The following is a 55992-nucleotide window of genomic DNA, read 5'->3' as shown; positions in this document are numbered from 1 at the left end:
CGGAGAGCCAGAGGCGTTTGAGGGTGTAGGCCTCGGACTCGGGCGGCATCCGGACCTCACCGTTCTCGTCGGTGACGTCGGCGTCGGCCTCGCCGTCGCCCCACGCGACCCACGTCCCGTCGGTCTCCTGCATCACGGGATCGAGTCCGGCCGTGAGCCCGCCGGCGGGCCGGTTGACGCTGATGGTCCGCTCGCCCGCGTCGTCGTGCTCGTAGCTGTGTGTGTACGGCTGGCGGTTCGAGACGAGGATCAGGTCGTCGGCGACGGGCGGGGGCCCGTCCGTACCACCGGCGTCAACCGCCATACGATGTACCCACTCCCGTTCGCATTCGTGTCCCTCCCTTCGGTCGCATCTCTTATAGGTTCATGGGCCGCCCGGTTGTGTTCGGGGGTTGCATTTGCCGGGCCAACGACCGACAGCGTCGCCGTATCGGTCCGACGCCGGCAACCCGGTCACGGAGCGACGCCGCCTCAATCGCTGGCGGGGCGATCGGCACGCGAGGGTGGTGGGACCTCCTCGCGGCGGTCGACGGCTGGGATCGGGCGCACACACCGGTTGGTCTCGTCGTTGACGTGGCCGTACTGGTCTGGAGCGTTGGCGAGCGGATGGGCAGGGTTCTCGCCGCTCTGGATGCGCGCCACGCGACACGCCCCGAACTCTCGGAGGCGTGCCCGGATCCCGCGCCAGTGGTGGCGCGAATCCGCGGGGACCGACACCGGGTGAGTTCGCCAGTCCGAGCGGCGGGCGGCGAGCACAGTCCGGTTCGCGTTCGCCGCGAGCGCATCGTGATCGACGAGGACGCCCACGCGGGTCCCCGGCGGCGTGCGCGCGGCGAGCACGTCGAGGCCGAGATGGAGCGCGCGGTACTCGGCGACGTTGTTGTCCGGCGGGTCGTCGGGAATCGAGAGCCGTGCGACGCGCTCGCCGTCGCGGGTTTCGATCACGACGCCGAGGCCGCCACCCGCGGCGCGAAAGGACCCGTCGGTGGCGACGTAGAACTCCCGATGGTGGGTCCGCGGCGGGTGGGCGATGTGGGGGGTGGGCGAGTCGTCGAACAGATCCCGGAGGGTCGGCCGGCCGTAGGCGGCCATGCTAACGCTATCACACACGCAACCTTAACAGTACGGGCTGCTGGGGCCGGTCGACGACGCCCGGGGGTGCGGGATCAGTGTGTCACGGGTGCTCGCCGCCCGTTTTGATTCACCTGATCACCGGATTTTGTACATCGATTCGTCGAAGGTGTTCTGCTCGGGTGACCACCCGGACGCACAGGCGGTGACTGGCTTGCGTTCGTCCAGCGCATCTTCGATCGCGGACACGAGATCGGAGGGATGAGCCTCGGCGTTGCATATCGAAATCGTTCGATCGATGACCCGATGTGCAGGATTCGGACGACGTGATTCTCGATCCGGAACACCGTGGAGTAGTGCGAGGCGGATTTTTCTCAGATCGCCGACATAGTTGCTCCAGCAGAGCCGTAGCGAAGAGAAGTGGCGGAGCAACCGACGTGCTTCAGCGGATATCCACCGGACGCAGTATAGAATCGTTCCAGTATTGGACGATGAACGGATGGTCGAATCGGTTATCGTGATGGTCGTCCGGAGGCCCCTCGCTGCCGGTTGTCGATATCTGCCCAGACCATCCGGTGGTCCGACGCAGTGTCGACGGCCTCGCCGAGCCCGCGTTTGGATGCGTTCTTGCTCGGCCAGACGACTGAGGACGACCGCAACGAGAGATCCGGCGACGGAAGGACCCAATCGACTTTCGGTCTGGCATCGAAGGTGGCGGTCGCGTACGGGTTGCCTCGTTGTGCGCCACCCGGACTCGTCGGCAGACGTCGGGTGGTGAAATCGTCGTTTTCGATGAAGTACTTCGTCGCCGGATCGAGTGGTTCATCCCCCGGACCGGCGTTCATATCGCCCATCAGGACGTACGAGGCGTCGTCCGCGAGTCCACCCTTCCTCCCGCTGTCGTCGTAGATGTAGTCCGCCCCGGCGACGTAATCCGCGAAGAACCGCACCTCGTCGTGATTCCACCGCCCGTTGAAGTTGTTCGGGCCGTCGAAGACGGGCGGGGTCGGGTGGCTGAACAGTCCATGAACCGTCCCACCGTCTACCTCGAACGGGACATCGATGTGGGTTTTCGAGGAGAGTCGATAGACATCCGTCTCGGCCTCCGTCAGGTAGATGCCATCCGTATCGACCCCGGCCTCACCCGCGAGCGGAATCAGGTTCCCGGGCATATCGGTCCAGCGGAACTTCTGGAACGACCGGATGTTAGCCTCGTCGAACGGATGTTTGCTTGCGATCCCGAACGCGTACTGGCCGGGGAAGACACCGAACCCGAACGCATCACCCGGGCGTTCGCCGGCGGTGCCGTCCTTGTTGAAGTCGTACGACTCCTCGGGGAGGACGCCCGTGTTGCTGGTCGGTTGGAGCGTATATTCATACTCGATCCCGTCGAGGGTTCGATGCTGTGGTTCACTGAGATAGTTGTCGACGAACGCTTGGATGTTCGTCTTCTCCGTAGGAACGCCGTCTGCAACTCTCGCTTTTTGGATGTTGTTGGCAAGTTCGTTAACGACGATGACGTCCGGGTCGATCTCCTGAATCACACGAGCGGCAGCAGCGGCTTGTTCGTCGCCCTTCTGTTGTACCTGCTCCGTGTTCAGGTCCACAACGTTGAACGCCGCGTATCGAGTGCCGCTTCCTCGGCCCGCTGCGTTCGCTGTTCCGATGAGAGTCGATGATGCGGCGACCGAGCCTGCGACTTTCAGAAAGCCTCGCCGATCGGTATATGATGACACACTCCGGAGTCTGCAGGTCCCTATCCATAACGACTGGGATTGCGGTAAACGACAGGAGCGCTGTTCTTGAACCGTTGATTCGGAAAGTGAGTTCCCGTGTGTCGGGAAATCGCCCATCAGCGAACGCCGGACCCTCGGCTAGAGTATAATCGAGTGTGTAGTATTACGAGACAGTCACTACGGTCATCGAGCACGGGTACTTCGATATCGCCATGGAACGACCGCTACGGAGTTCGTCAGCGCATTCGGTGTTTTTCATCGAGAACGCTCCAAGCGACTCCGTCGGTCGACCAAGACCCTGGTCAAGAGTGCACCACTCGTTGTGGAAATGAAAATAACCCTTTTCGATCGATAATCGGCAGAATCAGCCGTACTAGGTCACGAACATATCTGCTCTATGAACGCCGGAACTGGCTTTCGTTCGGTGTATCGCTTGAGACGCCAGTGAGAAAACAGAAGTTGGACCAGTAGGGCTGTTAACCCCTACCGTAGCATATATACCACGATGCGCCAATGTGCGGAACATGGTTGACACGGACGATCGTTCGACGAGCCGGCGGCGCTTCCTCGCGCTCGCCGGGAGCGCGGCAGCGACGACCGCGCTCGCCGGCTGTTCCGGCGGTGGTGGCAACGGTGGCAACAACGGTTCTGGCGGCGGTGGCAACGCCAGCGGCGGAGCCGATACCGCAGAGAGCACGCCCAGCGGCGGAGCGGAGGACGGGAACGGTACCGCAGCCGGCAACGAAAGCGGCGGTGGCAACGAGAGCGGGGGCGGATCGGGCACCGGCGAGTTCGCGGTGACGATCACGCAGGGTCAACCACCATCGACGCTCGACCCGCAGAACCACCGCGAGACGCCGACCGACAACGTGGTGCTCCACGCCTACGAGGGTGTGCTCGCACGCGATGCAGAGGGCAAGGTTATCCAAAAGCTCGCCACCGACTACGAGCGCGTCGAGGAGGGGCGGGTGCGCTTCACGCTCCAGGAGGGGGTCACCTTCCACAACGGCGACGACCTCACCCCCGAAGACGTCGCCTTCAGCGTCAATCGGATCGTCAAAGAGGACGTCGGATTCGCCAGTCCCCAGGCCGACCAGCTCGCTGGCGTGACCGGCGCGGAAGTCGTCGACGGCGAGCGCGCGGTCGACGTGATGTCGGACGGGTTCAACCCGATCGTCTTCGCGTCGTTTGCGACCTATGGCGACATCATGCAGCAGTCGTGGGTCGAGGAACGCTCCCAGGAGGAGATCGCCCAGAACATGAACGGCACCGGGCCGTTTCAGCTCGATGCCTACGAACAGGGCGTCCGCGTGGTGCTCTCGCGCTACGAGGACTACTGGCGCGAGCCGGCCGACATCTCACAGCTCACGTTCAACGCCGCTGAGGAGTCGAGTACCCGTGTCAACCAGCTGCTGGAGGGCGAGACCGATGTGGCAGTCAACGTCCCGCCCCAAGACGCCCAGCGGGTTCGTTCCAGCAACAGCGCGGGACTGAGCGCGGTCCCGAGCACGCGTGTCATCTACAACGCGATGCGCTACGACGTCGAGCCGTTTTCGAGCCCCCAGTTCCGCCAGGCGATGAACTACGCGGTGAACCTCCAGGGGATCATCGAGAACGTGCTTTCGGGGTTCGCCGATCCGACGGGGCAGCCGACCCTGGAGGGGTTCGTCGGGTACAACGGCAACGTCGAGCCCTATCCACAAGATCAGGATCGAGCCGAGTCGCTGGTCGAGGAGAGTGGTTTTGCGGGCGCGGAGATCACGCTCCACACGCCAGTCGGACGCTACCTCAAGGACGTCGAGATCGCCCAGGCGGTCGTGAGCCAGATCGACTCGCTCTCGAACGTCTCGTGTGGGATCAGCCAGCGCGAGTTCAGCACGCTCGCGGGCGAACTCACCGACGGCGACATCACGACCGGCCCGGACTTCTACCTGATCGGGTGGGGCAACGCCACGTTCGACGCGAGCCAGACGATCATTCCGCTGTTGACGAGCGACGGTGCACTCACCTCCTACAGCAACGACGAGCTCGACTCGCTCATTTCGGAGGCCCAGTCCACGAGCGACGAGGAGCGGCGTGCGTCGCTCCTCAAAGAGGCGAACGCGCTCTGTCGCGAGCAAGCCCCGTGGATCTTCCTGAATCGCCAGTACAGCGTCTACGGCGTGAACAATCGGGTAGAGTGGAGCGCGCGCCGCGACGAGCGCATCAACGCCTACGCGATGAGCGAGACGAACTGACAACCCGAATGGAGTCACCTCGCCAACGACCCCGGTACGCGGTCGGCGAACGGACGGTGTCGACGGCGGGAGGGCGACACTGATGCCGACCGGTCGATTCCTCCTCAAGCGAACGCTCCAGGGCGTGTTCGTGATCTGGGGGGTCGTGACCGTTGTCTTCCTCCTGCGTTTCGTCACGCCGGGCAACCCGATCACGTTCGTCGCGCCGCTCGACGCGAGCCAGGCGCTCCGCGAGCAGATCGCCGTCGAACTCGGTCTGAACCGTCCGATATACGTCCAGTACATCGATTACCTCCTCAACCTCCTCCAGGGCGACATGGGCTACTCGTACATCTCGGGCACCGCAGCGAGCACCCGCATCTTCAACCGGCTGCCCGCGACGCTCGAGCTCGCGATCGCGTCGAGCATCGTCGCCGTCGTGCTGTCGATCCCACTCGGCGTGATCAGCGCGACCCATCGCCACCAGCCTGCCGACTACGGCGCGACCACGTTCTCGTTGGTGGGGATCAGCACGCCCAACTTCTGGCTCGGCATCATGCTGGTGCTCGTGCTCGCCGTCCAGTTCGGCCTGTTCCCGACGAGTCGGCGGGTCGTCGGCTTTCTTCCCGCAATAGAGATGCTGTTCTCCGAAGGAAGTTTCGACGGCCTCGTGACATGGCTCGCCCACATCACGCTGCCGGCAATCACGCTCGGCACCTATTTTACCGCGCTCATCACCCGCCTCACCAGAAGCGGGATGCTCGACGAGCTCGGCAAGACCTACATCCGGGCCTCGCGTGCGAAAGGGTTGCCCGAGACGCTCGTGCGGTACAAACACGCCCTCCGGAACACGCTGATCCCCGTCATCACGGTGGTGGGCCTGCAGCTGGGAACGCTGATCGGCGGCGCGGTCATCACCGAGGCGGTGTTCGCGTGGCCCGGGCTCGGTACCTTAGTAATCAACGCGATCAACGCGCGTGACTGGCCGATGATCCAGGGCTCGCTGATCGTGATCGGGGCTGGATTCGTGATCGTCAATCTCCTCGTTGACGCGCTGTACGCCTCGCTCAACCCGCAGGTGGCGAACGAATGATCCAACCACGCACCCTCCGGAACCTCCAGCGCGAACTCCGCGGCAACGCCCTGGCGAAAGTCGGGATCGTGCTCGTGGTCGCGGTCGTGCTGGTGGCGGTGCTCGCGCCCGTACTCGCCCCGCAGAACCCCTTCGATCAGGACCTCAACAACTCGTCGCTCCCACCCCTTGGATTCAGCACACAGACCAATGAGACCTCCTCACAGATGGTCGACGGCGAGATCCAGATCGTGAACGAAACCACGAACATCAGCGCGAGCGCTGCCCACCCTCTTGGTACTGACTCGCTCGGCCGCGACATGCTCTCGCGGGTGCTCTACGGCGCACGGACCTCACTGCTCGTCGGCGTTCTTGGTACTGCGATCGCCACCGTCCTCGGCGTCACAGTCGGGTTATCGGCGGGCTATTATGGGGGAAAAGTCGACGACGCGCTGATGCGGGGCGCAGACGTGATGCTCGCGTTCCCGTCGCTCGTGCTCGCGGTCGCGCTCGTGGGGCTGTTCGGCGGCGCGACAGTCAGAGTGCCCGATCCGATCGTCGCGCTCGGATTCGCTCCCGGGATGCCCGACTCGTTCGCGCTGCCTGGCACCGTGATCCTCGTGGTCGCACTGGTCAACTGGGTGTGGTTCGCCCGCGTCGCGCGGGGCGAGGCACTCTCGATCACCGACGCCGAGTACGTCAAGGCCGCGCGGTCGGTCGGCGCGAGCGATCGGTTCATCCTCCGGAAACACGTGCTGCCGAACAGTATCACCCCGATTCTGGTGCTCGCGACCATCCAGATCGCGGCGATCATCCTCCTCGAAAGCTCGCTGTCGTATCTCGGGTTCTCGGGCGCGAACCTCTCGTGGGGGTTCGATATCGCGCAGGGCCGTGACTACCTCGCCACCGCGTGGTGGATCTCGACGATGCCAGGCATCGCGATCGTGCTGACCGTGATCGGCGTCAACCTGATCGGCGACTGGCTCCGCGACGCGCTCGATCCCGGGATCGAGGGCGAGGGAGGTGGTGCGTGATGGCCGGCGGTGAAAGCTCCGAGCCCCTGCTCGACGTTCGCGACCTCACGACCCGATTCTTCACCGAGGAGGGCCAGGTCAACGCGGTCGAATCGGTCGATTTCACCGTCCACGACGGCGAGGTGTTCGGCGTGGTCGGCGAGTCGGGTTCCGGGAAATCGGTCACAGCGCTCTCGATCATCGATCTCGTGGAGTCACCCGGCGAGATCGTCTCAGGCGAGGTCTGGTATCGCGACGCCGACCTCGCGGGCGAGATGGGCGACGATCATCCCGACGCCGTCGACGGGGACAGAGTGGATCTCCGGCGCGTGCCCCCCGAGGTCCGGCGTTCGCTCCGGGGCTCGTCGGTGAGTATGATCTTCCAGGACCCGATGAGCAGCTTCAACCCCTCGATCTCCGTGGGCGAGCAGATCGCTGAGGCGGTCGAGGTCCAGCGCCGCGCGAGCGCGAACCCGCGCTCGACCCGCTCGCGCACCCAGGGGTTCGGATTGGGATCGATGGTGGCGAGCACGGTCATTCCGACTCGCGATTACGTCGGCGAGGAGAGTCACGAACGTGCGATCGAACTCCTCGGCCAGGTCGGGATCCCCGATCCCGAAGCACGCGCCGAGGAGTACCCCCACCAGTACTCGGGAGGAATGCTCCAGCGCGCGATGGTCGCCCAGGCGCTCGCGGGCGAGCCAGATCTCCTGATCGCCGACGAGCCCACCACCGCCCTCGATGTCACCATCGAGGCCCAGATTCTGAATCTCCTCGCCGACCTCCAGGACGAACTCGACATGGCGATCGTGCTGATCACCCACGACCTCGGTGTGATCGCCAGAACGTGCGATCGACTCGGGGTGATGTACGCCGGCGAGATCGTCGAGCACGGTAATCTGGAGGCCGTGTTCGACAGTCCAGCACATCCCTACACTCAGGGACTGCTGGGATCGATCCCGGATCTCGACGATCCTGCCCCGCGGCTCGATCCCATCGAGGGCAACGTCCCGAGCCTGCTCGCGGCGGAGATGGACGACCGGTGTTACTTCGCCGATCGGTGTCCGAAAGCGATGGAAGAATGCCTCGACAAGCCGCCATCGTTCGCGGTCGACGGTGCGGGCGTTGCTGAGGGGGCGGACAGGGCGGAAGCGGATGCGGCAGGAGCGAACGGGGCAGGAGGCGGCGCGACCGCTCACACCGCGAAGTGCTACCTCGCCGATCACGAGTTCGACGAGGCACGCGCACTATCGGAGGAATACTTCGACGAATCCAACGAAGGAACTGACACATGAGCGAACGACTCGATCACGACGAGACCGACGTGGACGAAACGCGGACCGTGGGATCGAACGAACCGCTGGTAAGCGTCGACGGTCTCGAAAAGCACTACTACGAGAACGACTCGCTGTTCGATCGCCTGCTCGGGCGCGACCCGACCGCCGTCAGGGCGGTCGACGGCGTGGAGTTCGCGGTCGAGCGCGGCGAAACCCTCGGACTGGTCGGTGAATCGGGCTGTGGGAAGTCGACCACCGGCGAAACCCTGCTGGGGCTCCGCGAAGCGACCGCAGGGACCGTGCGTTTCGACGGCGAACCGGTCGCGGAGCTGTCCGGCGACGAGGAAAAGGCGTTTCGTCGGCGTGCGGGGATCGTCTTTCAGGACCCGTTTTCGAGCCTCGATCCCCGCCAGACCGTCGGCGAAATCGTCGCCGAGCCCCTCCAGGTTCACGGCTTGCCGAAACCCGCAGCTGACGTCGGGGTCGCCGTCGTGGACGCCGGCCGGGACGTGGCCGCCAGCGAGAGCCCGGATGTCGAAGAGAAAACCGATACCGACGCGGTGACGATCGAGGGCGGCGATCTCGTCGCCAGCGAGGCGGCGGCTTTCGTCGTTCGCGTCGACCGCACCGGCGAAGAACCGACGGTACGCATCGAGGAGCGTGCGGACGTGAACGCCTCCGTCCGCGAGGACGACGTGACAGTGAGCGATACTGGTGTGACTGTCGCCGTCGGAACGGATCGCTCCCGGCTGCGTCGCGAGCGCGTCGCCGACCTCCTCGAACGGGTCGGCCTCTCGGCGGCCCAGCGCGAGCGCTACCCCCACGAGTTTTCGGGCGGTCAGCGCCAGCGCGTCGGGATCGCCCGTGCGCTCGCGCTCGATCCCGAGTTCGTCGTGCTTGACGAACCCGTGAGCGCGCTCGACGTCTCCGTCCAGGCCCAGATCCTGAATCTCCTGGGGGATCTCCAGGACGAGTTCGACCTCACCTACCTGTTCATCGCCCACGACCTCTCCGTTGTGCGGCATATCTCGGATCGCGTCGCGGTGATGTATCTCGGCGAGATCGTGGAGATCGGCCCCGTGGAACCGATCTTCGAGCACCCGAGCCATCCCTACACCGAGGCGCTACTCGAAAGCGTTCCGCGCGCGAACACCGCCGAGCGCGACCGCGATGTCGAGGCACTCGCGGGCGACGTGCCATCGCCACGTGATCCGCCATCGGGCTGCCGGTTCCACACGAGGTGTCCCCACGCCCGCGAGGCGTGCCGCGAGGACGATCCGGACCGGTTCGACGCGGGATCGAACCACGAGGCGGCGTGTTTCCGGGCGATCGACGACCATCCCTACTGGCAGAGCACGCCACTCGAACCCCCCGAAGAGCGGGCACAGGCCACGGACGCCGACCTGGAAGAGGAGGGCGAGTGGGCGGCGGATGAGTCGAGTGCGTAACGTTCAGGTCGTCGCCTCGCGGAGATCCTGTGGTGCGCTATCGCAACCTCCTCGCATTTCTCGTCCTCGCCGGGCTGTGGGGGACCGCGTTCATGGCGATCAAGGCGGGCCTCACGTACTTCCCGCCCGTCCTGTTCGCGGCGTTTCGATACGACGTCGCCGGTCTCATGATGCTCGGCTACGCAGTCTACGCGACCGACCGGTGGCTGCCCCGGAGCCGAAACGAGTGGGCGCTCGTCGGGGTCGGCGCGGTCTTTCTGATCGCCGCGTACCACGCCTTCCTGTTCGTCGGCGAGCAGGGGACCACCAGCGCGGCCGCGTCGGTCGTCGTCAGCCTCTCGCCCGTGCTGACGACCGCGTTCGCGCGGGTGTTTCTCCCCAGCGAGCGCCTCACGACCGCCGGCATCGCTGGCATCCTGCTCGGACTCGTCGGCGTGGTCGTGCTGACCAGCCCGAACCCGGCGAACCTCCTCGGCGGAAACCTGCTCGCGGAGGGGCTCGTGTTCGCGGCGGCGTTCGCGTTCGCGCTCGGCAGCGTGCTGACTCGTCGGATCCCTGCCGATCTTCCGATCGAAACGATGGAAGCGTGGTCGATGGTCGGCGGCGCAGTCCTGTTACACGGTGTGAGCGTCGCTCTCGGCGAGTCGTTCGGGGCAGTCACCGTCACGCCGGGTGCGCTCGCCGCGCTCGCGTATCTCTCGATCGGGGCGAGCGCGGTCGGCTTCCTCATCTACTTCGATCTGCTCGATCGGCTCGGCCCCATCGAGATCAACCTCGTCTCGTACGTCGCGCCGGTGTTCGCCGCGATCTCGGGCGCGCTCGTCCTCGACGAATCGATCGATGCGGCGACGATCGCCGGGTTCGTGTTGATCTTCACGGGATTCGTGTTGCTCAAGCATCGGACGATCGCCGCAGAGTGGCCTCGGCTTCGGGCGGCGCTCTCGGGCGAGTGAAACGCAACCGGCCACGTCAGGCGCGGTGGGCGTGGCCGGCGACGACCGCGACGGCGTTCAATCCCAACAACCCGACGAACAGCGCCACTTCCGCCCCGTTCGAGAGTCCAGTTGCGAGCAGTACGAGAGTGACGACGGGCAGCCCGACTGCCAGCCAGAACGCGATCGCCTGGATCGGTTGTGTCCGGGGATCGTCCCGGTAGTTCGCGTACAGCGACGCGAGCGTTGCGTCGACCCCGTCCGTCTCGCCGGTCCCACGGGCGAGCACTCGTTCAGTCCTCCGTGACATACTGACGGCCCCGAACGATCTATCTCACTGGAGTGACTTATACTATGGTGAGCGTTGACGCACTTTCGTGGCAGAGTAGCAACAGTAATGCGGCGTTTCGATAGCGATAGATGGGGTCGAGACGACCGCTTCGGAGTTCTCGGCCGTTTTTCGACGGTTCGAGACCAGCGAGTCCGAAGCAGTATGGGGACTGCTCACTCATCGAGTGCGGCACGGAGTGCGGCGCGGCGCTCGGGGTCGAAGTCGCGTGCGAGGTCGGCGGCGAACGGGCTGGCTTCGAGGGTGGCGAACGCGCGCTCGGTCTTCTCACGGATGCGGTCGATCGACGCCTCGACCGCCGCGACCGAGCTGTCGCGCTCGTCGGCGATGGTCACGGGGTCGGTTCCCTCGGCGAGCGCGGCAGCGATCGCTTCCTCTTCGTGACTCAGGATCGATGGCGTGTCGTCGCTCATGGCGCACGATAGCCCCGGCCATCGGATAAACCGGACGAGACGACTCAGCCGAGCACGACCACGTCGACGCTGTGGGGATCGGCCGATCCGCTGTGGGGGCCGTCCGGTCCATCGAGCGCGATCGAGTCGACGATCGATCCAGCGAGCGCCTCGCGCCACGCCGTCATCGCCGCCGCGTGGCGCTCGTGATGAGTCTCGACGGAGTACGCCGCGTCGGGATCGTCGCGGAGTCGATCGGCGGTCCCGTCCGGCGTCGGGCGGACCGGCGGGTCCGCGACGAGCCGCGAAGGCGCGACGTGGATCGGGTCCGGATCGTCGCTTGCGGCGTACTCGCCGTCGTGTTCGACGTGGAGTCGCGCCCGCATTCGGCCGTCGAACGGCGGCGTCACCCGGAGCACCGTCCGGGGACCGTCGTTCCGGTTGGCCTCGATCGCGGCCACCACGTCCTCGGCGTGGACCGCGATCGAGCGGACGTCGCGGTAGGTGCTCGCGGTCATCGGAGCAGGGTTGTCGATCGACGCCCCTAAACGATACGCCGGCTGGTGGCGGCGGCGTCCCGAGACGTATATCCGAACGTTTTCGTTGCACGGTCCGATCGATATGATAATGGATCGACGGCAGTATCTCGCCGGTTGGGGAAGTATGACTGGGTTCGCGTTGCTCGCCGGCTGTTCACAGCTCGCCAGCAGAAGTGGCAACGAGAGCGGCGACGGCGAAAGTAACAGTACCAATGGTGACAACGGCGAAAGCAGCGACAGTAACAGTAGTGGGAGCGAAAGCAGCGATGGTAGTGACGACACCGGCAGCGACGGCGAAGCGCTCGAAACGGGGCAGACACCACCCAAGGAAACCGGGACGCCGTTCGAGAACACCGCGACGGTTCCCGAAGGCGAGGGACTCGAAACCGGCCAAGCACCGAACGAGACGAGCGAATAGAGCGATCGTTCGACGACGATGTCGCCGTGCGTCCCTGTTATTCGTCGGTTTTCGTGTTCGTCTGTTCGTCGTCCGTGTCCGCATCCTCGGCGTCGAGCGCGCGTCGTCGGTGGGCCGCGTCCCACTCCTCGAAGATGCCGTACTCGGTCATCGTATCCATCCCCGCGAGTGCGGCGCGGAGTTTCAACCCCACCAGCGGGATGTCGGCGACCGAGATGATGACGTCGGCCTGGAGCACGACTCCGTCGCGAAGGATCGCGTCAACGAGATCGACCACCGCGCCGTTCTCGGGTTTCGAGGGTTTCATTCGTCGAACGTCGGGGCGAACGTGTACGGTGGCCACGGGCCAGTGAAGCGCACCTCGACACCCGACTCGGCCGCCACCTCGTCGAGCGTGTCGCCGATCGCCTCGGCGTCCGATTCGTGTGCCAGCAGCGAGACGCGGGCCTGTGTGGTACGTTCGCTGTCGTCTTGGGACGTGTCGTTCGCACGATCCTCGTCGTCGAGCGTCGTCGTGCGCTCTGGCGAGAGCTCTCGAATCTCGCTGGCGAGCGGATCGAGTCGTTCGGCCAGTTCCCGCGTTCGCTCGGCCTGGCGTTCGTGGCGTAGTTCGTCGAGGCGCTGCTCGTACTGGGTTTCGAGGAGATGAGCGGTTCCCTCGCCCGCCGACTCGATCCGATCGACGAGCTCCGCGAGTCGATCGTCGTCGGCCGCGAGGTCCTCGTCGAGAACCGCGTCGTCCCGGCTGACTTCGACTCGGTACTCCCAGTGATCCGCCAGCGTATCGAGATGGGGGGTTAGCGTTGCCGACTCCTCGGTGAGCCACTCGCGCACGCGGTCGTCGTCGCCGGTCAGGATGGTGTCGAACTGGAAGGGCAACGGCGTCCCGAAGCGCTCGCCCGCCGCATCGATCGTCGCCTGGTGATCGAGGAGCCACTTTCGGACCACGTCGGGATCGGCAGCGTCGTAGAGTGCGTCGCAGGTGTGGACCACCGCACCGAGATCGTCCTCGACGACGAGATACACCGGTTCGTCGTCGACACCCGTCCGTGCGAGTTGCTCACCGGTGGCCGTCTCGTCGTCGACGGTCACGACACAGTAGAGATATCGGCCAGTTGTGAACTCGCTCGCCGACTCACTCATCCCGAATCACGCCCTGCTCGGCCCGGTCGGATTCGTTCGCCCGATGGACGAGATCGGTGACGAGCTCGTCGAGTTCACCCCGAAGATCGTCGACCGGTTCGGACACCTCCGCCTCGGCTTCGAGCCGATCGATCTCTTCCTCGACTGCCGCGAGCTGCGTGCCGAGGCGCTCGACCTCCTCGTCGGTCAGCTCGCCCGACTCCATCCGGCGGATCGCCTCGCGTTCCAAGGCGTCGACGAGGATCTCGATGACCGCGAGCACCAGCGTCATCAGCCCGTCGGCGGCGTCGTCGCCGTCGAGGTCAATCTTCGTCATCGCTTTCCCCGGCGGTTTCGTCCGATTCGTCCGGTTCGTCCTCGTCACCGTTGCCGCCCTCGGTCTCGTCGGTCTCGCCGCCGGAACGTCCGCCGATCCGCGGTCTCGCACCGACGCCGGGCTCCGAGGGTTGCTTCGCGTCGTCGTCGGATTCGCTCTCGTCGCTCGTGATCGGCGGCTCGGAGAGCCACGACCCGCTCTCGTTGATCACCGGCTCGTCGCGCTCGTCGTCGAGTTCCTCGACCGGTGTCCGGTCCGAGGCCGCCTCGACCCGACGCATGTCCGTTCCGTCGGGGAACTCCAGTCCGTACTCCGCGGCGGTCTCGAAGGAGGCGAGCGCCGCCCGGAGCTGGACACCGAGGAGCTCGGTATCACCGACCGAAACCGCGATGTCGGCGTTGATCACGACACCCTTGTCGAGCAGCATCTCGACCACGTCCGCGAGGCTGTCGCTTCGCCGCGTTGGGCCACCGCTGTCACTCATCGTGCTCCTCCGCCGCCCGGTCGAGGCGCGACCCGTAGAGCCGTGGACGATTCGGGGCCGAGGAGTACCGCGTCTCCTCGGGCACCGTCGAAAACGCCGTGGTGCCGCTCATGTCGGTTCGTGTACTCGGGATCGAGGAATAAGCCGTCGGATTCCGCGAGTCGGGCTGTTCGACGTCCTCGGTTCGGGCCTCGTTTTCCTCTTTGAGCTCCTTGACCCGTTCTCTGGTGTCGAGCAAGCTCTCCCTGAACTCCCCGACGGCGTCGCTGAGCTTCGATTGAACCCGCTGCTGGATCGTCTCGGACGGCACCTCGATATCGTCGCGTTCGGTACCGTCTTCGGTGGCGACCGCGCTCTCGGCACCCTCGCCACCGGCGTCGGTATCGCTGTCGTCCCCGCCGTCACCGACGAGGGATCGGAGCTTCTCGATCGGACCGTCCTCGTCGTCCCCGTTGTCGGTCACGTCGCCGGCGGCATCGTCGAGTTCGCGTTTGTTCCGCCAGAACTCGCGGACGTCGACTGCGTTCCAGAGTTCGCCGAGTTCGACGATCTGGAGGAGTTTGCGATACTTCACGGCCTCGCCGGGATCGCCCTCCGCGATCGCGTCGGGAACCTCGCCCGCCTCGATCGCGGCCGGTAGCTCCGAGAGGTCGACGGCTTCGGGGAGATCGGTGAGATCGATCGTTTCGAGGAGCTCCTCGATCTCCTCGATGACCGCGACGAGATCGTCGACGTCCTCACGGACCTCCTCGAAGGGGTCGTCGCTTTCGTGGGCGGTGAGCAGCGCCTCGACGTCGCCCATCGCCCGGTCGATCAGAGCGTCGATGTCAGGGGCATCGGTTCCCGTCTCGTCACCCGTACTGTCGCCTTCGTCCGTCTTTTCGACCGTCTCGGACAGCTCGTCGAGCGTCTCCTCGACGCCCTCACCGTCGGCAGTCGACTGGTCGCTCACGGCTCATCCGTCCTCCGAGCGGTCTTCGAGTTCGCCCATCAGCTGATCGGCCAGCGACTGGAGCTCCCCGGTCGACAGCTCGTCGAGGTCTTCGGGTAGCTCCGAGGAATCGGTGTCCGCTTCGGTTTCGTCGTCGGTCTCGTCGGTCTCATCGGTCGAGCTCCCGACGAGACGCCCGGCTCCCTCTCCGTCCTCCATCGTGTCGAGATAGCTCGTCGCGAGCGTGACCATCCGCTCGTCGAGTTCGAACTCCCGACCGATCGCCTCGCCCAGTCGGCGACCGATCAGCCCGCCGAGCGTTCGGCCGACCGATTCGCCCATCTCGGGGAGATCGGCACTGCCCGAAGTCGTGGTATCTGGGGCGTCCGATTCGTCCTCACTGGACTCACTCTCGGCGGTGTCGTCGGTACCGCTGTCGAGGAGTCCGCTCATGCCCCCGTCGGAGCCGAGCTGTGCTTTCAGTTCCGAGATCTTTTCGGCGGTTTCGTCTCGTTGGCTCATGGGTGATCGTGGCTGTCAGTCGTCCTCGGTGTCGTCTTCGTCGTCTTCGTTCCCCTCGACATCTTCATCGCTTTCGTTCTCCCCATCGTTTTCGTCCCCGCCAGTTCCACTATCGCCGTCCGCGGCTGCTTCGTCGTCGCCGAGTGCGTCGAGGACTGCATCGAGGACGACGTTGATCGCCCCGAACAGTACGTCGGACGTCGATGGGATCTCGATCTCCGGCAGCAGGTCGCCGGAACTGATCTCACCGTCGGGAACGAGCCCACCGAGCGCCCCCGCCACGTCGTCGAGCAGGCCCACGACCCCCGACAGCAGATTGCCGAGGAGGTTCCCCGATCCCGGGACGGCCGAGAGATCCAGCTCGACCCTGTTCAGTTCGATCTCGACACCGAGCAGGTCGACGAACAGGCCGCTCAGATCGAGATAGAGGAGGCTCGTTCCATCCCCGTTTTCGCCGTCCTCAGCCCCATCGTTTCCGGATTCGTTCTCACCGCCGTCGGTTAACACGATCTGCGCTTCCGTCGGCAGCGTGTCACCCGAGACATCGGTGTGTTCGTTCGTCGATCGGTCGGGCGTGAGATCGGGATTGTTGTTTGTCATTGCCTGGTATCCTCGGTAGGGTGGAGGAACACTTCGAGAACTGCGTTGTTGAACGACGCACCATCGACGACGAACTCGCCGTCGGGCAGTTCCACCCGCGTGAGCAGTCGGTCGTCGGCGGCGATCGAGAGCGTCCCGGATTTTTCGTCGACACCGGCAGCGAGCGTCGTGGGATCGACGTCAGGGAGGTCGGCCGTGACGACGAGGTCGTCCTCGACGCGCCGAACGCTCGTGGCGTACTCGGTGTCGGTCGTTTCGAGGGCGGCCGCCCGACTCGAACCGTCGGCGTCGCTCGGTACCTCGCCGGGCCGGAGAGTCCCGACCGTAATGCCGTACTCCGCGCGACGGCGACCGTCAGTGACGCTGCCGGTTCGGCTCGCGCGCCCGTCATCGTCCGCGTCAGCGGCCGCTTCGAGCGCATCACGGAGTGCGTTGCCGATCAGTCCGCGGATCGTGGGTTTGTCACTCATCGTTTGATCTCGACTTTCCCCTGGAGGTTCTCTCGCGCCTGTTCGGCCACATCGAGCTGTCGTTCGAGCCGAGTTCGGCGCTCCTCGTACTCCTCGCGGGAGCGCTCGCCGATCTCGAACAGCAGCCGGTTCTCCTTGATGTCGTCGCGGATCGCCTCGGTGTCGTACAGCTCCTCGATCGCCATCGCGTGGACGACGTTGAGCAGCGAGACGAACGGCCGCACGAGGAGGTCGTCGACGACGAACATCTCACCGTTTGGCCCCGATCTCGATGTCAACGAAGCTGTACGGTGCCCACGGGCCGGTGTACTGGACAGTAAAGGTCTCGCCGTACTCGTCGATGATCGCGTCGACGGCCTCGTCGAACGCCGCCCGGTCGTCGCGATCGACGAGATACGACCGATTGAGTACGAGTCGGTCGCTGAACAGTCCGTTTTCGGCCTCGCCGTCGCTCACCGGATCGAGCCGTTCTTGGACCGCTGCGATGATCGCCTCACGGTCGACCGTCGCGCCCTCGTCGGCGAGGATCTTGAGTCCCAGCTCGACGTGGCCCTCGACGTCGTTCAGCGCCTTCCGGAACGCCCGTCGACCGCCGCGCAGGACGCCTTTCAGCGCACGGGCGTTCTTGAACACCATTCCGAACTGCATCGGCACGACCGTCCGGCCGCCGTCACGGTACAGGAGCTCCTGGAGCACGTCGTCGTGCGCCCGGAGGTTCTCGTCGCTTCGATCCGGCTCCATCGTCTCGCTGTCGCTCACGATCGCCGCGAGGCTGCCGTGCTCGACCGTGTACACGCGGGTCGCGTCGCCGACGCCTTCGGTCTCGAACTCGACGCCATCGTCGGTGATCCCGTACGTGTAGAGGTGTGTGCTCGCCATGAGGTAGCTGGACGGGTTCGTCCGTACAAAGCGATTGGTTCGCCAGTCGTTAAAAGATGGCTGCCTGCACTGGAAGGCAGTTCGTCGCTAGAACAGAAGACAGCGGCAGTTGCAGCCCCAACACCCATATGGGAAGTCGGCGAAGAGTCGAAGCATGGCAAGTGAACGACCGAGTACGGCGAGCCTCGCAGAAGTGGTCGACCGCATCCTCGATAAGGGGATCGTCATCGACATCTGGGCACGGGTGTCGGTCGTCGGAATCGAGATCCTGACCGTCGAGGCACGGGTGGTCGTCGCGTCGGTGGACACCTTCCTCCACTACAGCAAGGAGATATCAAAGCTCGAAATGGCGAGCCAGTCCGGCGAGCTCGATGACTTGAAGAACCTCGAGCTCGGCACGTCCCCGATGGTCCAGCCCGAACCCGACGAACCCGAAGTCCGAATCGAGGAGACGGGCGAAGAGCAAGAACAAGAGGCCGAGCAGTAACGCTCGCCGACCACCAGCTTCCAAACTGACCGCTCATCCCTCTCCCGCACCACCTCGGATCGAGATCCGTGCTGCCGGCCGGTGCTGGGCCGGGATTGATTACCAACCCCCGAGACACAGATAGCAATGGCCGACCTCGACCCCAGCGATCACACCATCGACGAACTCGAAGCCCAGCTCGACGAGATCGACGACCCGGAGACACTTCGGGAGATCCGTGAGGAAGAAACCGACGGTGAGGACCGCACCGGAGCCACCGAGGCGATCGACGAGCGCCTCGACAGCGTCGCGGACGATGGAAACGACCGTGACGGCGGCGGAGATGGTGACGGCGACGAGTCGGTCGACGACGGATCGAACGGGAACGGACTCGGCATCATCGACATCCGTAACCAAGTCCGAAGTGTGGCCGCTGACCTGATCGGCCGCCCGCTCGACGGGATCACCGAAGTCCGGGCCGACGACGACGGCTGGTACTCCACGGTGGAAGTGATCGAACGGAACTCGATCCCGGACACCCAGGACATCCTCGGGCGGTACGAAATCGACCTCGACGCCGACGGCAACGTGAGAGGATACCGCCGGCTCCGGCGGTACCGACGTGGAGACACCAACGACGAAACGCTCGAATAGCGCTTACTCGTCGAGGTCCAGGGTTTCGACGAGTCGGTCTTCCATCTCCTCGCGCGCGAGATTCGCGGTCACGTCGACGTCCTTCGCGAGCTGCTGGAGTTCCCGATAGGACATCGCTTCGAGGTCTGCACGCGAGGCGGGGCGTCCCGACCCCGTGTCGCTTTCGTCGTTCTCATCGCTCTCGGTACGCTCTTCGGTCGTCTCGCTCTCCTCGTCCACGTCCTGTTGGGTGGTGTCGTCCCGATCGCCGGTCGTCGTGTCGGCCGCAGCGCCGCCGGTGGAGCCGGTCGGTACGCCGACGCCGGCGAGTCCGGTCGTGAGCAGTTCGCCAACGGCTCGTCCCGCGAGGCCACCGAGATGCTGCCCGATTTCCTCGCCAGCCCGTCGTCCGAGCGTCTCGCTGCTCGGCTCCTGATCGCTCATACAACGGTATCAACGGCGGTGGCGCATAAACCCGACGCCGACACACAGGACACCACCGCGACGGACTCCGCGACGAAAACTGCTCGGTCGCGGCTACCGAAGTAGTTGGACGAGTTCCACGAGAGAGGCGACGAGCAGTCGAGCGACCCAAGAATACGACGAACGATCGTGCGACTCGTCGGCGCGACTAGCCGGGCTTCGATCGACGGTCTCACCCCTCCTCGCGGATCTCACGGAGCAGTCGACGCGAGTGGCCGAGCGAGTACGCGACTCCGAATCGTTGTGCGACGTACCGGCGCAAGAGATCGGGCGTCCACGACGGCTCCGCGAACCCGAACGCGCCGGGTGCACGCCGAAGCGTTCGTTCGAGATCCGCACGCTGGCCAGCGGCGAGCTTCGGGGGCCGTCCGGGTCGGTGTTCGTCCCGAATCGCCTCGTCGATCGGGCGGGTCTCGAAGCGATCGAGCCACGAGTACAGCGTCGAGCGTGGGATGGCATACCACTCGGCCAGCGTGTCGACGCGGGTCCCCTGCTTGTACGCCAGCGCCACCATCAGCCGCTTCGCCGCCTTCGCGTCCGTGACCTCGTCGAGCGTGCGACGCAGCGCCCCGGCGTCGACTTCGTCGAGCTTGTTCATGCGATAGGATAGATCGATGCGGTCATAACTCTATATACTTTTGTCGTTGGCTGCGGGCAGCGTCCCGACAGCCGTGTGGGGCCGGGACGCTCGTGCAACGGACTCCCCTTGCCGGCAGCACCTTCTTGCCGTTCCTCTTCGTATGTCACCACATGGCAAAGCAGGTGTTGGTGCCGTTCGACGGATCGGAGCGGTCACAGCGCGCACTGGAGTACGCGCTCACCGATTATCCCGACGCGGCGACCACGGCGATTCACGTGCTGAATCCGGCGGAGTGGGGGTACAACTCCACGGGCAGCGGTCTCGGCAAGCGGTGGTACGAGGAAGCGCGTGAGGAGAGCGAGGACGTGCGGAAGGCAGCGACCGAACTGGCCGAAGAGCACGGGGCGACGGTGTCGACGACCACCGCGGACGGCACACCGGGCGAGACGATCGCCGAGTACGTCGCCGAACACGACGTCGATCACGTCGTCATCGGGAGTCACGGCCGCTCGGGGCCGAAACGACTCCTCCTCGGGAGCGTCGCTGAAACCGTTGCGCGTAGCGTCTCGATCCCGGTCACGATCATCGGCTGAGTAGCTCGAACCGCGACCCGGCCGAACCGCGGCCGGGTGGCGACCGGTCGAGTGTGGCCGGGGTGGCGAGCGGCCGTGCGTCAGCGGTCCAGCGCCTCGGTCGCGTTGTCGCGTGGCCGGTAGCCGAGCACCCGCTGGGTGTGCGTCAGCGAGAGATATCGGTCGTCGTTCCGCGAGACGGCGTGGACAGTGAGGGGCGTCTCGGGCAGGTCGGTTGTGGCCGCTCGGCGAAGAACGTCCCGGCAGTCGCGCGGGCTGAGCCACATCGCCCGGGCGAACCGGGCGGCGTCTTCGGGCGGCGTGGCGTCGGGATCGGTCTGGGTGTCGGCGAGTTCCGCCGCGGTCATGAGCCAGCCGATGCGGACGTTGACCACCTCGAGTCCGTGGCGGTCGGCGTAGTAGTTGCCGAGTGCCTCCGCGGCGACTTTCGTGACGCCGTAGTACGAGTCGGGTCGTGGCGGGGTATCGGGATGGATCGTCGGCGCGTCGGCGGTCATCGTTTCGGGTTCGTCAGGCTCGTCGACGTCGTCCATGTTGACCGCATGATTCGAGCTAGCGTAGACCACGCGATCGAGATCGTTCGCGAGCGCCGCCTCGTAGGCGTTGTAGGTCCCCTCGATGTTCGGTTCGTGGAGTTCGTCCCAGTCGGCGTACGGCGAGGGATTTCCCGCGAGGTGGATCAGCACGTCCTGGCCCGCGAGGGCGTCGGCGAACGCCTCGCGGTCGGTCACGTCACAGACGATGCCGTCGATGTCGTCCTCCGCTTCGTAGGTCAGCGGCGTCACCTCGTGATTCGGAAACGCATCGAGGATCGTCCGGCCGACGTTGCCGGCCGCGCCGGTCACCGCGATGTTCACCATGCGCGCCGTGTGAACGGGCCCGGGCATAACCGTTCGGCCGGCTGTCGCCGCGATCGGATAGCGGTCAGCGCCACCCGAGTCCGGACGGTTCGGCCGGTGGGGCGAGCGGGCTCGTCGGCAGTTCGTCCGCGAGATCGGGATCGTTGTACGCCCGCGGCGCGACGTCGTTGGAGCTGTCGGGGTAAAACACCGACGCGAGCGCGTGGAGATGCTCGCGGCCGACATCGAGTTCGAACTGGCCACCGCCGTAGCACGTGATCTCGTGTTCGCGACAGTGTTCGATGGTGTCGAGCAGCGATGCGACCGAGCCGAACCGCGAGGGCTTGATGTTGAGCACGCTCGGCTCCCACGGGAGGGATTCGACGCTCTCGACGCCGTGGATCGGGGCGTCCCACGAAACACGGTCTTCGTGTCCGTCGAACAGCGGACGGGTGTCCTCGGTGAGCGCAGGGTCCTCGATCGTCGCTTCCGGGAACCCCTCGATCACCCGCTCGTAGAGGTCGGGGTCAGCCGACTGATCCACGCTCGTCCCGCGGTACTGGCCCTTCAGATCGAGCACGCGGACCCGGCCGGTGTCGGCGAGGCGGTCGATCAGGTCCGCGGACCACTCCGAGGTCGGGTCGAGTTTGAACCCGAGATCGGGATTGCGGTCGAGAAAATCGTCGATTCGATCGAACGTCGGCGGGTCGCCGAGGCGGGTGCTCGCGACGAACCCGACCGGCTCGTACTCCCGATCGAGCGCGGTGGCGAGATCCGTATCGGCCTGCCTGAGCGCGAGATCGAGCGCCGCGCTCTCGAACCCCCAGCGGCGGTAGTCACGGAACGCGTCGCGGTCGAGATCGCGGCCGAAGAAGAGGTCGGTCTCGTCGATCCGGGCGGCGAACTCGCGGTGGGTCATCGTCCCGGTCGGCACGAGATCGGGAGCCGTCTCGATCAGCGCGTCGTGCTCGTCGGTTTCGTAGATGACGTCCTCGCCACGGCCGACCTCGCCGTCGCCGTGGAGCGAAAGCACCGTCGTCACCCGCTCGAACCCGCTCGACGTGTCGCGCACCCGTCGATCGAGGTCCCAGTCGTCGATCGTCACGTCGAGGTCGCCGAGCCGGTCGTACAGCGCCATGCACTCCATCGATCGCGCGTCGACAAAAGCGTACACCCCCTCCTCGAACGGCAGCGGTGTGGTCGAGGGCCTTCCGACACCGAAGTCGTTATCACTCCACCCTGTTAGTAGCAAAGTAGTACAAGCCTGCCGCAGGGATCAGCCGATACGCGATTTCGACCTCACCAGACCACAGATGCCAGTAAATACCGCGTCTCCCACCGTCCAGCAATGGAGACTCCGATGAATCGCTCGACAGTGTTCACCCTCCTCGTCGGATTGCTCGTGATCCAGGGGAGCGTCGCTGGCGTCGTCAGCAACGACGCGCCCACTTCGAACAACGAGACCAACGCGACGCCAGAGGCGTCGTCGACCACCGAGCACCCGGCCGAGGACAACGGGTCGGTCGACATGGACGCTATCATGAACTCGTCGACGGACAACTCGTCGGAGTCGGAAAACGAGAGTGGCAACAGTTCCAACGGAACGAGCGAAACCACGACGGCCTCCGAAACCACAACGACGGAGGAAGAATCGGCGGCCACGGAGACGGCAACCACGACGACGACAGCGACCGAGACGACGACTACAGAATCCACGACACAGTCCGAAACAACGACGGAAACAACCACGACGACAGCGGCTGGCGATCAGTCGGGAGGCGATGGCGAAGCTACTCAATCCTCCGGACAATCGGGATCACAGTCGACCGAGGCGGCGGGAGCCCAGAGCCAGCGCACCGGAGGGGCGGCCGGCGGAACGGACAGCGCATCCGCTCGAACGGCATCGACGGCCGGCAGCCAAGGAGCCAGCGGGGCCCAAGCGGGCGCGGGACGTTCCGGTGGCGCACAAGCCGGTAGCGCACAGGCGGGCGGATCACAAGCGGGCGGCGCGCAGTCAGGTAGCGCGCCAAGTGGTGCAGCGCCGGCCGGTGGCGCACAGGCTGGCGGTGCACAAGCCGGCGGAGCGCCGAGTGGTGCAGCACCGGCCGGAGCCGGCGGCCAAGCGGGCGGATCGCAAGCCGGTGGACAGGCTGGAGCAGGTGCGCAGGCGGGCAGTGGCGCACAGACGGCCGGCGCACAGGGCGGTAGCGGCGGCGCGCAGACCGCCTCGCCCGACGCCGAATTCGACGTCACCGGCGTCGACGACAGCGTGGCGGTCGGCGGCAGCGGCACCGTTGCGGTCACCATCGAAAACACCGGCGAGGACGCGACCGATGCAGTCGTCGACTTCCAGTCGCCGAGTGGCGACCTCCTGTTCGGCCAGTCGCCGACCACCAGTCGATTCGTCGGCGAGTGGGACGAGGGCGAGACCAGAACCATCGAGGTGACGATGCAGGCCACGCCGTCGGCCGATACGGCGGAGTACCCGGTGCGGACGACGGTCTCCTACGAGGACGACGACGGCAACGCGGCCCAGTCCGCACCACTGACGTTCGGCGTCACGCCCGCGGGCGAGCAGTCGTTCTCGCTCGGCAGCGTCGACGGTGATCTCTCGGTCGGCGACAGCGGTACGATCGCGGGCACGATCACGAACGATGGTCCCGAGACCGCAACCGACGCGGTGCTCACGGTCGGCCCGAACGCCAGCCGCGACGTGATTCCCCGACAGACCCAGGTCGTGCTCGGGAACCTCGATCCCGACGAGTCCGAAGGGTTCGAACTCCCCGTCATCGTCGACAGCGAAGCCGAACCGGGACTGCGCCAGCTCCCGCTCACGGTGCAGTACTACGACGAGGACGGCAACCCGATGCAGAGTGCGACCCTCAACGCACGAGTCGAGATCGACGAGGAGAGCGACGACTTCGAGATCGAATCGGTCGAGCCCGCAGTAGAAGCGGGTGAGGAGGGAACACTCTCGGTCACACTCACCAACACCGGCGGGAACGTCACCGACGCCACGGTTTCGACGCAGTCACTCTCCGGTGGCATCCTGTTCGGCCAGTCGGCGAACGCCACTCGGTACGTCGAGGACTGGGACACGGGCGACACCCGGACCTTCGAGTACGACGTGCGCGCCGCCGAGGGTGCGACCGGCGCGACCTATCCGCTCCAGACCTCGATAACGTACGACGATAGCGACGGGGATCAGGGACGGGCCGGCCCGCTGGCGTTCGGCGTCACGCCCGGCGAATCCACCGACGACTTCAGCGTGGTCGAGACGAGTTCGAGTGTGCAGGTCGGCGACGAGGGGCCGATCTCGGTGACGCTCGAAAACACGGGTGCGAACGCCTCCGAGGCGACCGTCTCGCTCCAGTCGCTCACCGGCGACATCACCTTCGGCCGGACCGCGAACGCGACCCAGTTCGTCGGCGACTGGCCGGCGGGCGCACAGCGGACGATCACGTTCAACGCCACCGCGAGCAACACGACCGACGTGCAGAGCTACCCGTTCCAGTCGTCGGTGTCGTACACCGACGGTGACGGCGACGCGGCCCGCGGCGGGCCGTTCACGATCGGCGTCACGCCACAGCCCGAACAGGCGTTCGATCTCGACAACGCCAGTAGCACGCTCCGGGTGGGTGACGAGGGCAACGTCACCGCACAGATCACGAACGAGGGGCCACAGGACGTGCAGAACGCGGTCGTACAACTCGCGACCCAGGGACAGAACCTGAACGCTCAGGAGACCGAGTTCGCGATCGGCAATCTGCCGGCCGGCGAGACGGCGAACGTCTCGTTCCCGGTCGAGGTAACGGACAGCGCCGAGGCGGGCCAGCGCCAGTTCTCGTTCGTCGTGGAGTACGACAATCGGAACGGCGATCCACGCCGAAGCGGCACGCTCGACACGCAGGTTCCGATCGAGCCACAGCGCGACGAGTTCACGATCGAGCCCGCGAACGCGAGCGTCGGTGCGGGCTCCTCGGAGACGGTGACGCTCAACGTGACCAACAACCGCGATAGCGTGGTCCGGAACGCCAACGCCAAGGCGTTCGTCGACGCCCCGCTCTCGCTCGGGAGTGACGAGGCGTACATCTCGCGGCTCGGTCCGGGCGAGACGAAACAGATCGCCTTCGACGTGAGCGCGGGCGGCGACGCGAGCGAGGGTCAGTACCCGCTGTCGGTCGACTTCCAGTACGATACGGCGGACGGCGAGTCCACGCTCTCAGACACCTACGAGGTGCCGGTCGAGACCACCGCGTCGGAAGGCGGTGGGATCCTCTCCTCGCTCGGGCTGACGGTCGGCCTCGTTGCGCTGCTCGTCGTGCTCGGGGTCGGCTGGGTCTGGTCACGGCGGTGAGCCGGGACTGATGGTGGACTACCAGCGCTACATCGACCGGATCGACGAGTGGATCACCGAGCGACCGCGCACGGTGATCATCGCGTTCGTGCTCCTCACGGTCGTCTTCGGGGCCGGACTCGCCAATATCTCGACCGACGCCGGCACCAGCCAGTTCACCCAGGACAGCCCCGCACAGGCCGCGCTCGACGATATCGACCAGGAGTTCTCGGCGACGTTCGAGGAGAGCAACGGCAGCACACAGCTCATCCAATCGGGATCGAACGTACTCGCCAAAGACGAGCTGTTGGCGATGCTCGAATCCCAACAGCGCCTCACCGAGCACGAGGAACTGCGGGTAGTAGGGTCGTCGAGCGCCGCGAGCGTCGTCGCCCAGACCATCGACCCGCGGGCCACGACGCCGAGCGCACAGATCGACGCGATCGAGGGCGCGACCACCGGAGAGATCGAGGCCGCGATCCGGACTGCGGCCGAAGGGCCCGGCTTCACCGGCCTCGTGAGCAACGACTTCAACCGAAAGTCGGCGTCGGCCTCTGCAACCATCGGGACCGTCCAGCACGACGTTCTCGGCGGCGTCTCGTCGTCGGCAGCGGGCACTGGCGGCGAGAGCCCACTGACGCCGATCCAGACGCGCTCGCAGGACGTCGTCGGGAGCGTCGACAGCGACATCCGGGTGTTCGGCAGCGGACTCGTCGCCGACGAGTTCACCAGCATCATCTTCGACTCGCTGATCATCGTGGTCCCCGCGGCCGCCCTGCTGATTCTGGTCTTCCTGGTGTTCGCCTACCGCGACCCGATCGATCTCTTACTGGGGGTGCTCTCGCTCGTGATGGCGATCATCTGGACGTTCGGGTTCACCGGCCTCGCCGGGCTGCCGTTCTCCCAGATGCTCATCGCGGTGCCGCCACTCCTCCTCGCAGTCGGGATCGACTTCGGCATCCACGCGATCAACCGGTATCGCGAGGAACGGGTCCAGGGGATCGACGTCAAGCAGTCGATGCGGACCGCGACCGATCAGCTGCTGGTGGCCTTCTTCATCGTCACCGGCACCACCGTGGTGGGGTTCGCCGCGAACGGCATCAGCGATCTCCAGCCGATCCGTCAGTTCGGACTGATCGCCGCGGTCGGGATCGTGTTCACGTTCCTGATATTCGGGATCTTCCTGCCGGCGGCGAAGGTGTGGGCCGATCAGCTCCGGGCGAAGTACGGCATCCCGGAGTTCGGTCTCTCGCCGCTCGGGTCGGAGGGGTCGCTGCTGGGACGTGCGCTGCTGGTCGGTGTCGGGGCCGCAAAGCGCGCGCCCTACGCCCTACTGGTCGTGACGCTGCTCGTCTCGGTGGCCTCGGGCTTCTACGCCACCGGCGTCGACACCTCCTTCTCCCAGGACGACTTCCTCCCGCCGGAGGAGATTCCCGACTACGTCGAGGGGCTGCCCGAGCCGTTCGCGCCCGGCGAGTACACCGTGACCGACACGACGAACTTCCTCGAAGACCGGTTCAGCACTACCCAAGGGAGTTCGGTGACGGTGTATGCCGAGGGGCCGTTACGCGAGGACCACAGTTTGGAAGCGATCCAACGCGCGAATCAGGACCCGCCCGACGCGATCGTGGCAAGCGGTCGTGAGGCCGACGCCGAGAGCATCATCGGCGTGATCGACACGTACGCAGAGCAGTCACCCGAGTTCGCACAGCTGGTCGAACGGAACGACGTCGACGACGACGGCGTACCCGACGACAACCTCGGCACGATCTACGACGCGCTGCTCGACTCCCCCTATCGAGCGCAGGCGCTCCAGTACATCACCGAGGACTACCGGAGCACACAGGTGGTCTACTCGACCGAGTCGGACGCCGCTAATGACGAGATCGCGAACGACGCACGCGACCTCGCGGATCGGTACCGCTTTACCGCAACCGCGACCGGTCAAACCATCGTGACTGAGGCAGTCTCCGGGACGATCCTCACGTCGGCGATCCAGAGCCTCATCGCGGCGTTCGTCGTCACGGCGATCTTCCTGGTGCTCATCTACTACGTCATCGAGGGCCGACCGTCGCTCGGCCTCGTCAATCTCGCACCGATCCTCGTCTCGGTCGCGCTGCTCGCGGGATCGATGCGGCTGTTCGGGATCCCGCTCAACGCGCTGACCGCGACGATCCTCTCGATCGCGATCGGGCTCGGGATCGACTACTCCGCACACTTCGTCCACCGCTTCGCCGACGAGTACCACGAGTACGACGAGGAAGTCCTTCCCGCGCTCGAAGAGACCGTTCGCGGGACCGGCGGCGCGCTCACGGGAAGCATGCTCACCACCACGACCGGGATCGGGGTGCTCGCGCTGGCGATCACACCGATCCTCGGCCAGTTCGGGCTGGTGCTCGCGCTGACCATCTTCTTCGCGTACGTCGCTTCGATCCTGGTCACGCCATCGGTGATCGTGGTCTGGGGGCGGTTCGCGTGACCGACCACGACGACGCGGTTGCGGCGCTCCAACGCCTCGGCCTCTCGAACTACGAGGCCCAGGTGTTCATCGCGCTCCAGCGAGTCGACTCTGGAACCGTTCGGGACGTGGCCCAGCTCACCGAGGTGCCGCGCTCGCAGGTCTACGGAGCGGCCGAGGACCTCGCCGGACGCGGTCTCATCGACATCCAGCAATCGAACCCGATCCAGTACCGCGCGGTCGGGATCGAGGAGGCACGCACTCGACTCAGAGAGCGCCTCGAACGCGAGGAGGAGCGGGCGTTCGAGTACATCGAGACCGCACGGAGCGAGCGCACCGCCGAGGCCGAAACCCAAGAAGACATCTGGACGGTGCGCGGTCGAGACACCATCGCCGATCGAGTGAAACAGCTCGTCGCGGGAGCCGATGATCGCGTGGTGCACGGCATCCGTGCTCCCTCGATGCTCGACGACGGCGTTCTCGACGCGCTGGGCGCGGCGGCCGATCGCGGCGTCGACGTGACGGCGGTGAGCGCGAACGAGGTAGTTCGCGAACGGTTCGTCGACACCGCGGACGTGACGGTGCGGGCAGCGCCCGACGCGCCCGAAGACCAGCGCAGCGGGCGCGTCCTCGTCGTGGACGCGGACACGCTCTTGCTCAGCGTCCACGGCGGTCCGGACCTAGAGGGTCACGAGGCCGCGATCTGGAGCGCCGAGACCGGCTTCGCCGCAGTGCTGGTCAGTATGCTCGACGTCTGGTTCGACAGACATCTACAAGAAGAGGCAGAGCGGTGAACCACGACGGCCGAGCCGATTTCGGTCGGTTTATCTCCCGATTGTCGACGATCGTCGATTCTAGAGTCGACAAATCCATATAGACACCCCTCCCAGTCGGGGGACATGACCGTCGGTATCGACGCAATGGAGATCCACGCGGGCAAGCTCCGGCTCGACCTCGCGGAGACGTTCGCGCCAGCGATGGACGAAGACCCCGGAAAGTACACCAAAGGCCTCGGGCTCCACGCGAGCTCGTTCCCCGACGTCCACGAGGACATCGTCACGATGGGCGCGAACGCCGCCCACCGGCTGATGGAGCGAAAGGGGCTCGAACCCGACGACATCGGCCGGATCGACGTCGCCACCGAAAGCGCGTTCGACAACTCCAAACCCGTTTCGACCTATATCGCGGGCTGTCTCGAAGCGGTGTACGAGGGCGATTTCCACCACGCCAACAAGGGCGAGCGGAAGTTCGCGTGCATCTCGGGTACCCAGAGCCTCGACGACGCCTACAACTGGATCCGCGCCGGTCGGAACCGGGGTCGGGCGGCGCTAGTGATCGCCACCGACACCGCGCTCTACGCTCGCGGCGACGCCGGCGAGGCGACCCAGGGTGCGGGTGCGGTCGCCATGCTCATCAGCGAAGACCCGGATCTCGTTGCGCTCAGCCAGGAGCAGGGGTTCGGCAGCGCCGACGAGACCGATTTCCTCAAGCCGAACCAGCAGTTCCCCAGCGTCGACGGCAAGCGCTCGGTACAGGTCTACCTCGCACGGATGCGCGAGGCCCTGGAGGACTACGAGTCGGTCGCGGGCCGGGTCTACTCCGAGGAGTTCCGGTACGTCCCCTTCCACACCCCGTTCCCGGGGATGGTCCGGAAGGCCGCGCTGCTCGGCTACCGCCACATGACCCGCGGCACCGCGATCGAGGACGACCTCGAACCCGCGATCGGCCGCCAGCCCCTTCCCGACGAGTTCGACGACGAATCGGGCTACCGCGACGCCGTCCGCGAGTACATGGACGCGCTCAAGGAAACCGAGCAGTACGGCGAGTGGTACGACAACGCCATCGAGCCGACGCTCGACATCGCGCGCCACGTCGGCAACTGGTACACTGGCTCGGTCCACGTCGCCCGCCTGAGCGCGCTCCGTCGCGCCCGCGAGGACGGGATCGACGCCACAGGCGAGCGCCTTCTCGTGGGATCGTACGGCAGCGGCGCGCAGGCCGAGATCCACACCGAGACCGTCCAGGAGGAGTGGGAGACAGAGCTCGCCGCACTCTCGATCGATGACCAGCTCGAAGCGCGCCGCGACATCTCCTTCGAGGAGTACGAGGAGATCCACGACGCCCACAACCACGCGAAGGACGACGAGTTCGACGCGCTCACGACACCCAGCGGCGAGTTCGTCCGCGACGGCCAGGGGCCGATGAACGAGCGAACCTACCGCTACGTCGAGTAGCGATCCTGTCTCGCGCCGACGAACGGCCAGACGTCGAACTGCCGCCGGGTCAGTCGATTTCTGTCACGATTTCCGCTGGGTTCCCTTTGACCACAACACCGGCGGGAACGTCCTCGGTGACGACTGCACCGGAACCGACCACCGCACCGTCGCCGACCGTGACGCCGGGATCGATCACCGCGCGTCCGCCGATCCAGACGTCGTCGCCGATCGTGACCGGCTCGCCGGATTCTAGTCCCTCGGCTCGCTCGGCGGCGTCGATCGGGTGGGTCGCGGTGTAGACGTGAACGCCCGGTCCGAGCAGGCAGTTGCGGCCGATATCGACGCGACAGACGTCGAGCACCACGCAGTCGACGTTCGCGTAGAAGTTCTCGCCGACGTGGATGTTGTCGCCGTAATCACACCGAAAGGGTGGTTCCACGTGGCAGTCCTCGCCCACAGAGCCGAGGAGTTCGTCGAGGAGCTCGTTTCGCCGTTCGTGGTCGGTCTCGTCGGTTGCGTTGTACTGTCGGGTGAGTGTTCGTGCGTGCTCGCGTTCGGCCACGAGTTCGGGATCGCTCGCGTCGTAGGGCTCGCCGTCCAGCATCTTCGTTTTCTCGGTGGGCATCGATCGTCCTTCGTTCTCACTGTCGGCAGAAATAGCTGGGTGAACTGTCCGTGACGGTGTCGAAACTACTGCTATCGTCACCTTGGTATCGCCTGTCTATTGTTTGATTTCGCCTTCTGGTAGGTTTTTCAACTGCCGGTCGGTATGTCCGATAATGGAACGATTACCAGTTGCCGGTGGACACCTCGTGATTACGGATGAATCCATACATATCGACAAATCGTTCCGGAAAGCGGTGAAACGGTGCTATCAGCAGAGCAAAATCATCACGGGGGCCTGGATAGTCGCCGTCGTCATTGGCGGGCTAGGTGTTATCTTCAATGACCCGATCATACGACCAGGGATAGTTCTGGGTGCGGTGGGACTAGCACTTTGGTTTGGGATCGGGTTTGTGATCAATAACGTCTTCAGGCCACACATCACCACGGAGAAAACTATCCCACGAGAATCAGTGGAGATGGTTGTTTACCAAAAGAGCGGGAGAATTCGTCGGCCGACTCTTGCTATCGCGTATGAGAAAGGTGGGGAGCGAAAGGCTCGCAACGTTTCCTTGTCAGCACCGTGGTTAGCTGATGAAGAACCATTGAAACGCATCCTTCCAGTGTTCAGAGATGCGGGTATCGAGATCAATTCAGCTACGGAGATGGATGGTTCCTGAGATCGGGTTCACCCTACCAATCCTCAAACAGATACCGTTCCGGATCGATTCACCACAGTGTGCGGCGAGAATTACTTTCCAGATTTTGCATATCGGAGCCCCAATGAACACGAGCGGTATGCAGGAGGGTTATATTTATCTCACATATCAACTCCGACAACCCATCAATATATTATATAAGGGATCAACACAGTTCCGCTACTCCCGATAGTTACGGAAACTCCGCGAGGGTGTCAAGCATCCCGTCGAGGTCGCCGTCACACACCGCAAGCGAGAAGCCGTCGGCGCGGGCGAGCGCGGGCGCGTGTTCCCAGAGATCGTCCTCGCCGAGCCCGTGGAGCACGACCGCGTTCGGGGTCGGGGTCACGACCCGAAGCGCGACCAGCGGCGACTCGCCCCGCGTGACGCCGGTGAACACCAGCGCACGGTTCGTGCTCTGGCCGTAGAGCCGGTAGAACTCCTCGGAGGAGAGTCGCGTGATCGCCTCGATCGAGTCGATCACGGTGTGGCCCGCGACGGTGTCGTGGGTGCCCGCGACGACTTCGGTCGCGCCGATCGTGCGGTAGAACCGTTCCAGTCCGACTGCAGTGGGATACTCCCGGAGATCGCGGACGATGTCGCCCTCGAACCCCGCCGAGAGCACGCGGGCGTACTGGCGGAGATGCTCGCCGCCGCGGGCCTCGTCGATGTCGAGCAGCGCCTCGATGAGCCGACGAACGATGTTGATCCCCGGACTCTGTCGCCGGCCGCTCTCGTAGTCCGAGACCACCGACGCCGAGACGTCGAGCTGGTCGGCGAGCGCGGTCTGGGAGACGTCGAAATCCGTTCGCCATTTGCGGATCGTCGCCCCGGGATCGTCGCTCAGCACCACGTCGCCAGCGATCTTCCCGGCGAGCTCGCGACGCGGTCCGGGCTCGGCCATACAGCCTACGCTCCGTTCAGTTAAAAAAAGCTATCGCCATCGTGGTGGATGGACGTTGTTTTGAGACACGGTAATCGCCCGCAAGCGAAGCGATTGCGCAATCTTTTCCCGATCCCGGAAGGTAGTCGGTCGTAGTTTTATATGGCACGGGAGAGTGGCACATCCGCGGAGACGACGGGTGTCGATCCGTACGTTCCAGCCGACAGCAGCACGACCGAACTCACGGTGAAGGCGGTCGTGCTCGGGCTCATGCTCAACGTCGTTCTGATGGCGGCGAACGCGTATCTCGGGCTGCGCGCCGGGCTGACGATCAGCGCCTCCATTCCGGCGGCGGTCATCAGTATGGGGATGTTTTACGGCCTCTCACGCATCGGGATCGAGGGGACGATCCTCGAGAACAACATCGTCCAGACGATGACCTCGGCCGGCTCGTCGCTGACTGCGGGCGTGATCTTCTCGCTGGCGGGCGTGGCCTTCCTCGGCGAGTCGATCGACATCGTGACGACGGCGACGGTTTCGCTGCTCGGCGGGGTTCTCGGTGTGCTGTTCATGATCCCGATGCGGCGCTATCTCATCGTCGATCAGCACCAGGAGCTTCCCTACCCCGAGGGGACCGCCTGCGCGGACGTCCTTCAGGCGGGCGAGCAGGGCGGGCGCGGCGTCCGGTTCGTCTCACTGGGGTTCATCGTGGGCGCGGTCTACATGGCGCTCGCGGACATCTGGGGCGTGATCCGGACGACGATCGAGGGTGCGTTCGCGGTCACGAACACCCGAGGATTCGCGCTCGGCGGAGATTTCACACCGGCACTCGTCGGCGTCGGCTACATCATCGGGCCACGGATCGCGGCGTACATCCTCGGCGGCGGGCTGGTCTCGTGGATGATGCTGATCCCGCTGCTCGTCACCGGCGGGATGGTCCCCCCCGATGCGGCCGGCGGGACGCTGTTCGAGCAGGCGAACGCGGTCTGGAGCAGCTACGTCCGCTACGTCGGGGCGGGCGCGATGATCGTCGGCGGGCTGTACGCGATCGCGTCGATGCGCTCGACGATCGTCGATGCCGTCCGGCTCGCGGGCGCGGAGTTCAGCGAGGGCCTCAACGGCGACACCGACCGCAAACGCACCGCCCGCGATCTCCCGATGGCGATCGTCGTCGTCGGCGCAGCCATCGTCGCGATCTTGCTCGTCGTCGTTCCACAGGTTCAGGTCGGGCTGTTGGGCGCGGTCATCGCGGTGATCGCGGCGTTCCTGTTCGTCGCGGTGTCGTCGTATCTCGTCGGCGTCGTCGGGAGCTCGTCGAACCCCGTCTCGGGGATGACCGTCGCGACGATCCTGATCGCCGCGGTCGTGCTCCGCTCGACCGGCGTCTCGGACCCCGTCATCGTGTTGACCACCGGCTCGGTCGTGGCGATCGCCGCCGCGGTCGCCGGCGATACCTCACAGGACCTCAAAACCGGCTATCTCCTCGGTGCGACGCCGCGCAAACAGCAGATCGCCCAGCTCATCGGGATCGGGCTGTCGGCGCTGTTCGCCGGCGGGATCCTCGTGTTCTTCAACCAGGCCTACGGTCTCGGGAGCCAGACCCTGCCCGCACCGCAGGCCGGGCTGATGGCGCTGATCGCCGAGAGCGTCCTCGGCGGGACCGCGAACTGGGGGATGGTGCTGATTGGTGCGACGTTCGCGGTCGTCCTCATCATGATGGATGTTCCAGTACTGCCGTTCGCGGTCGGGATGTACCTCCCGATCAGCCTGGCGACGCCGATCTTCCTCGGCGGCGTGCTGAAAGCGCTCGTCACCCGCTACGTCGAGCGAACGGGCGACGAGGAAGCGACCGAGCGCGCCACTCTCAACGGTCGTATCGTGGCCGCAGGCCTGATCGCCGGCGAGGCGATCATGGGGATCGTCGTCGGCGCGATCCGTATCCTCGGTATCGGCAGTGGCGGAACGATCCCGTTCCCCGTGGGCGTCGGTGATCAGCTCTCGCTGTGGCTCGGGGTCGTCGCCATCGGGGGACTCCTCGCGTTCATCGCCGCGAGCACGCTCCGCGGGGCGAAGGACACGGGCGACGTCGAGGAGCTCTACTGAGCACCGTGTCCGAGCGTTCCCCGACCGCGACGCCGATCCGCACGACCGAGGACTGGGACTGCGAGTGCGTCGACGGCAGTCGAAAAGTGACGATTCAGCGGCCGCGTCAGCCGCGGAATCGCGTCGACGAGCTCCTCTTCGATCTGTTCGATACGCCGACCGAGCGCGAACTCGAGCTCGATGCGGCCGGTAGCGTCGTCTGGTGTCACTGCGACGGGGACACCACGGTTGCGGAGGTCGCCGAGGAGCTCGCTGCGACCGTCTCCGACGAGCGCATCGAACCCATCGGCGACACCCTGTCGTACTTCCTGGCACAGCTGGCCGAACTCGATCTGATCCGGTACGCGGACGCCTGAGCACGGCCGCTCGGCGAACCGAACACGGAACGAACGGAAGTGGACTGCTCCGGGACGGTTGCTGTGCCATCCCCCAGTGTGACGAGCGAAGCGAATCCGGCGGAAGGACTATTCGCCGGTGCGCCGAACCCCGACCGTGCCATCGACGGTCGTCCACTGCGCGCTCGCGGGACTGCTCGCCGCCGGGTTGCTCGCCGACGCCTTCGACGCCCGTGCGGTCGCGATCGTGCTCGCGGTGACGATCGTTCCCGATCTCGATGCCTTCGCGGGATTTCTGATCCCGGGCGGCCACCGCTCCGTGCTCCACACCCTCCTGCTCCCTCTCGGGATAGCGGCGCTGCTCTACTACGACACCCGCGTTCGTGAGACGTCGTTCGTCCGGAGGCGGTGGCACGCTCGCGGTGCGCGAATCGCGTGGGTGAGCGTCGCTGCGGTCGCGTTCGCGGCCATCGGTCTCGATCTCGTCGGTGGTGGCGTGAACCTCTTCTATCCGATCCACGACCAGTTCTACGCCCTCTCGGGCGAACTGCTGTTCTCGAACAACCGTGGACTCGTCCAGACGTTCGTCGAACTCGGCGGTGGGGAGGCCGAGGCCGCACGTGGCTCCACCGAGCAGGTCCACATCAACTCCGGCGTCGATCCCACGCGTGGAGCCGAACCGGAAAACGTCGAGCGGGTCTTCCCGGTGGCTCAGTCGGGCTGGCAGCTCCTGTTGATCGTCACGAGCGTGTTCGTCCTCGCGGCCCGGCTGTGGGAGCGGCGGTGAGCACGGTTTCGGTCGACAGTCTCGCCGTGCCGGCCGCGCTGTCGGAACCCGTATCTCCCCGACCGACGAACGCCGCGTATGAACCACAGACCGTACGACCCCGACCGCGACGCAGCGGAACTCTGGGAGTGCAAGGCGGCGTTCGAGCGCGAACTCGGCGGGCTGGGTGCGGGCGAAAAGGCCGACACGTACGACGGGAAACTCACCGAGGACTACCGCGAGCGGTACCTCGCGTGGGTCGATCGCTGTGTCGAACGCGACGCCGACTGTGTGACCGTCGCCGAATCGAGCGACGAGGACGGGCTCGCGGGCTACGTTTTCGTCCTCCCCGAAGACCTCGCGATGATCTGGGACGCCGCGGTGTTGAACGAACTCTACGTTCGCGAGTCCGCCCGCGGGACGGGGCTCGCCGACGATCTCCTCGCGGCGGCGTACGAATGCGCTCGCGCTCAGGATCTCCCCGTCGACCGGATCGCGCTCGACGTCGGAACGAAAAACGACCGTGCGGCGAGCGTCTACCGACGCGAGGGGTTCGAGCCGTGGGGCAACCTCGTCGCGCGCGATCTCGATTAGCCCGCGATCTCAGTCTCCGGTCGCCTCGCGGTACTCCGACTGCGTGATGGTGTAGCGATATTCGTCGGCCACCTCGTCGCCATAGGGCACCCAGTTCCGCAGACGACCATCGCAGCGACCGCCGTGGGCTTCGATGTACTTCTCGATCGCTCGTTTGGATTTCTCGTTGTCGGCGTGGTGGGTGACCGCGACCACTTCGAGATCGAGGCGTTCGAAGGCGAGTTCCATCAGCGCCGCCGCGCGCTCGCCCGAGTAGCCACGGCCCCAGAAGCGCTTGCGGAGCCACGTCCCGAGGCCGCCGGTACGCCGATCCCAGTCGGGATGCAGCGAGCCGACGCCGGCGAACTCGCCCGCGCCGTCCTCGCCGTCGGCAGGACGAATGGCGTAGTCCGCGCTCTCGTCTTCGTTCCACCGCTTTTCCGCCCCATCGATGAACTCTTTCGATTCGTTGATCGTCGTGTGGGGCTCCCACGGCATGTACTGGGTGACCTCGTCCATCTCCGCACTACCATCAGCGTCCGAACAGATGCGATAGAACGCCTGGAGGTCGACGTTCTCGTGACAGAGACGTTCGAGTACCAGTCGATCGGTTTCGATGCGCTCGGGGAACATGATTCGAAATGAGATCCCCGGAACAAAAGCGTTCACCGAGATCACCCGCAAGTCTTTGTACGATGCCGTTCCGCGGGCGAGTATGGATGCCGCGCTCGGACCGCCGGAAGGGATGACGGCGAGTCGCGAGGACCTCACCCCGATGATGACGCAGTACGTCGAGCTGTGTGAGGCGTACGACGACGCACTCCTCCTCTTTCAGATGGGCGATTTCTACGAAGCGTTCTGCGGGGCGGCGGAGACGATTTCGCGCGAACTCGAGATCACCCTTACCCAGCGCGAGGACAGCACGGGAACCTACCCGATGGCGGGCATCCCGATCGACAACGCGGCGACGTACGTCGAAACGCTCCTCGATGCGGGCTACCGGATCGCAGTCGCCGAGCAGATCGAGGACGCCGACGAGGCCACTGGCGTCGTCGATCGGGCCGTCACCCGCGTCGTGACGCCCGGGACAGTCGTCGAGGACGAACTGCTCGCGCCCGGCAACAACTACGTCGCTTGCCTCGCGCGAGCGGACGCAGCGGACACAGCGGGCGGGGCACACGACACGACAGCCGAGCCAACAGCGGACGAAGCGGCTGCCACCGAAACCGATGGCGGAACCAGCGCGAAAGCGAGCGGAAATGGTGATGTGGAACCGTCGGGAACGACCCACGCCGTCGCGTTCGTCGACGTCTCGACCGGTGAGTTCCGCGCCACGAGCGCGGATTCGCAGGGAACGATTCAGGACGAGCTCGACAGGCTTGCTCCCGCGGAGGTCGTGCTCGCGCCGGAGATTTCGGACGGGAATTTCGATATCGACGGCATGGTGACGCCACACGACGCGGCGGCGTTCGAGCCCGAGACCGCTCGCGAGCGCGTCACGTCGTACGCACCGAACCCGGAGGCGGTGTTCGAGTGCGATGCCGAGATCCGGGCCGCGGGCGCGCTGCTCGACTACGCGGAGCACACCCAAGTCGCCGAGGGCGAACTCGGCCACGTCACCAGACTCACCAGGTACGATCCGCGCGAGCGCATGGGGCTCGACGCGACCGCACTCCGGAGCCTCGACGTCTTCGAGAACCACGCGGGCGGCGACGACCACACACTCGTGGCGGTGCTCGACGAGACCACGTGTGCGCTCGGGCGGCGGGAACTCGATCACTGGCTCCGTCGTCCGCTGCTCGATCAGGCGGTGATCGAGGCACGCCTCGACGCCGTCGAGGAGTTGACGCACGAATCGCTCGTCCGCGAGGAGGCCCGCGAACTCCTGCGGGAAGTGTACGACATCGAGCGACTCGTGGCGCGCGTTTCGCGCGGCCGGGCGAACGCCCGCGACCTCCGCGCGCTGAAGACGACGCTCGACGTCGTGCCACGGCTTCGAGAGGTGCTGTCGGATGCCGAGTCCGATCTGCTCGTGGAGTGTCGAGAAGGACTCGACGGGCTCGACGACGTCCGGGGACTGATCGGTCGCGCGATTCAAGCCGAACCCCCCGCCGAGATCACCGAGGGCGGCGTCATCGCGCAGGGGTTCGACGACGATCTCGACGACCTCCGGTCGACCGCACGCGAGGGCCGCGAGTGGGTGGCGAGCCTCGAAGACCGCGAACGCGAGCGGACCGGGATCGACTCGCTGTCGGTGGGTCACACCGAGGTCCACGGCTACTACATCGAGGTCACGAACGCGAACCTCGATGCGGTGCCCGAGGAGTACACCCGCCGGCAGACGCTCAAGAACTCGGAGCGGTTCTACACGCCCGAACTCGAGCGCCGCGAGGACGAAATCCTCGGTGCGGCCGAGCGCGCCGATTCGCGCGAACACCAGCTCTTTACCGACATCCGGGACGAGATCGCCGCCGAAACCGACCGCGTCCAGCACCTCGCCGACCATCTCGCGACCCTCGACGTGCTCTGTACGCTCGCGGACATCGCCGTCGAGAACGACTACGCCCGGCCCGAATTCGGCAACGACGGTATCGCGATCCGCGACGGCCGGCATCCGGTGGTCGAACGCCACGCCGAGTTCGTGCCGAACGACGCCGACCTGTGCGAGGAACCGTTCGCCATCGTGACCGGGCCGAACATGGCGGGCAAATCGACGTACATGCGCCAGATCGCGCTGATCGCGATCCTCGCCCAGATGGGGAGTTTCGTGCCGGCCCAGGAGGTACGCCTCCCGATCGTCGACCGAGTGTTCACACGAGTCGGCGCGAGCGACGACATCGCGGGCGGCCAGTCGACGTTCATGCGCGAGATGAGCGAACTCACCGACATCCTCCACGGCGCGACCGCGGATTCGCTCGTCCTCCTCGATGAAGTAGGTCGGGGGACCAGCACCACCGACGGCGAAGCGATCGCCAGAGCGGTGACGGAGTTCATCCACGACGAGATCGGTGCGACCACGCTGTTTGCGACTCACTACCACGATCTCACAGAGATTGCTGCGGAGCTCGACGGCGTCCAGACCCTCCAGTTCGCCGCCGATCGAACCGACGGAGAGGTGACGTTCCTTCACACGGTGACCGAGGGGGCCGCCTCGGCATCCTACGGGGTCGACGTCGCACGGATGGCGGGCGTTCCCGATCCGGTCGTCGAGCGCTCACGCGACCTCGTGTCGGGGACCGCCGGCCGGGATCGACCGAGTGGAGACGACAAGCGAGATGGCCACGATGACGGCGGCCCTGCTGACGGCGGCCACGGTGGTGAAGCGGACGACAGCAGCGGCCGTGCCGACGCCGATTCCGCGGCCGAAACCGACCGGGACGAAGCCGCTATCCGCGCCGAGATCGTAGCCGAACTACGGAGCCTACGGATCGCCGAGACGACGCCCGTGGAGGCGCTCGTCCGGCTCGACGGGCTCAAACGCCGACTCGATGACGAGAATCACTGAACTCAGTACGGTAACGATCGAACGCATCGCGGCCGGCGAGGTCGTCACCAGGCCTGCGAGCGTCGTGACCGAACTCGTGGAGAACGCGCTCGACGCCGGCGCTGACAGCATCGAGATCGCCGTCGAGAACGCAGGTCTCGATCTCGTCCAGGTCGCGGACGACGGCCACGGGATGACCGAGGCCGACGCCCGCCTCGCCGTCGAGCGCCACGCAACAAGCAAGATTCACGACGTGGACGACGTCGAGCGCGTCGCGACCCTCGGTTTCCGGGGCGAAGCGCTGCCGAGCATCGCGCAGGTCGCGCGCCTCGAACTCACCACGAAGGCCGAAGAGAGCGGAGCGGCCGGCACACGGGTCGTCGTCGATGGCGAGGAGAAAACGACGGGGCCGGCGGGCCGGGCGGTCGGCACCACGGTCTCGGCCACCGATCTGTTCGCCAACACGCCGGTACGCCGGAAGTCCCTCGCCACGCCGAAACGCGAGTTCGCCCGGATCAGCGAGACGGTTTCGGACTACGCGCTGACCCATCCAGACGTGCGATTCTCGCTGACCCACGACGATAGAACTGTCCTCTCGACTCCTGGTTCGATGAGCTACACCGACGCGATCCTCGGGGTGTACGACCGCGAGGCGGCGAGCCAGAGCACCGTGTTCCGTCGGGGAGACGAAGACGAGGGTGGCGACAACCAGTCGTCCGACGGGGTCAGCGTGAGCGGGCTCGTGGTCTATCCCTCCATCACTCGGTCGACGCCGGCACACGTCACCACCGCGATCAACGGCCGCGCGCTCGACGACACGACCGTCAGGAACGCCGTGACGCGGGGGTACGGTAGTCTGCTGCCCGACGATCGGTATCCGATCGCCGTGGTCGACGTCGCTTTGCCACCGGAGCAGGTCGACGTCAACGTCCATCCATCGAAGGACGAAGTCGCGTTCGCCGATCCGGATGCAGTCGCCGAGGTGGTCGAGCAGGCCGTCTCGGCGGCGCTCGCGACTCAGGACCTCGCACACACGGGAGAGATCGCGTTCGATCTCGACTCGTCGCTCGGCGAGCCCGCGTGCGAGTCGACGTTCGACGCGATCGGGGTCATCGGCCAGTTCCGCGACCTCTACCTCCTGTGCGAGGCCGACGACGATCTCCTCGTGGTCGACCAGCACGCCGCCCACGAGCGGATCAACTTCGAACGCCTCCGGGAAGCGCTCGACGACGGGATCGATTCGGTTCCGATCGAGCCGACGTCGCTCTCGCTGACGGCCGCGGAGGCAGCGCTCGTGGACGCCAACGCCGAGGCCCTCGACGCGCTCGGCTTTCGGATCGAAGCCGATAGCGGAGCGTACCGGGCGACGGGACTGCCCGCGCCGCTCGGCCGCGTCGCGGAACCGTCGGCCGTTCACGACGTGCTCGACGCGTTCCTCGCTGGCGACGGGCCAGAAAACCCACGCGAGGAACTTTTGAAGGATGTCGCGTGTCACCCCTCGCTCAAAGCCGGCGACTCCCTCACCGGCGAGGACGCCGCCAGGCTGGTCGAACGCCTCGGCGCGTGCGAGCAGCCGTTCGCGTGCCCGCACGGCCGGCCGACGGTGCTGACGATCGACGAGGAGACGTTCGCGCGCGGGTTCGAGCGGCCGAACACGCGGTTCGACTGATGGAACGCATCCCGCTCTCGACGCACTTCGAGTTCGTTCGGAACACCTAACCACGGTTCGCGTGTAACGCCGACAATGGTTGATTGGACCGAGAAGTATCGTCCGTCGACGCTCTCGGAAGTGCGTGGCAACAACAAAGCCCGAGATGCACTCGCCGAGTGGGCCGAGACGTGGGACGCACATGGAGAAGCCGTCATTCTCCACGGCGCGCCAGGCGTCGGGAAGACCTCGGCAGCCCACGCGCTCGCGGCCGACATGGACTGGCCGACGATCGAGCTCAACGCCTCCGACCAGCGCACGAAGGCGGTCGTCGAGCGGATCGCGGGCGAGGCCGCCAAATCCGGCACGCTCACCGAGGGTGGGGCGGGCCGACGGCTCGTCGTCATGGACGAGGCCGACAACCTCCACGGGAACGTCGACCGTGGCGGCTCGCGCGCGATCACGAGCCTCGTGAAGGAGGCCGGCCAGCCGATGATCCTCATCGCCAACGAGTTCTACGACATGTCGAACTCCCTCCGCAACGCCTGCGAGACGATCGAGTTCCGAGACGTCGGGGCACGCTCGATCCTGCCCGTGCTCCGTGACATCTGCCGCCGGGAGGACGTCGAGTACGAATCCGACGCCCTGGAGGCGATCGCCGAGGCCAACAGCGGCGATCTCCGGGGGGCGGTCAACGACCTCCAGGCGCTCGCGGAGGTGAACGAGAAACTCACCGCCGAGGCCGTGGTCACCGGCGACCGCGATCGCACGACCGGAATCTTCGATTTCCTCGACGCGCTCATCAAAGAGGAGGACGCAGAAAGCGCACTCCGATCCTCCTACGACGTCGACGAGACCCCCGACGACCTCATCAACTGGATCGAGGACAACGTCCCGAAGGACTTTCACGGGCCTGAACTCGCCGACGCCTACGACAACCTCGCGAACGCCGACCGCTGGCTCGGGCGGGTGCGAGCCACCCAGGACTACTCGTACTGGCGCTACGCCGGCGACGCGATGACGGCGGGCGTCGCGGCCGCGAGACGGGAGCCGAAGGGTGGCTGGACGCGGTACGGCCCGCCGAGCTACTGGTCGAAACTCGGACGATCGCGGGGCACACGCGAGAAGCGCGATTACGTCGCCCAACACATCGCCGAAACCGGCGGGATGAGCATGGCGAGCGCGCGCAACGACGTCATGCCATTTTTGTCGGCGATGACCCACCACTGTACGAACCGGGAGCTGACGGTGACGATGGCCGCCAGATATGATCTCGACGCCGAGCACGTCGCCCACATTACCGGCAGCGGGAAGGATACCAACAAAGTACAGAAGATCGTCGCCGACGCCGCGGAACGCCGCGACGAGGAGGCGGTCTCGCACGCCGAGGGCGCGTTCGAGGGCGCGACGCGAACCACCGAGGAACCGGAAACGAGCGACGACCCGGATGGCGAGTCGAGCACGGACGGCACGGCTGCGGAGTCGACGGATGCAGAAGACGAGAACGACCGGGACGAGAGCGCTGGCGACGATTCCGCAGCCGACGACTCCCAGTCCGGTCTCGCGGACTTCTACTGAACTGGCCCGTGACGGTCGGCGAGGCTTTTGACCGTCCGGGACGAACGCCGCGCATGCGCGCCGCAGTCCTCCACGAGTACGGCGAACCGCTCGCGATCGAGTCGATCGCTCCGCCCGACGTCGAGAACCACGGAGCCGTGGTCGCGGTCGAGGCCTGCGGCATCTGCCGGAGCGACTGGCACGCGTGGCAGGGCCACGGCGAGTGGGCCGACGACAAAGTTCCTCGTGGGCAGATCCTCGGTCACGAACCCGTCGGCCGGATCGTCGAAACCGGCGATCACGTTACGCCCTTCGAGGGCGGCGAACGCGTCGCGGTGCCGTTCAATCTCGGGTGTGGTGACTGCGGGGCGTGCGTGACCGGCCACGGGAACGTCTGTCCCGACGATCGCGCGCTGGGGTTCGAGCCCGCTGCACCGGGAGCGTTCGCCGAGCGGGTTCACGTCCCCCATGCCGCGTACAACCTCACGGCACTCGGGGAAGGCGTCGCGCCGGTCGACGCGGCAGCGCTCGGCTGTCGGTACGTCACGGCGTTCAACGCGCTCGTCCGCCGCGCCGACATCGCGGCCGGCGAGTGGGTCGCGGTGTTCGGCTGTGGCGGCGTCGGACTCTCAGCGGTGCAGATCGCGAACGCGCTCGGCGCACGGGTCGTCGCGGTCGACGTCGACAACGCGACTCTCGACCTTGCGAGCGAGATCGGCGCAACCGAGACGGTGAACGGAGCAGAAACGAACGACGTGCCGGGAGCGATCGCGGCGCTTACCGACGGCGGCGCGCACGTCACGATAGACGCGCTCGGGCGGCAGGAGACGTGCCGCGACGCGGTCGAGAGTCTCCAGCGGCGCGGCCGTCACGTCCAGGTCGGGCTCACGACCGACGCCGAGCGCGGCGAGATCGCGCTGCCGACCGACGCGATCGCCCGGGGAGAGATCGACTTTTTAGGAGTTCGCGGCCTGTCGCCGACGGGCTACGACGAGGTGCTCCGCCTCGTCGAGAGCGACGTTCTCGACCCCGGCCGCCTCGTCACGCGCGAGGTCGGACTCGACGACGTTTCCGATCGGCTCGCCGCGATGGACGAGTACGAAACGCGGGGGATCGAGGTCGTCACCGAGCTGTAGTCAGAGCAGCCGCGAGAGGAACTGCTGGCCGCGTTCGGTGTCGGGATCCGAGAAGAAGCGTTTCGGCTCGCTGGTCTCGACGATCCGACCCTCGGACATCAAGACGACGCGGTCGCCGACCTCGCGGGCGAACCCCATCTGGTGGGTCACGACCATCATCGTCATCCCTTCCTCGGCGAGACCCCGCATCACTTCGAGCACCTCACCGACGAGCTCGGGGTCGAGCGCGCTCGTCACCTCGTCGAACAGCATCACCTCGGGCTCCATCGCGAGCGCACGGGCGATCGCGACCCGTTGTTGTTGACCACCCGAAAGCGCGTTCGGGTAGGAGTCGGACTGGGCCGAGAGCCCGACTCGATCGAGCAGTCCCTCGGCGCGATCGGTGGCCTCGGCCTTCGAGAGTCCGCGCACCTTCATCGGGCCGAGCGTGACGTTTTCGAGCGCGGTCTTGTGGGGGAAGAGGTTGAAGCTCTGGAACACCATCCCGATGCGCTGGCGGAGCCGGTCGACGTTCGCGCCCGGAGCTGAAATGGACTCGCCCGCCAGTCGGATGTCACCCGACTGGATCTCCTCCAACCTGTTTGCACACCGCAGCAGCGTCGACTTCCCGCTGCCGCTCGGGCCGACGACGACACAGACCTCCTGATCGTCGATCGCGAGATCGATGTCCGTCAGCACGTGTGCCTCGCCGAAGTACTTGTTCACGCCCTCGAACTCGACGAGCGACGCGTCGTGTGACCGGCTCATCGTCGATCACTCGCGGGGTCGGCGCGCGCTTCGAGATAGCTGACGAGCTTGCCGAGCGGGATGGTGATCAGGAGATACGCGACCGCGACGATGACGATCGGGGTCCACGCATCGAAGTTGTTGCTGTTGACGTTCCGGAACGCGCTGATGAGCTCCGGCACCGCGATCACGGTCAGCAGCGAGGTGTCCTTCACGAGGATGACCTGGTCGTTACCGATGGCTGCCAAGGCGTTGCGCCACGCCTGCGGCAGCACGACCTCGCGCATCGACTGGATGTACGAGAGCCCGAGCGAGCGGGCGGCCTCCATCTGACCGTCCGGCACGGCCTCGATACCGCCGCGGATCGCCTCGCCGATGTACGCCGCGTGGTTCAGCGTCAGCCCGATGATGGCCGCGGGCACCGCGAAGTTCGTGATCGGGAACGCGCCCGGCGGCCAGAACGTCGGCACGCCGAGGAAGATGACCATCAGCTGGAAGAGCAGCGGCGTTCCGCGGAAGAACTCGATATACCCGCGCGCGATCGCTCGCGTGAACCGCGTCTGGGAGACACGCCCGAGACCGACGGCGACGCCGGCGATGACCGACAGCACGCTGCTGATGACGACGATGCGAAGCACCGTGACGAACGCGTCGGTGAACTGTGGATGGACCACCTCCACGAGGAGGTCGAAGTCGACCTGCACGATCACGATGTACGCGAGAAACGCCGCGACACCGAGGGTGAACACGCCGGCGACGGCGACACCGACCCACTTCAGCGTGTTGTCGTTGAGCAACCGATTCCCGGTATCGTCCGTCGTGGTCGCGTCCGAATATGACTCGGTCATTGATGATAGTTAGCAGGACGCAGTGATAGCTGTTGGTGGTTCAGGCGTCGAAGTACTCGTTGTAGATCTCCTCGTAGGTGCCGTCGTCCCTGATGGTAGCGATCGCCTCGTTCACCCGCTTTTTGAGGTCATCGTCGTCCTTCCGGAAGGCGATACCGTACTCCTCGACGGTGAGGGTGAGATACGGCGGGGCGTTCTTGCCCTGATCGGCGGCCTCGCCTTCGCCCTCGACGAACCGGGCGATGTCCGAGTTCTCGTCGACGAACTGGCCGTTGACGGTGTTGTCGTTGATGACCGCGACGACCTGGTTGTTGTTCAGTGCGCTGAACGCGCCGGGGATCTGGTCGTAGGACTGGATGGTGAGGTCGCCGTCGAACTCCTCTTTCAACCCCTCGGCAGCGCCCTCGCCGGTCGTCCCCTTCTGGACGCCGACGCTCTTGCCTTTCAGATCCTCCTTCGCGGAGATATCGCTGTTCTGGAGCACGACGATGGTCTGATACGCCGTGAAGTACGGGTTCGAGAAGTCGACCTTCTGTGCGCGCTCGTCGTTGATCGTCATCGCGCTCATGATGACCCGGAAGTTACCGTTGTTGAGCGACGGGATGATGGTGTCGAACGCGGTGGGTTTGAAGTTCGGCGTCATGCCCAACTGTTCGCCGAAGACCGCATCGGCGATCCCGACGTCGAACCCGACGAGTTCGTCGTCGTTCGTGCGATACTCGAACGGCTTGTACGGGATGTCCGAGCCGATCACGATGGTCTCCTGTTCGGCCGAATCACCGCTCTCGTTCCCGTCACTCCCGTCGCCACCGCTCTCGTTTCCACTTCCGCTGCCGTTTCCGTCACTCGCGTTGTCACTGCTTCCGTTGCCGCCGTCCCCGCCGCCACTACCGTTGGTACCGCCTCCACCGCCACCGCTCTCGTTTCCACCATCGCTGCCGTTTCCGTCGCCACCACCACCGACACAGCCGGCGAGCGATAGTGCCGCCACACCCGCGCCAGTCGCCCTCAGATACCCGCGTCGCGTCGTCAGATCGTTACGATCCATACCCTGCGTGAGGATAACGAACGTTTCAACCTTTCGCCGGCGTCACTCCGTGAGTCGGACGAGAGCGTTTCCAGAAACGCGCATCGACGATCGACCCTGGACACTGGATCACAAAAACGGGATGTTAGTTCAGCGCCGGGCGACCGAACGGCGAGAAACAGGATCGGGGAGCGCCTCAGTCGTCGGCGCTCATCCCGGTGGCGGTACCGGCGCTCGTTGGGTTGGTGTCGGGCGTTTCGTACGCCCACACGGTGGTGGCGATCAGGGCGGCGAAGATCACGAGGGCGGCGGCGTGGTGAGTTACCTGGACCAGCGCGGTGTAGATCGTCACGGTGGCCCCGCCGAGCAGGACCTGCACCGGCAGCACGACGAGCGCGACCGTGCTCGCGATGCGGGTCCGGCGGCTCTTCCCGTCCCGCCACGCCACGTAGGTCGTCCCGAGGATGAAGAATCCAGTGATCATCGCGACGAGGCGGTGGAACCACTCGATGAAGCTCGGCCAGTTCGCCGGGAACAGCCCGAACACCGCGCCGTTGCACAGCGGCCACCGCGCCCCACACGACAGTCCCGCGCCCGCCGCGGCGGTGTACACTCCGAGCAGGATGAGCGCGAACGTCATGCCGGTGGTGACGGCAGCCAAGTGCCGAAATCGGAGTCCCATCGACGGAACTCCGTCCTGAGCGCACTTATCTCTACCACATTTTTACTGTGCTACGAGACGGCTCCGCCGTCTCGGCATGACGAAAGACGCCTCCGGCGTCTTTCGAACCACGTCGGTCTCCTCGCTCGTCGGCTCCGCCGACTCGCTGCGGGGACCACTCCTTGTAAAAACCTGGACTAAAAATACCCGCGAGCGCCTTTGGCGCTCGCGGTAGAATTTCTGGCGCTTTCCGCACCGCACCCGTTCCGCACAGCACCGCCGAAGCCCTCGGGCGCTCCCTACGGTCGCACCCTCGCCCTTCATCCTCCAGGCCCGCACCGCCGACCGCAACCGCACCCACGCGTCACTCCACGACAGGCCACGTAGTTCGTCGATCGTCGAAAATCTCTTTCGGATAGATTTTTTACCCCGTCCCCGAAGAGGGTCGGCATGGGACTGGACGAGGACTCACTGGAGTACCACCGTCAGGAGCCGCCGGGCAAGATCGAGATCGCCACCACCAAACCCACCAACACCCAGCGAGACCTCTCGCTGGCGTACTCGCCGGGGGTGGCTGCGGCCTGTGAGGAGATCGCCGCCGACCCCGACGATGCCTACACCTACACCGCCAAAGGGAACATGGTGGGCGTGATCTCCAATGGATCGGCAGTGTTGGGCCTCGGCGACATCGGCGCGCAGGCCTCCAAACCCGTGATGGAGGGGAAAGGAGTTCTTTTCAAACGCTTCGCCGACATCGACGTCTTCGACATCGAACTCGACGAGGCCGACCCCCAGGAGATCATTCGAACCGTCGAAGCGATGGAGCCCACCTTCGGTGGCATCAATCTCGAAGACATCAGCGCGCCCGAATGCTTCGAGATCGAGGAGAGCCTGCGAGAGTCGATGTCGATCCCCGTCTTTCACGACGATCAACATGGAACGGCGATCATCTCCGGCGCGGCGCTGCTGAACGCCGCCGACATCGCCGACAAAGACCTCGAGGAGTTGGAGATCGTCTTCTCGGGAGCGGGCGCGAGCGCGATCGCCACCGCACGATTCTACGTCTCGCTCGGTGCGCGTAAGGAGAACATCACGATGTGTGACTCCTCGGGGATCATCACCGAAGAACGCGCCCAGCATGGCGACGTCAACGAGTTCAAACGCGAGTTCGCTCGCGACGTTCCGGAGGGCGATCTCGCGGACGCGATGGCGGGCGCGGACGTCTTTGTCGGGTTGTCGATCGGCGGACTCGTCGACGAGGAGATGGTGCGCTCGATGGCGAGCGATCCCATCGTCTTCGCGATGGCCAACCCCGACCCTGAGATCGGCTACGAGCAGGCCAAAGCCGCCCGCGACGATACGGTGATCATGGCCACCGGCCGGTCGGATTACCCCAACCAGGTCAACAACGTGCTGGGCTTCCCCTTCATCTTCCGGGGCGCGCTCGACGTCCGCGCCACCGAGATCAACGAAGCCATGAAGGTCGCCGCCGCCGAGGCGCTCGCGGAGCTCGCCCAGCAGGACGTGCCCGACGCGGTCGTGAAAGCCTACGGCGACCAACCACTCCAGTACGGCCCCGACTACATCATCCCGAAACCCGTCGATCCCCGCGTCCTCTTCGAGGTCACGCCCGCGGTGGCGCGGGCGGCGATGGACTCCGGTGCTGCCCGGACGGAGCTCGACACCGACGAATACGTCGAGGAGCTCGAAGCCAGGCTGGGCAAATCCCGTGAGATGATGCGCGTCGTCCTCAACAAGGCGAAGGCCGATCCCAAGCGGGTGGTCCTCGCCGAGGGCGACGACGAGAAGATGATCCGCGCCGCCCACCAGATCGCCGAGCAGGGCATCGCCACGCCCGTCCTCATCGGCGACCGGGACCAGATCTGGGCCACGATGGAGTCGCTGGGATTCGACTTCGAGCCCGAGATCGTCGACCCCTACGAGGACGACCTCGAACCCTACGCTGATCGGATCCACGATCTCAGAAAGCGCAAGGGCGTCACCCGCACCGAAGCGGCCGACCTCGCCCGCGACGAGAACCACCTCGGCAGTGTGATGGTCGAGATGGGCGACGCCGACGCAATGTTGACCGGCCTAATGCACGACTACCCGTCGGCGCTCCGGCCGCCGCTCCAGCTGATCGGCACCGCCGACGACGCCGAGTACGCAGCGGGAGTCTACATGCTCGCGTTCAAAAACCGGGTAGTGTTCTGCGCCGACGCCACCGTCAATCAGGACCCCGACGCGGACGTCCTCGCCGAGATCACGCGCCACACCGCCGATCTCGCCCGGCGGTTCAACGTCGAGCCGCGGGCGGCCCTGCTGTCGTATTCGAACTTCGGTAGCGTCGACAACGAAGGGACTCGCAAGCCTCGGTATGCTGCACAACAGCTCCGCAACGATCCCAGCGCGGAGTTCCCGGTCGACGGCGAGATGCAGGCCGATACCGCCGTCGTCGACGATATCCTGGAGGGTACCTACGGTTTCTCGGATCTCGACGGGCCCGCGAACGTCCTCGTGTTCCCGAATCTGGAGGCCGGCAACATCGGCTACAAGCTGCTCCAGCGGCTGGGTGGTGCGGACGCCATCGGCCCGATGCTGGTCGGCATGGACAAACCCGTTCACGTCCTCCAGCGCGGCGACGAGGTCAAAGACATCGTGAACCTCGCTGGTGTCGCCGTCGTCGACGCTCAGGAGAACGGCGAATAGAAGAACGTCGAGCGGGCGATCGATCCCAGTAGCGCAGTAGCCGTTTCAATCGAACCTCACGCCGAGGTCAGCGAGACTCTCATTGTTGGCTGCGACGTTGATGAGCAGCGGTGTGAGGCTCTCGACCTCGGGGGCAGCCGCGAGCGGGCCGGCGTCAAGCCCGCGAAGCCCGTCGATGGCGTCGACGAGCGCGGTCACGGTGGCTTTCGCGGCCTCGTCGTCACCGACGACGGGCACGTCCCAGCCGAGATCCGAATCGAGGTCCGCGAGCCGACCGGCGGCGAGGCCGTGGAACGCGCCCACGACTGGGACATCCTCGGGCGCGGCGTCGGCTGCGAGCGCGGTCACGCTCCCGACGCCTGGCGGGTTGTAGTGCATCCCGCCCTCGTCGCGCTGCATCCCGACCGCGGGGCTCACGAGGATGGTGTCGTCGAGCGAATCCGCGACCGCCTCGACGGTGTCGGCGAGGTGATAGGCCGGAACGCACGCGACCGCGACGTCCGCACGATCGGCCGCCATCGGGTTCGCGAACCCGTTTACCTTCGCGTCGATGCCGCGACCCGCGAGTTCGTCCTCGTAGACCGCGGCGCGATCGCGGGCCTTCTCGGGATCGCGCGAGCCGACGACGATCTCGTGGTCGGTGTCGCGCGTCGATCGTAGTGCGAGCCCTTCGCCGATGTCGCCCGTGCCGCCGAGGAGTGCGATCCGCATGGCGTACCCTTCTCCGTGTGGCGAATAAGCGTTGCGAGCGTCACCCGTGGTCGATCGGGCGTCCGCCGCCCTCGGCGCGATAGACACGCCAGTACGAGTACGGAATGCCGACCACCAAAACCGGGATCGTGTAGTAGAGCTGTGTGAACGGGTCGGGTGGTGCGAGGACCGCGCCGAGGAAGAACGCGAGCGCCACGACAGCCAGCGACATCGCGAGGAACTGTCGAAAGCGCGACTTCGCCATGCTATTGTCCCGTTTGATTGGTGAATATGTGTTTCGACGATGTGACGCGCAAACGGACGACGTCGCCAGAAACCCGGCTCGCACCAAGCAGGGATGGCCGATTACGTCGGTTCCAGCAGTCCGTCGAGATCGTTCACCGTCTCGACCACAGCCTCCGCACCCGCTCGGTCGAACTTCTCGCGGCCGCGTTCGCCAGTGAGTCCGCCGGTCAGTACACCGATACCGAGGTACTCGCGGTCGGGGTCGGTCTCGTTCGCGTTCGTTGCCGTCCGGACGTCGTCGAGCGTGTCGCCGACGAAGACCGTCCGCCGGGCGTCGAACTCCTCGGCGAGCGCGACGAGTGCCGTCGGATCGGGTTTGCCGGGCGCGGGGTCGTCCATCGTGAACCGATGGTCGTCGGGCACGTCGAGCCCCACCCTGTCGAGCGCGATGTCGGCCTCGGCGGCCGGACGGCCGGTGAGGACGCCGACCGAAAAATCGGTCGTCAGCCAGTCGATCGTCGCCGGATCGACGAGGGTGGGCTCATCGTTGATGAATCCTTCACCGGCGATTTCGGGCTCCGGCTCGCCGCCTTCGAGTTCGCGGTAGAGCTCGCGCCCGAGATAGTGCTGCTGGAAGACATCGCGGAGTCGGTCGCGGTCCCACGTCGCGAGCACGCGCTCGCGTTCGGCGGGTGCGAGACTGTCTGCGACCACCGTCTCGGCGGCGTCGAGCCCGCCGCCCGTTCCCGCGATATGATCCGTGAACTCGTCGATCGTCATGTCGAGGCCCTCGCGCGACGCGAGGACGTGGAGCGCGATCGCGTGAGTGAGTTCCCAGTCGTCGTTGAACCCGCCGGCGTCCTTGAACGCCTGGAGATCGTCCCTCTCGATGGTCTCGTCGTACACCGTCGCGACCGACTCGACGACCGCCCGGCGGTACGAGTCAGCGACGTCCACGAGCACACCGTCGACATCGAGCACGACCGCATCGCCTCTCATGCGCGCTCGCCCCGTCGTCGCCCCGCGTCGCCGCGTGCGCCCCGTCGGTCGGGAGCCCGTACGTTCTCGCCTCGTCTGCTCCCGACAGGGCCGCGCTCGGTCGCCCGGAACAGCGTGCCGCCGGGGAGGGTTTCGGTCGCGGTCGGCACGGTCGGGAACTCGCCGCCGAGCGTAGTGAACAGAAACGAGACATCGACCTCTCGTGCGAGATCGCGCGCCGGCCGGTGGAGTTCGGGCGGGAGGTTGCGCGCGTAGATCGCGTCGGCGTCGGCGTAGGTTTCGAGGGTGGGGTCAGTCACGTCGTCGCGGACGAACGCGACGCCGTCAGGTACCGAACACGAACGGATATCAGTCGCCGTCACGGTCGCGCCCGTGTCGGCGAGCGCACCGGCGAGTCCGGTTCGCGTGCCGACGCCGACCTCGACGAGCCGATCGAACTCCGCGAGGCGCGCGGCGAGGGCGCGAGTGAGGGGGTTCACGTCGGGGTGTTTATGATTGGGGAGTCCTAATCCCTTCGCATGCACGTCGACATCGTGCCGGTCGGCGACGTCCCCGCGTCGATCACGCGGGCAGCCTCGGCCGGGCTCCGATCGGTCTACGACTGCGACGCCACGCTCCACGACGCCCGTTCGCTCCCGGCTGACGCCTACGACGAGGGCCGCGGGCAGTACCGTGCCGAGGCGTTCATCGAACTCGCGGGTCGGGTCGGCGCGGCCGAGAAGAACATCGCTCTCACCACCCAGGATCTCTTCTACCGCCGGCGCAACTACGTGTTCGGGCTCGCCTACCTCTCGGGCAACGGCAGCGTGGTCTCGACCTACCGGCTCCAGACACCCGCCGACGGCGGCCGCTCCGAACGCACCGAGGACGATGTCTTCTCAGAGCGCGTCCGCAAAGAGGTCGTCCACGAGATCGGCCACACGCTCGGCCTCGAACACTGCGACGACGACCGATGCGTGATGAACTTCTCGCCGACGGTACGCGAGGTCGACGTCAAACGACAGCACCTCTGTGGCGACTGCCAGCAGGTCGTCGACTGACCGCCCGGTAGACGACTCACCGCACCGTATTTCTCACTCGATCGGTCGAAGTTCGGCGCTGAAGTGGCGCAGTTCCTTCATTTCGGGTTCGTCGACGATCTCGTACCCCGAGAGCTCATCGCGGCGCTCCGCGACCGCCGCGAACGTCTCGGCGACGTGTTCGAGGTGGTCCCGGAAGTACGTCCGGCGGGGAAGGCAGAGCCGGACGAGCTGGTCTCGTTCGGTTCCGGGGAAGGCGAGCTCGCCGAGTTCGACCCCGCGAACGCCGCCCTCGCGGTAGAGCGCGCAGACGAGCGCCTGGCCCGGGAACTCCTCGCGGGGAATTTCAGGCAGGAATGCGCCAGCGTCGACGTAGACCGCGTGACCGCCGGTCGGCGTGCGGATCGGCACGCCGACCTCCTGAAGCAACTCACCGAGTTCGGCGACCTGCTCGACGCGCGATTCGACGTAGGGCTTCTCGACCGCTTCGCGCAGCCCGACCGCCATCGCTTCGAGATCGCGGCCCGCCATCCCGCCGTAGGTCGAAAAGCCCTCGTAGAGAATTCCACGCTGTCGGGCCTGTTCGTACAGTTCGTCGTCGTCCGCGCGCACGCCGACGAACCCGCCAACGTTGGCGAGGCCGTCCTTCTTCCCACTCACCACGATCGCGTCGGCGACCGCGAGCTGCTCGCGGGCCACGTCGGCGACGCTTTCGTCCTCGAACTCGGCCTCACGCTGCGTGACGAAGTAGGCGTTCTCGGCGAACCGGCAGGCGTCGACGATGAGCCGTGCGTCGAGGTCGTTCGCGACGGTGCGCGCCGCACGGAGGTTCTCGATGCTGACGGGCTGTCCGGCCAGCGAATTGTTCGTGATCGTGACGACGACGGCGGGGATCCGCTCTGCGCCGACCTCGCTCGCGAGCTCCCGAACCGCATCGACATCGAGGTTTCCCTGGAATGCGTCCCCCGACTCGCTCTCGATCGGGCAGTCGACGGGCTCGCCACCCGCGTTCGCGATGTGCGCTCGGGTCGTGTCGAAGTGGGTGTTGTTCGGGACGTAATCGCCCTCCGCAAGCAGCGCGCCATAGAGGACGTTCTCCGCGCCGCGGCCCTGGTGGGCAGGGACGATGCGCGAAAAGCCCATCACGTCTTCGACCGCGGATTCGAGGTGCTGGAAACTCTCGCTGCCGGCGTACGATTCGTCGCCGCGGTGTAGCGCCGCCCACTGCTCGTCGCTCATCGCCCCGGTCCCGCTGTCTGTCAGGAGATCGACGAACACCGCATCGGCGTCGAGTTCGAAGGCGTTGTAGCCCGCCTCACGGAGGTGGCGCTCGCGCGCCTCGCGATCGGGGAGTTCGATGCGCTCGACCGCCTTCGCTTTGTACGCTCGCATACGTCGTCTACGGCCGAAAACGTGAAAACGCTATCCGAGGAGAGACGTGGAACAGCGGGCGTTTTCGGCGCTTAGTGGCCATCTATGGTTGTCAATGTGGTTCGGATCGAGGATCGCTTAGTGTACTGGTGGTGTCTCGTTGCCAGTGGACCCTCATAACTTGCTTTCGTAGCTACTACCCAGGAACTGCAGAGTCAGGGGCGACAAAATCTTTTGGAGTGAATGTGAGAACACGCAAAAGATACAAATATTAGTCGTCCGAGTTGTTGTCACACATACCGTCCTTAGCTAACAGAGTATAACAATGACTGAAATCTCTCCGATTACACGTTCTACGAATGGTGCGACGTTCGTCAAAACAGACCTCCACGTTCACACTCCTGGCTCTTATGATGTAGATGAAGACATCTGTCCTGAAGAGTTTGTTGGGGCAATAATAGCAAAAGATATCGAACTTATAGCGATAACCGACCATGATTGCCAGGGTTGGTACCAAGAGATTCGAGATGCAGCAACAGACACCGATCTTGAAGTCCTCCCCGGCGTCGAAATTACTACGTCTCAGGGTGCAAAGCGGCGTGTCCACATGACAGCGATATTTCCACCGGAAAACGCTAACAAGGTCAACTACGTCCTGAACAATATCGGTATTGACCCGGTAGAAGCAGGGAATACGCAAGCTAGCGAGTCGATCTGGGAAATTTGCAACCGAATAAAAGACAACGATGGACTTCCTATTCTTGCACATATTGACAAAAAGGCTGGTGCCGACTTTGAATTCGATCGGAATAACCCTATTAAGGAGGATATATTTGACGAACAGAAGGTGGCGGCACTGGAGATTACGAAACGTGAAACATGTGATAGGGACGTATTTTCGGAGTTCGCCTTGATCACATCTTCAGACGCCCACCAATCCGACCAAATCGGCTCTCGAACCACGTACATGAAGATGGCAGAACCCTCGTTCGAAGGCCTTCAGATGGCGTTGCGTGACCCAGAGTCGCGGATTTCGCTTGACGAGAGTCACAGTAACCAAGCAGCGGTTACTGGGATCAGATGTAAGGGAGAATTCTTCGAAAACAAAGAATTGCAATTAAACAAGGGGCTAAACTGCCTCATCGGCGGGAAGGGGACCGGCAAGTCGACTGTCGTTGAGCAGATCCGTTACGCGCTGGATATCCCGCCACGCGTTGGTCGCATCAAGGATGAATACGAAGAACTGGTTGAGGCAACGCTCGGTGAAGACGGGATGGTTGAGATACATCTTTCGACCAATAAAGGACAGACGTATTCGGTACGCCGTGAATTCGGTTGTGAACCTGTTATTCATCGGCTGGATGGCACGCAGGTTCCACTGAGTATCGAACAGTTCAAAGGGCTGTGTTGAATCGCCATAGGGCGGTGGATTTCACTGCTTGACGGAGCGTTTGATGTTGTAGACGACACACATCAGGGTGATCTCTCGGAACTCGCG

Annotated in this window: 58 protein-coding genes (1 of these 58 only partly in view); 26 read left to right on the top strand and 32 right to left on the bottom strand. The window is 65.4% G+C overall.

The window, feature by feature from the left end; translation table 11 throughout:
- The 3 genes from C450_RS12485 to C450_RS12475 form a co-directional block, all read right to left on the bottom strand.
- Positions 1-304, bottom strand: partial view of an alpha,alpha-trehalose-phosphate synthase (UDP-forming) gene (locus C450_RS12485; protein ID WP_005043899.1) — the beginning only. It extends 1199 nt beyond the left edge of the window; 304 of the gene's 1503 nt are visible here — the first part of the coding sequence; the start codon lies at positions 302-304; its stop codon lies beyond the left edge, outside the window.
- 167 nt (positions 305-471) lie between these two features.
- On the bottom strand, positions 472-1092 hold the full coding sequence (locus C450_RS12480; RefSeq protein ID WP_005043897.1) for a hypothetical protein: 621 nt from the start codon (positions 1090-1092) through the stop codon (positions 472-474).
- Positions 1093-1583: 491 nt separating this feature from the next.
- Positions 1584-2807 (bottom strand): endonuclease/exonuclease/phosphatase family protein, encoded by a 1224-nt coding sequence (locus C450_RS12475; RefSeq protein WP_193790517.1) that lies wholly within the window; start codon positions 2805-2807, stop codon positions 1584-1586.
- 524 nt (positions 2808-3331) lie between these two features.
- Here C450_RS12475 and C450_RS12470 point away from each other — a divergent pair.
- From C450_RS12470 to C450_RS12445, 6 genes are all read left to right on the top strand, one after another.
- Entirely contained in the window at positions 3332-5044 is a 1713-nt protein-coding gene (locus C450_RS12470) for an ABC transporter substrate-binding protein (RefSeq protein ID WP_005043890.1), read from the top strand.
- 82 nt (positions 5045-5126) lie between these two features.
- Positions 5127-6116, top strand: a complete 990-nt coding sequence (locus C450_RS12465; protein WP_005043889.1) for an ABC transporter permease — start codon at positions 5127-5129, stop codon at positions 6114-6116.
- Positions 6113-7129, top strand: a complete 1017-nt coding sequence (locus tag C450_RS12460; RefSeq protein WP_005043887.1) for an ABC transporter permease — start codon at positions 6113-6115, stop codon at positions 7127-7129. The genes C450_RS12465 and C450_RS12460 overlap by 4 nt, the downstream gene beginning before the upstream one ends.
- Positions 7129-8403, top strand: coding sequence for an ABC transporter ATP-binding protein (locus C450_RS12455; protein ID WP_005043885.1), 1275 nt, complete (start codon positions 7129-7131; stop codon positions 8401-8403). The genes C450_RS12460 and C450_RS12455 overlap by 1 nt, the downstream gene beginning before the upstream one ends.
- The gene (locus C450_RS12450) at positions 8400-9833 is read left to right on the top strand and encodes an ABC transporter ATP-binding protein (protein WP_005043882.1); all 1434 of its coding nucleotides are present in this window, start codon (positions 8400-8402) and stop codon (positions 9831-9833) included. Before C450_RS12455 ends, C450_RS12450 begins: the two co-directional genes overlap by 4 nt.
- 29 nt (positions 9834-9862) lie before the next feature.
- Positions 9863-10786, top strand: coding sequence for a DMT family transporter (locus C450_RS12445; protein WP_005043880.1), 924 nt, complete (start codon positions 9863-9865; stop codon positions 10784-10786).
- 16 nt (positions 10787-10802) lie between these two features.
- Here the strand turns inward: C450_RS12445 and C450_RS12440 are convergent, their stop codons facing one another.
- From C450_RS12440 to C450_RS12430, 3 genes are all read right to left on the bottom strand, one after another.
- Complete coding sequence (locus C450_RS12440) at positions 10803-11075, bottom strand: hypothetical protein (protein ID WP_005043877.1); 273 nt, start codon at positions 11073-11075, stop codon at positions 10803-10805.
- Between the two features lie 194 nt (positions 11076-11269).
- Positions 11270-11527: a hypothetical protein gene (locus tag C450_RS12435; RefSeq protein WP_005043874.1), complete on the bottom strand. Its 258-nt coding sequence runs from the start codon at positions 11525-11527 to the stop codon at positions 11270-11272.
- 44 nt (positions 11528-11571) lie between these two features.
- On the bottom strand, positions 11572-12024 hold the full coding sequence (locus C450_RS12430) for a hypothetical protein (RefSeq protein WP_005043871.1): 453 nt from the start codon (positions 12022-12024) through the stop codon (positions 11572-11574).
- Positions 12025-12133: 109 nt separating this feature from the next.
- Between C450_RS12430 and C450_RS12425 the strand changes: the two genes are divergently transcribed.
- The gene (locus tag C450_RS12425; RefSeq protein ID WP_080510313.1) at positions 12134-12463 is read left to right on the top strand and encodes a hypothetical protein; all 330 of its coding nucleotides are present in this window, start codon (positions 12134-12136) and stop codon (positions 12461-12463) included.
- A 37-nt stretch (positions 12464-12500) separates the two neighbouring features.
- On the opposite strand, the gene gvpM is transcribed toward C450_RS12425, so the two are convergent.
- Genes gvpM through C450_RS12375 form a run of 10 tightly spaced genes read right to left on the bottom strand, consistent with a single transcriptional unit; the run spans position 12501 to position 17808 of the window.
- Positions 12501-12770, bottom strand: coding sequence for a gas vesicle protein GvpM (gvpM, locus tag C450_RS12420; RefSeq protein WP_005043866.1), 270 nt, complete (start codon positions 12768-12770; stop codon positions 12501-12503).
- Positions 12767-13606 (bottom strand): gas vesicle protein GvpL, encoded by an 840-nt coding sequence (gene gvpL / locus C450_RS12415; RefSeq protein ID WP_005043863.1) that lies wholly within the window; start codon positions 13604-13606, stop codon positions 12767-12769. Before gvpL ends, gvpM begins: the two co-directional genes overlap by 4 nt.
- On the bottom strand, positions 13599-13922 hold the full coding sequence (locus tag C450_RS12410; protein ID WP_005043861.1) for a gas vesicle protein K: 324 nt from the start codon (positions 13920-13922) through the stop codon (positions 13599-13601). Before C450_RS12410 ends, gvpL begins: the two co-directional genes overlap by 8 nt.
- Positions 13909-14406, bottom strand: a complete 498-nt coding sequence (gene gvpJ, locus C450_RS23235) for a gas vesicle protein GvpJ (protein ID WP_005043860.1) — start codon at positions 14404-14406, stop codon at positions 13909-13911. Before gvpJ ends, C450_RS12410 begins: the two co-directional genes overlap by 14 nt.
- Positions 14399-15358 (bottom strand): hypothetical protein, encoded by a 960-nt coding sequence (locus tag C450_RS12400; protein WP_005043858.1) that lies wholly within the window; start codon positions 15356-15358, stop codon positions 14399-14401. The genes gvpJ and C450_RS12400 overlap by 8 nt, the downstream gene beginning before the upstream one ends.
- A gap of 3 nt (positions 15359-15361) precedes the next feature.
- Positions 15362-15859, bottom strand: a complete 498-nt coding sequence (locus C450_RS12395) for a hypothetical protein (RefSeq protein WP_005043856.1) — start codon at positions 15857-15859, stop codon at positions 15362-15364.
- A gap of 15 nt (positions 15860-15874) precedes the next feature.
- On the bottom strand, positions 15875-16459 hold the full coding sequence (locus tag C450_RS12390; RefSeq protein ID WP_005043855.1) for a hypothetical protein: 585 nt from the start codon (positions 16457-16459) through the stop codon (positions 15875-15877).
- Positions 16456-16929, bottom strand: a complete 474-nt coding sequence (gene gvpH / locus C450_RS12385; protein WP_005043854.1) for a gas vesicle protein GvpH — start codon at positions 16927-16929, stop codon at positions 16456-16458. Before gvpH ends, C450_RS12390 begins: the two co-directional genes overlap by 4 nt.
- Positions 16926-17177, bottom strand: a complete 252-nt coding sequence (gene gvpG, locus C450_RS12380) for a gas vesicle protein GvpG (RefSeq protein ID WP_005043852.1) — start codon at positions 17175-17177, stop codon at positions 16926-16928. Before gvpG ends, gvpH begins: the two co-directional genes overlap by 4 nt.
- A 1-nt stretch (position 17178) precedes the next feature.
- Complete coding sequence (locus tag C450_RS12375; protein ID WP_005043851.1) at positions 17179-17808, bottom strand: GvpL/GvpF family gas vesicle protein; 630 nt, start codon at positions 17806-17808, stop codon at positions 17179-17181.
- A gap of 154 nt (positions 17809-17962) precedes the next feature.
- Here C450_RS12375 and gvpA point away from each other — a divergent pair, with 154 nt between their 5' ends.
- Both gvpA and gvpO read left to right on the top strand, forming a co-directional pair.
- Positions 17963-18295, top strand: coding sequence for a gas vesicle protein GvpA (gene gvpA / locus C450_RS12370; protein WP_005043849.1), 333 nt, complete (start codon positions 17963-17965; stop codon positions 18293-18295).
- A gap of 126 nt (positions 18296-18421) precedes the next feature.
- Positions 18422-18928, top strand: coding sequence for a gas vesicle protein GvpO (gvpO, locus tag C450_RS23230; RefSeq protein WP_005043846.1), 507 nt, complete (start codon positions 18422-18424; stop codon positions 18926-18928).
- 3 nt (positions 18929-18931) lie between these two features.
- Here the strand turns inward: gvpO and C450_RS12360 are convergent, their stop codons facing one another.
- Both C450_RS12360 and C450_RS12355 read right to left on the bottom strand, forming a co-directional pair.
- Positions 18932-19351, bottom strand: a complete 420-nt coding sequence (locus tag C450_RS12360) for a hypothetical protein (protein ID WP_005043844.1) — start codon at positions 19349-19351, stop codon at positions 18932-18934.
- 211 nt (positions 19352-19562) lie between these two features.
- Positions 19563-19988 (bottom strand): helix-turn-helix domain-containing protein, encoded by a 426-nt coding sequence (locus tag C450_RS12355; protein ID WP_005043842.1) that lies wholly within the window; start codon positions 19986-19988, stop codon positions 19563-19565.
- A gap of 152 nt (positions 19989-20140) precedes the next feature.
- On the opposite strand from C450_RS12355, the gene C450_RS12350 reads away from it, so the two are divergent.
- Positions 20141-20563, top strand: a complete 423-nt coding sequence (locus C450_RS12350) for a universal stress protein (protein ID WP_005043839.1) — start codon at positions 20141-20143, stop codon at positions 20561-20563.
- An 80-nt stretch (positions 20564-20643) separates the two neighbouring features.
- Here the strand turns inward: C450_RS12350 and C450_RS12345 are convergent, their stop codons facing one another.
- The gene (locus tag C450_RS12345; RefSeq protein ID WP_049910189.1) at positions 20644-21423 is read right to left on the bottom strand and encodes an NAD-dependent epimerase/dehydratase family protein; all 780 of its coding nucleotides are present in this window, start codon (positions 21421-21423) and stop codon (positions 20644-20646) included.
- A gap of 64 nt (positions 21424-21487) precedes the next feature.
- Entirely contained in the window at positions 21488-22540 is a 1053-nt protein-coding gene (locus C450_RS12340; protein ID WP_005043833.1) for a hypothetical protein, read from the bottom strand.
- Between the two features lie 210 nt (positions 22541-22750).
- On the opposite strand from C450_RS12340, the gene C450_RS12335 reads away from it, so the two are divergent.
- From C450_RS12335 to hmgB, 4 genes are all read left to right on the top strand, one after another.
- Positions 22751-25759: a COG1361 S-layer family protein gene (locus tag C450_RS12335; protein ID WP_005043831.1), complete on the top strand. Its 3009-nt coding sequence runs from the start codon at positions 22751-22753 to the stop codon at positions 25757-25759.
- Between the two features lie 10 nt (positions 25760-25769).
- Positions 25770-28217, top strand: a complete 2448-nt coding sequence (locus tag C450_RS12330) for an efflux RND transporter permease subunit (protein ID WP_005043830.1) — start codon at positions 25770-25772, stop codon at positions 28215-28217.
- On the top strand, positions 28214-28990 hold the full coding sequence (locus C450_RS12325) for a TrmB family transcriptional regulator (RefSeq protein ID WP_005043827.1): 777 nt from the start codon (positions 28214-28216) through the stop codon (positions 28988-28990). Before C450_RS12330 ends, C450_RS12325 begins: the two co-directional genes overlap by 4 nt.
- 105 nt (positions 28991-29095) lie before the next feature.
- Positions 29096-30430: a hydroxymethylglutaryl-CoA synthase gene (gene hmgB, locus C450_RS12320; protein WP_005043822.1), complete on the top strand. Its 1335-nt coding sequence runs from the start codon at positions 29096-29098 to the stop codon at positions 30428-30430.
- Between the two features lie 49 nt (positions 30431-30479).
- Here the strand turns inward: hmgB and C450_RS12315 are convergent, their stop codons facing one another.
- Positions 30480-31037: a sugar O-acetyltransferase gene (locus C450_RS12315; RefSeq protein ID WP_005043821.1), complete on the bottom strand. Its 558-nt coding sequence runs from the start codon at positions 31035-31037 to the stop codon at positions 30480-30482.
- 154 nt (positions 31038-31191) lie between these two features.
- Here C450_RS12315 and C450_RS12310 point away from each other — a divergent pair, with 154 nt between their 5' ends.
- Positions 31192-31695, top strand: a complete 504-nt coding sequence (locus C450_RS12310) for a hypothetical protein (protein ID WP_005043819.1) — start codon at positions 31192-31194, stop codon at positions 31693-31695.
- 211 nt (positions 31696-31906) lie between these two features.
- Here C450_RS12310 and C450_RS12305 read toward each other — a convergent pair whose 3' ends face one another.
- Positions 31907-32617 carry a helix-turn-helix domain-containing protein gene (locus tag C450_RS12305; RefSeq protein ID WP_005043815.1) on the bottom strand — a complete coding sequence of 237 codons (711 nt, stop codon included), beginning with the start codon at positions 32615-32617 and terminating at the stop codon, positions 31907-31909.
- 141 nt (positions 32618-32758) lie between these two features.
- Between C450_RS12305 and C450_RS12300 the strand changes: the two genes are divergently transcribed.
- The 4 genes from C450_RS12300 (at position 32759) to C450_RS12285 (ending at position 36394) form a co-directional block, all read left to right on the top strand.
- Complete coding sequence (locus C450_RS12300) at positions 32759-34699, top strand: OPT family oligopeptide transporter (protein ID WP_005043811.1); 1941 nt, start codon at positions 32759-32761, stop codon at positions 34697-34699.
- Positions 34700-34704: 5 nt separating this feature from the next.
- Positions 34705-35055 (top strand): PqqD family protein, encoded by a 351-nt coding sequence (locus C450_RS12295; RefSeq protein ID WP_005043809.1) that lies wholly within the window; start codon positions 34705-34707, stop codon positions 35053-35055.
- A 136-nt stretch (positions 35056-35191) separates the two neighbouring features.
- The gene (locus tag C450_RS12290; protein ID WP_005043808.1) at positions 35192-35821 is read left to right on the top strand and encodes a metal-dependent hydrolase; all 630 of its coding nucleotides are present in this window, start codon (positions 35192-35194) and stop codon (positions 35819-35821) included.
- Between the two features lie 78 nt (positions 35822-35899).
- Entirely contained in the window at positions 35900-36394 is a 495-nt protein-coding gene (locus C450_RS12285) for a GNAT family N-acetyltransferase (protein WP_005043806.1), read from the top strand.
- Positions 36395-36403: 9 nt separating this feature from the next.
- Here the strand turns inward: C450_RS12285 and C450_RS12280 are convergent, their stop codons facing one another.
- The gene (locus C450_RS12280; protein WP_005043805.1) at positions 36404-37006 is read right to left on the bottom strand and encodes a GNAT family N-acetyltransferase; all 603 of its coding nucleotides are present in this window, start codon (positions 37004-37006) and stop codon (positions 36404-36406) included.
- An 82-nt stretch (positions 37007-37088) separates the two neighbouring features.
- Here C450_RS12280 and mutS point away from each other — a divergent pair, with 82 nt between their 5' ends.
- The 4 genes from mutS (at position 37089) to C450_RS12260 (ending at position 44198) form a co-directional block, all read left to right on the top strand.
- Positions 37089-39878, top strand: a complete 2790-nt coding sequence (gene mutS / locus C450_RS12275) for a DNA mismatch repair protein MutS (RefSeq protein ID WP_049910194.1) — start codon at positions 37089-37091, stop codon at positions 39876-39878.
- The gene (gene mutL / locus C450_RS12270; RefSeq protein ID WP_005043803.1) at positions 39862-41526 is read left to right on the top strand and encodes a DNA mismatch repair endonuclease MutL; all 1665 of its coding nucleotides are present in this window, start codon (positions 39862-39864) and stop codon (positions 41524-41526) included. Before mutS ends, mutL begins: the two co-directional genes overlap by 17 nt.
- Before the next feature lie 75 nt (positions 41527-41601).
- A complete protein-coding gene (locus tag C450_RS12265; protein ID WP_005043802.1) occupies positions 41602-43083 on the top strand; it encodes a replication factor C large subunit in 1482 nt (493 codons plus the stop codon).
- 53 nt (positions 43084-43136) lie between these two features.
- Positions 43137-44198 (top strand): zinc-binding dehydrogenase, encoded by a 1062-nt coding sequence (locus C450_RS12260; RefSeq protein WP_005043801.1) that lies wholly within the window; start codon positions 43137-43139, stop codon positions 44196-44198.
- Here C450_RS12260 and C450_RS12255 read toward each other — a convergent pair whose 3' ends face one another.
- The 4 genes from C450_RS12255 to C450_RS12240 all read right to left on the bottom strand — a co-directional run bounded on the left by C450_RS12255 (position 44199) and on the right by C450_RS12240 (position 47481).
- Positions 44199-44945 (bottom strand): amino acid ABC transporter ATP-binding protein, encoded by a 747-nt coding sequence (locus C450_RS12255; protein ID WP_005043800.1) that lies wholly within the window; start codon positions 44943-44945, stop codon positions 44199-44201.
- Complete coding sequence (locus tag C450_RS12250; RefSeq protein WP_005043798.1) at positions 44942-45772, bottom strand: amino acid ABC transporter permease; 831 nt, start codon at positions 45770-45772, stop codon at positions 44942-44944. The genes C450_RS12255 and C450_RS12250 overlap by 4 nt, the downstream gene beginning before the upstream one ends.
- A 40-nt stretch (positions 45773-45812) precedes the next feature.
- Positions 45813-46820 (bottom strand): basic amino acid ABC transporter substrate-binding protein, encoded by a 1008-nt coding sequence (locus C450_RS12245; protein ID WP_005043796.1) that lies wholly within the window; start codon positions 46818-46820, stop codon positions 45813-45815.
- Between the two features lie 175 nt (positions 46821-46995).
- A complete protein-coding gene (locus C450_RS12240) occupies positions 46996-47481 on the bottom strand; it encodes a COX15/CtaA family protein (protein WP_049910184.1) in 486 nt (161 codons plus the stop codon).
- A 429-nt stretch (positions 47482-47910) separates the two neighbouring features.
- Between C450_RS12240 and C450_RS12235 the strand changes: the two genes are divergently transcribed.
- Entirely contained in the window at positions 47911-50169 is a 2259-nt protein-coding gene (locus tag C450_RS12235) for an NADP-dependent malic enzyme (RefSeq protein ID WP_005043794.1), read from the top strand.
- 45 nt (positions 50170-50214) lie between these two features.
- On the opposite strand, the gene npdG is transcribed toward C450_RS12235, so the two are convergent.
- From npdG to C450_RS12215, 4 genes are all read right to left on the bottom strand, one after another.
- The gene (gene npdG / locus C450_RS12230) at positions 50215-50880 is read right to left on the bottom strand and encodes an NADPH-dependent F420 reductase (protein WP_005043793.1); all 666 of its coding nucleotides are present in this window, start codon (positions 50878-50880) and stop codon (positions 50215-50217) included.
- 40 nt (positions 50881-50920) lie between these two features.
- Positions 50921-51124, bottom strand: a complete 204-nt coding sequence (locus C450_RS12225) for a DUF7534 family protein (protein ID WP_005043791.1) — start codon at positions 51122-51124, stop codon at positions 50921-50923.
- A 101-nt stretch (positions 51125-51225) separates the two neighbouring features.
- A complete protein-coding gene (locus C450_RS12220) occupies positions 51226-52104 on the bottom strand; it encodes a TIGR01548 family HAD-type hydrolase (protein WP_005043790.1) in 879 nt (292 codons plus the stop codon).
- Positions 52101-52583: a UPF0146 family protein gene (locus C450_RS12215; RefSeq protein ID WP_005043789.1), complete on the bottom strand. Its 483-nt coding sequence runs from the start codon at positions 52581-52583 to the stop codon at positions 52101-52103. The genes C450_RS12220 and C450_RS12215 overlap by 4 nt, the downstream gene beginning before the upstream one ends.
- A 39-nt stretch (positions 52584-52622) precedes the next feature.
- Here C450_RS12215 and C450_RS12210 point away from each other — a divergent pair, with 39 nt between their 5' ends.
- Complete coding sequence (locus C450_RS12210) at positions 52623-53144, top strand: archaemetzincin family Zn-dependent metalloprotease (protein WP_005043787.1); 522 nt, start codon at positions 52623-52625, stop codon at positions 53142-53144.
- Positions 53145-53177: 33 nt separating this feature from the next.
- Here the strand turns inward: C450_RS12210 and C450_RS12205 are convergent, their stop codons facing one another.
- Complete coding sequence (locus C450_RS12205) at positions 53178-54515, bottom strand: tryptophanase (protein ID WP_005043786.1); 1338 nt, start codon at positions 54513-54515, stop codon at positions 53178-53180.
- A 304-nt stretch (positions 54516-54819) separates the two neighbouring features.
- Here C450_RS12205 and C450_RS12200 point away from each other — a divergent pair, with 304 nt between their 5' ends.
- On the top strand, positions 54820-55905 hold the full coding sequence (locus C450_RS12200) for an AAA family ATPase (protein WP_005043785.1): 1086 nt from the start codon (positions 54820-54822) through the stop codon (positions 55903-55905).
- Positions 55906-55992: the final 87 nt, after the last annotated feature.

It is taken from the genome of Halococcus salifodinae DSM 8989, assembly GCF_000336935.1.
Taxonomy (GTDB): domain Archaea; phylum Halobacteriota; class Halobacteria; order Halobacteriales; family Halococcaceae; genus Halococcus; species Halococcus salifodinae.
Note: the sequence above shows the minus strand (reverse complement) of the source record. Positions and strands in the feature narration are given on the sequence as shown.

Excerpts from the sequence above, each read along its gene's own strand:
- C450_RS12250 (WP_005043798.1), bottom strand. The coding sequence starts at position 45,772 with ATGACCGAGTCATATTCGGACGCGACCACGACGGACGATACCGGGAAT.
- npdG (WP_005043793.1), bottom strand. The coding sequence starts at position 50,880 with ATGCGGATCGCACTCCTCGGCGGCACGGGCGACATCGGCGAAGGGCTC.
- C450_RS12440 (WP_005043877.1), bottom strand. The coding sequence starts at position 11,075 with ATGTCACGGAGGACTGAACGAGTGCTCGCCCGTGGGACCGGCGAGACG.
- C450_RS12335 (WP_005043831.1), top strand. The coding sequence starts at position 22,751 with ATGGAGACTCCGATGAATCGCTCGACAGTGTTCACCCTCCTCGTCGGA.
- C450_RS12460 (WP_005043887.1), top strand. The coding sequence starts at position 6,113 with ATGATCCAACCACGCACCCTCCGGAACCTCCAGCGCGAACTCCGCGGC.
- C450_RS12410 (WP_005043861.1), bottom strand. The coding sequence starts at position 13,922 with ATGACGAAGATTGACCTCGACGGCGACGACGCCGCCGACGGGCTGATG.
- C450_RS12330 (WP_005043830.1), top strand. The coding sequence starts at position 25,770 with ATGGTGGACTACCAGCGCTACATCGACCGGATCGACGAGTGGATCACC.
- C450_RS12455 (WP_005043885.1), top strand. The coding sequence starts at position 7,129 with ATGGCCGGCGGTGAAAGCTCCGAGCCCCTGCTCGACGTTCGCGACCTC.
- C450_RS12300 (WP_005043811.1), top strand. The coding sequence starts at position 32,759 with ATGGCACGGGAGAGTGGCACATCCGCGGAGACGACGGGTGTCGATCCG.
- C450_RS12350 (WP_005043839.1), top strand. The coding sequence starts at position 20,141 with ATGGCAAAGCAGGTGTTGGTGCCGTTCGACGGATCGGAGCGGTCACAG.
- C450_RS12255 (WP_005043800.1), bottom strand. The coding sequence starts at position 44,945 with ATGAGCCGGTCACACGACGCGTCGCTCGTCGAGTTCGAGGGCGTGAAC.
- gvpO (WP_005043846.1), top strand. The coding sequence starts at position 18,422 with ATGGCCGACCTCGACCCCAGCGATCACACCATCGACGAACTCGAAGCC.
- C450_RS12200 (WP_005043785.1), top strand. The coding sequence starts at position 54,820 with ATGACTGAAATCTCTCCGATTACACGTTCTACGAATGGTGCGACGTTC.
- gvpJ (WP_005043860.1), bottom strand. The coding sequence starts at position 14,406 with ATGAGTGACAGCGGTGGCCCAACGCGGCGAAGCGACAGCCTCGCGGAC.
- C450_RS12235 (WP_005043794.1), top strand. The coding sequence starts at position 47,911 with ATGGGACTGGACGAGGACTCACTGGAGTACCACCGTCAGGAGCCGCCG.
- C450_RS12355 (WP_005043842.1), bottom strand. The coding sequence starts at position 19,988 with ATGAACAAGCTCGACGAAGTCGACGCCGGGGCGCTGCGTCGCACGCTC.
- gvpL (WP_005043863.1), bottom strand. The coding sequence starts at position 13,606 with ATGAGTGAGTCGGCGAGCGAGTTCACAACTGGCCGATATCTCTACTGT.
- C450_RS12425 (WP_080510313.1), top strand. The coding sequence starts at position 12,134 with ATGGATCGACGGCAGTATCTCGCCGGTTGGGGAAGTATGACTGGGTTC.
- C450_RS12225 (WP_005043791.1), bottom strand. The coding sequence starts at position 51,124 with ATGGCGAAGTCGCGCTTTCGACAGTTCCTCGCGATGTCGCTGGCTGTC.
- C450_RS12390 (WP_005043855.1), bottom strand. The coding sequence starts at position 16,459 with ATGACAAACAACAATCCCGATCTCACGCCCGACCGATCGACGAACGAA.
- C450_RS12280 (WP_005043805.1), bottom strand. The coding sequence starts at position 37,006 with ATGTTCCCCGAGCGCATCGAAACCGATCGACTGGTACTCGAACGTCTC.
- C450_RS12340 (WP_005043833.1), bottom strand. The coding sequence starts at position 22,540 with ATGGCGCTGTACGACCGGCTCGGCGACCTCGACGTGACGATCGACGAC.
- C450_RS12310 (WP_005043819.1), top strand. The coding sequence starts at position 31,192 with ATGGAACGATTACCAGTTGCCGGTGGACACCTCGTGATTACGGATGAA.
- C450_RS12465 (WP_005043889.1), top strand. The coding sequence starts at position 5,127 with ATGCCGACCGGTCGATTCCTCCTCAAGCGAACGCTCCAGGGCGTGTTC.
- C450_RS12435 (WP_005043874.1), bottom strand. The coding sequence starts at position 11,527 with ATGAGCGACGACACGCCATCGATCCTGAGTCACGAAGAGGAAGCGATC.
- C450_RS12430 (WP_005043871.1), bottom strand. The coding sequence starts at position 12,024 with ATGACCGCGAGCACCTACCGCGACGTCCGCTCGATCGCGGTCCACGCC.
- C450_RS12240 (WP_049910184.1), bottom strand. The coding sequence starts at position 47,481 with ATGGGACTCCGATTTCGGCACTTGGCTGCCGTCACCACCGGCATGACG.
- C450_RS12285 (WP_005043806.1), top strand. The coding sequence starts at position 35,900 with ATGAACCACAGACCGTACGACCCCGACCGCGACGCAGCGGAACTCTGG.
- gvpM (WP_005043866.1), bottom strand. The coding sequence starts at position 12,770 with ATGAAACCCTCGAAACCCGAGAACGGCGCGGTGGTCGATCTCGTTGAC.
- C450_RS12450 (WP_005043882.1), top strand. The coding sequence starts at position 8,400 with ATGAGCGAACGACTCGATCACGACGAGACCGACGTGGACGAAACGCGG.
- hmgB (WP_005043822.1), top strand. The coding sequence starts at position 29,096 with ATGACCGTCGGTATCGACGCAATGGAGATCCACGCGGGCAAGCTCCGG.
- C450_RS12265 (WP_005043802.1), top strand. The coding sequence starts at position 41,602 with ATGGTTGATTGGACCGAGAAGTATCGTCCGTCGACGCTCTCGGAAGTG.
- C450_RS12360 (WP_005043844.1), bottom strand. The coding sequence starts at position 19,351 with ATGAGCGATCAGGAGCCGAGCAGCGAGACGCTCGGACGACGGGCTGGC.
- gvpA (WP_005043849.1), top strand. The coding sequence starts at position 17,963 with ATGGCAAGTGAACGACCGAGTACGGCGAGCCTCGCAGAAGTGGTCGAC.
- C450_RS12480 (WP_005043897.1), bottom strand. The coding sequence starts at position 1,092 with ATGGCCGCCTACGGCCGGCCGACCCTCCGGGATCTGTTCGACGACTCG.
- C450_RS12305 (WP_005043815.1), bottom strand. The coding sequence starts at position 32,617 with ATGGCCGAGCCCGGACCGCGTCGCGAGCTCGCCGGGAAGATCGCTGGC.
- C450_RS12210 (WP_005043787.1), top strand. The coding sequence starts at position 52,623 with ATGCACGTCGACATCGTGCCGGTCGGCGACGTCCCCGCGTCGATCACG.
- C450_RS12375 (WP_005043851.1), bottom strand. The coding sequence starts at position 17,808 with ATGGCGAGCACACACCTCTACACGTACGGGATCACCGACGATGGCGTC.
- gvpG (WP_005043852.1), bottom strand. The coding sequence starts at position 17,177 with ATGTTCGTCGTCGACGACCTCCTCGTGCGGCCGTTCGTCTCGCTGCTC.
- C450_RS12220 (WP_005043790.1), bottom strand. The coding sequence starts at position 52,104 with ATGAGAGGCGATGCGGTCGTGCTCGATGTCGACGGTGTGCTCGTGGAC.
- C450_RS12205 (WP_005043786.1), bottom strand. The coding sequence starts at position 54,515 with ATGCGAGCGTACAAAGCGAAGGCGGTCGAGCGCATCGAACTCCCCGAT.
- gvpH (WP_005043854.1), bottom strand. The coding sequence starts at position 16,929 with ATGAGTGACAAACCCACGATCCGCGGACTGATCGGCAACGCACTCCGT.
- C450_RS12245 (WP_005043796.1), bottom strand. The coding sequence starts at position 46,820 with ATGGATCGTAACGATCTGACGACGCGACGCGGGTATCTGAGGGCGACT.
- C450_RS12260 (WP_005043801.1), top strand. The coding sequence starts at position 43,137 with ATGCGCGCCGCAGTCCTCCACGAGTACGGCGAACCGCTCGCGATCGAG.
- mutL (WP_005043803.1), top strand. The coding sequence starts at position 39,862 with ATGACGAGAATCACTGAACTCAGTACGGTAACGATCGAACGCATCGCG.
- mutS (WP_049910194.1), top strand. The coding sequence starts at position 37,089 with ATGGATGCCGCGCTCGGACCGCCGGAAGGGATGACGGCGAGTCGCGAG.
- C450_RS12315 (WP_005043821.1), bottom strand. The coding sequence starts at position 31,037 with ATGCCCACCGAGAAAACGAAGATGCTGGACGGCGAGCCCTACGACGCG.
- C450_RS12470 (WP_005043890.1), top strand. The coding sequence starts at position 3,332 with ATGGTTGACACGGACGATCGTTCGACGAGCCGGCGGCGCTTCCTCGCG.
- C450_RS12345 (WP_049910189.1), bottom strand. The coding sequence starts at position 21,423 with ATGGTGAACATCGCGGTGACCGGCGCGGCCGGCAACGTCGGCCGGACG.
- C450_RS12395 (WP_005043856.1), bottom strand. The coding sequence starts at position 15,859 with ATGAGCCAACGAGACGAAACCGCCGAAAAGATCTCGGAACTGAAAGCA.